A 57,671-nucleotide genomic window follows, 5' to 3' on the forward strand; every position below is an offset into this window, starting at 1 on the left:
GGAAGTCGACGAGCTCGCCCACGCGCTGCAGTCGGCGAGCCACGCGATCGCGGACGGTGCCGACGACGAACTGGTCCTGGCGAGCGCGCTGCACGATCTCGCCCGCAGCCCGCTGGTCGAAGGGGCCGACGGTGAGCCGCACGACGTCGTCGCGCGGGAGTGGCTCACTCCGCGTTTCGGGCAGCGGGTCGGTTGGCTGGCCGGCGCGCACGTCGCGGCCAAGCGCTTTCTCGTGGCCACCGATGCGGCGTACGCCGAGGGGCTTTCGACGGAATCGGTTGCGACACTGCGACACCAGGGAGGAGCCGGGGTCGACGCGGCCTACGTCTCTCACCCGTGGTGGCCGGACGCCGTCCGGCTGCGACGTTACGACGACCGCGCCAAGGTGCCCGGTGCGCCGACCGTGTCCGTCGACGAGGTCCTCGAGGTGGCGCGGCGCGTGGGAGCCGCGCGATGACCGCCGAGAGCCTGCCCAAGCACTACCTCGTGCGGGCCCACGTCGAGGACCTGCTCGCGGACCTGTCCGAGGGGGATCCGGTGCCCGCCGAGCGGGAGCTCGCGGCGCGCTGCGGCGTCTCCCGGGAGACGGTGCGACAGGCGCTGCACGAGCTGCTGGTGGCGGGGCGGGTGGAGCGCCGCGGACGGGGCACCGTGGTCGCCCGCCCGAAGATGGTGCAACCCCTCTCTCTCGGCTCCTACACCGAGGGGGCGCTCAGCCAGGGGCGGGAACCGGGGCGAATCCTGGTGCGGTGGGAAGAGATCGACGCGCACTCCAAACTCGCGGAGATTCTGCAGATCGGCGTCGGCGACCCGGTGATCCACCTCGAACGCGTGCTGCTGGCGGACGGGGAGCGGATCGGCCTCGAGAGCACCTATCTGCCGCTGTATCGGTTTCCCGATCTGTCCGACACGTTCGATCCCGAGACGTCGCTGTACGCGGCGATCCGGGCACGGGGAATCGAGTTCACCACCGCCACCGAGCGGATCGAGACAGCGCTGCCGACTCCGCGGGAGGCCGGCCTCGTCGAGTCGAGCACCGCGATGCCGATGTTGAAACTGCACCGGGTGTCGCGCGACGCGGACGGAGTACCGATCGAGCGCGTGCGGTCGTTGTACCGCGGCGACCGGATGGCGTTCGTGACGGAATTGCGCTGATCACGAGGGAGATTCGACCACAGCGGCGGCCCATGCGGCCGCGACGTGATCGACGGGGGGAGTGCTCTGTTCGGCGAAGTGCCGGCGGGCCGCCTTCTCGACGAGAAGTGGGATGAATTCGCGAACCCTGCTGTCGACGAAGCGGGCGTGGATGCTGCGGACTACGCGCTCGACCTCGGCAGGAGTGACCGCGGGAGTTCCGACCGCCAGGCGGTCGATGACCCGGTCGATCTGAGCCGCTTCGCCTTCCGCCTCCATTCGACAATCGTCTGTTCAGGGTCGGGCGCGGTCAATCTCGAAACGGCGCCGAATCCGAACCGGTTCGTACCGTCCGGTCCGAGGAGCGCCGATACCGACCGGCACGCGGCGGTCCGCCCGCGGATCTGTCCGAATCCCAGATCCCGCAGCGCATCCGGGACGATAATTCAGGCATGGCCTGGACGGAACTGCTGTGGCGCCTGCCCGGACCGGCGACGGCCCGGGGATACCGCCGCGAGTGGCTGCGCACCGACATCGTGGCCGGATTCGTCCTCACCGCGCTCCTCATCCCCGCGGGTATGGGCTACGCGGAAGCGGCGGGTCTGCCGGCGTACGCGGGCCTGTATGCGACCATCGTGCCGCTCCTCACCTACGCGGTCCTGGGGCCGTCGAAGATTCTCGTCCTCGGTCCGGATTCGTCGCTCGCGCCGCTGATTGCCGCGGCGGTGTTGCCGTTGGCCGCCGTCGGCGACCCGGAGAGCGCACTCGCTCTCGCCGGGGTGCTCGCGGTTCTCGTCGGCGCGATCCTCATCGTCGGGGGCTTCCTCAACCTCGGGTTCGTCACCGAACTGCTGTCGAAGCCGATCCGCGTCGGGTATCTCAATGCGATCGCGCTCATCGTCGTGGTCGGTCAGCTTCCGAAGCTGCTCGGCTTTCCCGTCGACGCGTCCGGACTCATCGACGAGATCGCCCAGATCGGGAAGTCGTTGGCTGCCGGTGACGTCGATGCCGTCGCCGCGGCGGTCGGCGTCGGGTCGCTCGCCGTGATCGTCGCGTTCCGGCTGTGGTGGTCGCGGATCCCCGGTGTCCTCGTCGCGGTCGTGGGCTCGATCGTGCTCTGCGCCGCGATCGGGCTCGACGACCGGATCGGGATGGTGGGCGCGTTGCCGAAGGGGCTGCCGTTGCCGTCGTTCGGCGGCGTCGACTGGGGTGACGTGCTGCAGTTGATCGGCCCGGCCGCCGGCATCGCCCTGATCGCCTTCGCGGACACGGGCGTGCTGTCGCGGACGTTCGCCGCGCGCCGCGGTGAGGATGTGAACGGCAGTACCGAGATGAAGGCGATCGGTGCGGCGAACGTCGCGAGTGGGCTGTTCGGCGGGTTCCCGATCTCCGCCAGCGGATCACGGACACCGGTGGCCGAACAGAGCGGGGCGCACACCCAGCTGGCGGGGGTGGTCGGCGCGCTGGCGGTGCTGGCGTTCGTCCTGGTCGCGCCCGGGGTCACTGCTTACCTGCCCGACGCCACGCTGGCCGCGGTGGTGATCGTCGCCGCGACGGCGCTGATCGATGTGAAGGGCATGGCGCGGCTGTGGCAGATGAGCCGGGTGGAGGCCGGTCTCGCCGGCGCCGCCTTCCTCGGGGTCGCGCTCGTCGGCGTCCTGCAGGGCATCCTGGTGGCAATCGGACTGTCGTTCGTCGCGGTCGTCGTCCGCGCCTGGCAGCCGTACCGGACCGAACTGGTGGAGTTGCCGTCGGAGACGGGCTACCACGACATCGCGCGGCACCCCGACGGGCACCGCATCCCCGGACTGGTCTTGATTCGGTTCGACGCACCGCTGTTCTTCGCCAACGGCGGAATCTTCGACGACTACGTGCGTTCCGTCGTTGCGAAGGAACAGGATCCGGTCGAGTGGGTGGTGATCGCCGCCGAACCCATCACCGGCCTCGACACCACTGCCGTCGACGAACTCGTCGACCTCGACCGCTACCTCGAGGGCAAGGACATCCGGCTGGCGTTCGCCGAGATGAAGGGGCCGATCAAGGACCGCCTCGTCCGGTTCGGTCTCGGGGAACGATTCGATCGCACCCACTTCTATCCGACCATCGACGCCGCGGTGGACGCCTTCCTCCGTCGCGCGGAAACCGGTTAGGAGAACGTCGTGGCGGATGCAACTCACGAGCGCTGGTGGGCACGCGCGGCTTTCGTGGCAGGGATCGGTGCCGGGGGTGTTCCGATCGTGTTCGCCGGGCTGCTGAGCACGCTCGCGGTCCTGCTCGTCGCGGTGGGCGGCGTCGTGGTGACGGTGGCCGCGGCGTACTGGTTTCTCAGCAGTCGCGGTGCCTTACGTGCATTCTCGGCCGGGCTGGCGGTGGTGGCACCGATCGTCGTGCTGGTGCTCTTCGTCCGCGCGGGCCTGTTGTGGGTGGTGCTCCTCACCGCCGCGCTGGTGGCCGCCGCGGTCTTCTGCGCCCACAGGGCGCTCGCCGACAAGGGTGCGACCGGGTCGGGGCCCGAGACCCCCGCGCCGACACCACTGCGTCCCTTCATCGTGATGAACCCCCACTCGGGTGGCGGCAAGGTCGAGAAGTTCGACCTGCGTCGCAAGGCCGAGGCGCTCGGTGCCGAGGTGTACCTGCTCGAGGGCCCGGAACCGGTCGACGTCACCGCGCTGGCTCGTCGGGCGGTGACGCGCGGAGCGGACCTCCTCGGTGTCGCGGGCGGCGACGGCACGCAGGCACTGGTTGCAGCGGTGGCAGCGGAACACGGTGTGCCCTTCTTCGTGATCAGTGCGGGAACGCGCAACCACTTCGCACTCGATCTCGGTTTGGACCGCGACGACCCCGCCGCCTGTCTGGATGCACTGACCGACGGCGTCGAGCTTCGGGTGGACCTCGGGATGATGAACGGTCATCCGTTCGTCAACAACGCCTCGTTCGGTGTGTACGCCGAAGTGGTTCGCAGCCCGGCCTACCGCGACGACAAGACGGGCACCGTTCTGCAGATGCTTCCCGACCTGCTCGGCGCTCACCGGGATTCGGGTCTGACGGCCACGATCGACGGCGTCGCAGTGGAGGGACCGCAGGCGGTGCTGGTGAGCAACGGCCCGTACCGGACGACGGACCTCGCGGGCCTGGGCCGCCGCGAGTGCCTGGACGCCGGTGTCCTCGGCGTGGTGACGGTGTGCGTCAACAGCGCCCGGCAGGCCGTCGGTCTGCTGCAGGGCGGACACGCGCGGGGGCTGACGGTCACCCACGCGACCGAGGTCGTCGTCCACTCCGACCAGGACGAGATCCCCGTCGGGGTCGACGGTGAATCTCTCACGTTCCGCACCCCGGTCCGGTGCACCATCGCGCCTCGGGCGTTGCGGGTGCAGGTGCCGAGGGTGCGGCCGGGCATGCGGCCGGTGAGGCCGACGATCGACCTGAGTCGGCTGTATCGGCTGACCGGGATGCCCGTGCCACTCACCCTGGCGTAGCGGCGACTATCTCCCCACCATCTCGATCGCGAGCCGAATGTAGAGGTTGACTTCCTCGACGAGGTACACCACCGACAGCTCCGCGGTCTCGCGGTGGTCGCTGCGCGTCGTCAATGTGATGCGGGGCGGCTCGGCTGCCGCGTGCAGCGTCAACTCGGCGTTCCTGGCGCCGCTCATGCGGGCGAAGGTGCGCGCCCACTCGGGATGGATGTCACCGTCGAGTTCGACCTCGAGGTGGACGAAGCCGTCCGAGACGGTCGACACGACGTTGCTGACCTTGACCGGAGCCCACCGATGTTCGGCAGCCTGCGACTGCTGGCCCATTTTCACCCTCACTTCTGATCAGGTTGACCGCTCACCATACCGACTTTCCGGATAAGTGCATCCGGACTGGTCGCAGGCTGTTTCGAGACGGGGCACGGCGTCGCTGCGGGGCGGGAGGGAGGCGAACACCGGGACGCGGTTTACGCTGGACCCATGTCTGTTCGCACTGCGCTCGTTCCCGGAACCGTCTCGCCCGTCCTCGATGTCCCCAAGAACATCGAGCGGCCCGAGTACGTGTGGAAGGCGACGGCCCGCGAGGGCAAGGAGCCGTGGGTGCAGACACCCGAGACCATCGAGAAGATGCGGGTGGCGAGCAAGATCGCTGCTCAGGCGCTCCAGGAGGCCGGTAAAGCCGTGGCGCCGGGCGTCACCACCGACGAACTGGACCGCATCGCGCACGAGTACATGTGCGACCACGGCGCCTACCCGTCCACGCTGGGCTACCGGGGCTTTCCGAAGTCGTGCTGCACGTCGCTCAACGAGGTGATCTGCCACGGCATCCCCGACTCGACGGTCATCCAGGACGGCGACATCGTCAACATCGACGTCACCGCCTACATCGACGGCGTGCACGGCGACACCAACGCGACGTTCCTCGCCGGCGACGTCTCGGAGGAGAACCGCCTGCTGGTCGAGCGCACCCATGAGGCGACGATGCGCGCCATCAAGGCCGTCAAGCCGGGCCGCGAACTCAACGTGATCGGCCGCGTCATCGAGTCGTACGCCAACCGCTTCGGGTACGGCGTGGTCCGCGACTTCACCGGCCACGGCATCGGCGAGACCTTCCACAACGGCCTGGTGATCCTGCATTACGACCAGCCGAACGTCGACACGATCATCGAGCCCGGCATGGTGTTCACGATCGAGCCGATGATCAACCTGGGCACCGTCGACTACGACATCTGGGAGGACGGCTGGACCGTCGTCACCAAGGACCGCAAGTGGACCGCCCAGTTCGAGCACACCATCGTCGTCACCGACGAGGGCAACGAGATCCTCACCCTGCCGTGACTACGGCGCTCAGTGGCGCACTCCTGGTTGCCGGCACGACGTCCGACGCCGGCAAGAGCGTCCTCGTCGCCGGGCTCTGCCGGATGCTGGCGCGACGCGGGGTGCGGGTGGCGCCGTTCAAGGCGCAGAACATGTCGAACAACTCCGTCGTCACGCTCGACGGTGGGGAGATCGGCCGCGCGCAGGCGCTGCAGGCGCGAGCCTGCGGCCTCGAACCCAGCGTGCGGTTCAACCCGGTGCTGCTCAAGCCGGGCGGTGACCGGACGTCGCAGCTGGTGGTCCGCGGCAAGGCGGTCACCACCGTCGGTGCGCGCGACTACATCGAGCACCGGGAGTGGCTGCGCGACATCGTCGCCGACGAGCTCGCGTCGCTGCGCGACGAGTTCGACGTCGTGATCTGCGAGGGCGCCGGTTCGCCCGCCGAGATCAACCTGCGGGCCACGGACCTGGCGAACATGGGGCTGGCGCAGGCCGCGCAGCTGCCGGTGATCGTGGTCGGCGACATCGACCGCGGGGGAGTGCTGGCGCACCTGTTCGGCACCGTCGCGGTGCTCTCACCCGAGGACCAGGCGCTGATCGCCGGATTCGTGATCAACAAGTTCCGCGGCGACGTGAGCCTGCTCGCGCCCGGCCTCGAGCAGCTGCGCGCGCTCACCGGGCGGCCCACGCTCGGCGTGATCCCGTTCGCCGAGGAGCTCTGGCTCGACGCCGAGGACTCGCTCGGCGTGGTCGGCGACGCCCCCGTCGGACGGCCCGCGCCGCCGATCGGCGGCGAGTGGCTCCGTGTCGCGGCGATCCGGCTGCCCCGCATCTCGAACTCCACCGACGTCGAGGCACTCGCCTGCGAGCCGGGCGTCTCGGTGCACTGGGTGAGCGAGCCGTCGCGGCTGGCCGACGCCGACCTCGTCGTTGTGCCGGGCAGCAAGTCCACCGTCACCGATCTGGAGTGGTTGCGGCGCAGCGGAATCGGTGACGCGCTGATCCGTCGCGCACAGGCAGGTGGCGCGATTCTCGGCATCTGCGGTGGCTACCAGATGCTGGGCACGGTGATCGACGACGACGTCGAATCCGGCGCCGGTTCGGTGGACGGGCTCGGGCTGCTGGACCTCGAGATTGCGTTCGCGCCCGACAAGGTGCTCGCGCAGGTTCAGGGCGATGCGGACGGAATCCCCCTGCGCGGCTACGAGATCCATCACGGCCGGGTGCGCCGCAACGGCGACGCCCCGTTGCTGAGCTACGCGGACGGCGGCAAGGAGGGCAGTGTGCGCGGCAGTGTGCGCGGCACCCACTGGCACGGGATCCTCGAGAACGACGAGTACCGGCGACGGCTGCTCACCGAGGTGGCGGAAACGGCCGGACGGGCGGGTTTCGCCGTGGCACCGGACACCGACGTCACGCAGGTCCGGGAGGCGCAGCTGGATCTGCTTGCGGACCTCGTCGAACAGCATCTCGATGTCGACGCCGTCCTCGCGACGGTCGACGGCGGGGCCGCGATGCGGTTGCCGACGATCGTCTCGCGCGTCACCTGACCGGAACACCCCGCACCGAGCGCCCGCCCCGCCTAGGCTTCGTAGCCGACGACTGCCGCCCACCGGAGGAGACGACGTGCGTACTGCTTTGGGGAGATCTACGACGATCCGATTGATCGGCGGAGCAGCGGTGGCTGCGCTGGTGCTCTCCGGGTGCTCGTCGAACGAGTCGGACAGCGACACCGGGTCGTCGAGCGTCGCGGCGTCGACCACCACGACCAGTGCTGCCTCGTCGACGGTGGCGCTGCAGAAGATCGACCTCGCGACGCTCGACGGCATCGTCAAGGGTGTCGCGGAGAACCTGCAGATCCCGGGCGCCGTAGCGATCCTCAAGACCCCCGACGGCGACCTGACGGTCAAGTACGGGACGGGCACTCGGGACCGCAGCGACGCCGTCGATCCGGCCGAGCACGTCCGAATCGGTTCCAACACCAAGACCATGACCGGCACCGTGATCCTGCAGTTGGTGCAGGAGGGCAAGATCAAGCTCGACGATCCGGTGTCGAAGTTCCGCCCGGACGTTCCCAACGGCGACAACATCACCATCGAGCAGCTTCTCGACATGCGCAGCGGCCTGTTCAACTACACCGAGACCGCCGAACTGAACGAGACGCTCGACAACGATCCGCAGAAGCAGTGGAAGCCCGAGGACCTGCTGGCGCTCGGCTTCGCGAATCCCCCGTACTTCCCGCCGGGGCAGGGCTATCACTACTCGAACACCAACATCGTGTTGCTGGGACTCATCGCGGAGAGCCTCGACGGGAAGCCGTTGCCGCAGATCTTCCAGTCGCGGCTCTTCGGTCCGCTCGGGCTGACGGGGACGTCGTTCCCGGACACCGCCGACAACACGATTCCGGCGCCCTACTCGCACGGCTACGTCTTCGGGACCAACATGGACACGCTGACCGATCCGGCGCTGCCCGAACAGATGCAGACCGCCGCCGAGGACGGCACACTGCAGCCCAACGACGTCACCAACGTGAACCCCTCGTGGGCGTGGGCGGCCGGCGCGGGCATCTCCACCGCGAACGATCTCGTCACCTGGGTGCAGGCGCTGGTCGGCGGCAAGTTGCTCGGCGCCGACCTGCAGGCTCAGCGCCTCGCAAGCGTGCAGCCGACGAGTCCGGACAGTGGTTCGGCCGAATACGGTTGGGGCATAGCGAAGATGGGGCCGATGTTCGGTCACACCGGGGAGCTGCCGGGATTCAACTCGTTCATGGGGCACGATCCCGTCAACAAGGTGACACTGGTGGTGTGGGCCAACCTCGCGCCGGCCGCGAACGGACAGGACCCGGCGACCACCATGGCCAAGGAGATCATCGGCAAGGTCTATCCCGCCTAGGTGTCCGATTCCGTGACGTGGATCGCGTACCGTTTTCGTTCATGGAGTCGACGAACGTTGCCGTGGGAAGTGGGACCGTGACGGTCCGAATCGGGGGACCGGAAAGCCGGCATACGGTGCTTCTACTGCCCGACGCGGGTGCCCCTGCCGATGTCTTCGACGCCGTCTGCGCTCGCCTGCACGATTCGGACCTGCGGACCGTGGTGCCCGAGACCGTCGACGGGCTCGACGAGCCGTCGGTGATCGCGATGCTCGACGAACTCAAGCTGCCGTGGGTGAACCTCGTGGGCGCCGGCGCGGGGGCGGAAATCGCCTGGCAGCTCGCCGCCAAGACGTTCGGCCGGTTCGCGAGTCTCATCGTCGCCGACCGCGGGCACCCGGCCGTGCCCGGCGTGGACGGGGCCGTGCTCGACGCCGCATGCCCCGCCGTCGAGTTGCCCACCACCGTCGTCGTCGGCACCTCCCTCGGACGTCCGAGCGCCGACGCCAGCGGACGGTACGCGTACTCGGAGTTCCGGATCGTCCAACTCGACGGCGTCGACGACATTCCCACGAAGGCTCCCGCCGAACTGGCGACGGAGATCGTGCTGCGCACCGGCTCCTGGTAGCGGTGATTACGGCCCCGGTGCGGGCGGTCCCTAGACTCTCCCGGTGCACGACACCATCTCCACTCCGGCCGACGCGACATCCGTCCGGGCCGCGCTGCGTTCCCCTCGACGACTGACCACGGAGACGCTCGCCGGCCTCGTGACCGCGCTCGCGCTCATTCCCGAGGTGATCTCGTTCGCCGTCATCGCGGGTGTCGACCCCAGAGTGGCGCTGTACACCTCGTGCATCATGGCGATGACGATCGCGTTCGTCGGCGGGCGGCCGGCGATGGTGTCGGCCGCGGCCGGGGCGACCGCGCTGGTGGTGGCGCCGTTGGTCGCGTCGCACGGTATCGACTACCTGATCGCCGCGGTGTGGCTGGCCGGTGTGCTGCAGATCCTGTTCGCGGTTGCGGGTCTGGCGCGTCTGGTGCGTTTCATTCCGCGCTCGGTGATGATCGGGTTCGTCAACGCCCTCGCGATCCTCATCTTCAGTGCCCAGCTGCGGCACCTGTTCGACGTCCCGTGGCTGGTGTATCCGCTCGTGGCGGCCGGACTCGCGATGATCGTGCTGCTGCCTCGGCTGACGAAAGCTGTTCCGGCGCCGCTGATCGCGATCGTGGTCCTGACCGGTGCGGTCGCGTTGTTCCGGCTCGACGTGCCCGACGTCGCCGACCAGGGCGAGCTACCGTCCGGCCTGCCCACGTGGATGATCCCGGACGTTCCGCTCACGTGGGACACGCTGACGATCATCGCGCCGTTCGCTCTGGGCCTGGCACTGGTCGGTCTACTCGAATCGCTGCTCACCGCCAAACTGGTCGACGACATCACCGACACCCCGTCCGACAAGACTCGCGAGGCATGGGGCCAGGGTGTCGCCAATACCGCAGGCGCGCTGTTCGGCGGTATGGGTGGCTGCGCCATGATCGGTCAGACCATGATCAACGTGAAGGAAGGCCGGGCCCGCACCCGGATCTCCACCTTCCTCGCCGGCGCCTTCCTGCTCGTGCTGTGCGTGACTGCCGGCGGCGTCGTCGGGGCGATCCCGATGGCGGCACTGGTCGCGGTGATGCTGGTGATCGCGGTGACGACGTTCGACTGGCGCAGCGTCGCGCCGCGGACCCTGCGCCTGATGCCGCGCAGCGAGACCCTGGTCATGCTCGTCACCGTCGTCGGCACGCTGGCGACCCACAACCTCGCCGTCGGCGTCGTCCTCGGCGTGCTGACCGCGATGGTCGCGTTCGCGCGCCGTGTCGCCCATCTGACGCGGGTCGATGTCTCCGACCGGGCGGGGGAGCGCACCTACCGCGTCACCGGCGAGCTGTTCTGGGCGTCGAGCAACGATCTGGTGCACCGATTCGACTACGCGGGAGACCCGGACTCGGTGGTGATCGATCTGGCGGGCGCCGACGTGTGGGACGCCTCCACCGTCGCGACCCTCGACACGGTGCAGGCCAAGTACACGGCCCGGGGCAAGAGTGTGCGCATCGTCGGCCTCGACGGGGCGAGCCTGCGCCGTCTCGAGCAGCTTTCCGGCCGCCTCGGCTGAGGGACGGAACGACCGCTCGTCTCACGGATGTCGCCGTTCGTCGTCGTGCGTATACGTTCGATTTGAAGTCCGCCCGTGGGTGGGGCTAGCCTCAAGCACCGGCATGTCGGCTTCGACGTGCCGACCACGATCTCGTCCGGGAAGGACTCCGATGCGCGGCCCTGCAGCAACTGTCGCCTCCACGCGAATGCGTGGCGGGTGTTGTTGCATGCGTCAGCGCTGAGACGAGACAACTTGCGCGACGGCACATTTCGTACCGTCCCGCCTTCCCGCGCACTGTCCTCCCACCGGGCACCCACTCGTCGCAGCGCCACCTTCGAATCAGGTGCCCGTGGGGAAAGGACCAGTTCCATGCCCGCACAGTCGCTCCCGATCATCGATCTGGAGAACCTCGACATCGACGCCCTGCGCAAGGTCACACACGAGATCGGCTTTTTCTATCTGACCGGACACGGCATCGATCAGCAGCTCACCGACGACCTGATCGCCGCGGCCCGCGAGTTCTTCGCCCTGCCCGAGGCCGACAAACTCGAGATCGAGAACAGCAAATCGCCGCACTTTCGCGGCTACACCCGAGTCGGCGGAGAGCGCACCCAGGGCTACGTCGACTGGCGCGAGCAGCTCGACATCGGACCCGAACGCGACGCCGTCGACCCGATCGACCCGACCCGCCCGTGGGAGGTGCTGCACGGCCCCAACCTGTGGCCCACCGCCGTCCCGCGCCTGCGTGAGCTCGCGCTCGCGTGGTCGAGCCAGGCGCAGGACGCCGGCCTGCGTCTGATCCGCGGCTGGGCGCAGTCGCTCGGCGCTCCGGCCGACTTCTTCGACATCGCCTTCGCCGATGCGGATCCGCTCCTGAAGATCGCGCGTTACCCGGGACACGACGGGTCGGTCACCGGCCAGGGGGTGGGGAGCCACAAGGACGTCGGCGCGCTGACCCTGCTGTACCCGGAGCCCGACAGCACCGGTTTTCAGGTGGAAACAGAGAGTGGGTGGTTGGACGTCGAGCCGATCCCCGGGCATCTGCTCGTCAACATCGGAGAGCTGCTCGAAGTCGCCACCGGCGGCTACCTCAAGGCCACCGTGCACCGGGTGCTGCCCCCGCCGGCCGGTAGGGACCGGGTGTCGCTGCCCTTCTTCCTCAACCCGGGCTACGACCATGCGCTGCCCACCGTCGCGCTCGCCCCCGAGCTCGCGGCCGAGGCGTCGGGCGTCGGCCCGGACCAGCACGGCGGCACCCTGCACGCCCGTTACGGCCTCAACGCCCTCAAGTCGCGTCTGCGCGCGCACCCCAACGTCACCGAGCGGTACCACCGCGACCTACTCGACCTGCCGGCCCTGCACGGCTGACCGTCTCCTCGATCTCGAAAGGTAGTTCTCAATGTTCTTGCGCCGTACCGCTGTCCTCTCCGCAGCCGCCCTCCTCACGGCGGGCCTGGCGGCCTGCTCGTCGGGCGGTGACAGCGAGACGCTGGTGATCTCCGCCTCCAGCACTCCGCACGTGGAGATCCTCGAGCACATCGCCGACTCCGGAGTTCTCGGTGACGTCAAACTCGACATCAAGCCGGTCACCGGCGAGATCGACCCCAACGAGCTGCTCGTCGCCGGCGACGTGCAGGCCAACTACTTCCAGCACGCCCCCTACCTGGCCGACTGGCAGAAGCAGAAGGGTGTGACCGACCTCGTCTCCGTCGCCGACGTGCACCTCGAGCCGATGGGCCTGTACTCGGAGAAGATCACCGCCGTCGACCAGCTCGCCGACGGCTCCACCATCGCGCTGCCGAAGGACACCACCAACTTCGCGCGCGGCCTCTACCTGCTCGAGTCGGCCGGCCTCATCCAGATGGACAAGCCGTTCGCCGAGGCCGACCTGTCCGTCGTCACGCAGGCGAACATCAAGGGCAACCCGAAGAACCTGAAGTTCGTCGAGATCGAGCGCTCGCAGCTCGCCCGCAACCTCGGCGACCCGCAGATCACCGCCGCCGTCATCAACTCCAACTACGCGATCGAGGCCGGCCTGACCCCGGCGGACGACGCGCTGTTGTCGGAGAAGGTCGAGAACAACCCGTTCGCGAACCTGCTCGTCGTCCGTGCCGCCGACCAGGACGACGCCGGTGTGAAGGCGCTCGCCGAGGCCCTCGAGTCGCCCGAGACCGCAACCTGGATCCGAGAGAACTACTCCGGTTCCGTCGTTCCCGTCCACGCGGCGAGCTGATGATCACGGTCGAGAACCTGGTCAAGACCTTCCCCGCCGCCGGTGGCGCGGGGGAGGTCACCGCCCTGCGCGGTGTCGATCTCGAGATCGCCGAGGGCGAGATCTTCGGCATCGTCGGGCCGTCCGGCGCGGGCAAGTCCACGCTGCTGCGGTGCCTGAACCTTCTGGAGCAGCCCACCAGCGGACGGATCGTGCTCCGCGGTGACGACCTGTCGCAGCTCTCCGGCGGCGGTCTGCGTCAGGCACGCCGCCGTATCGGCACCGTGTTCCAGCAGTTCAACCTGCTGCACTCGCGGACCGTGCGGGCCAACGTCGAGTTCCCGCTCGAGCTGTCGGGGATGGACCGCAAGACGCGTCGTGCGCGCGCCGACGAGCTGATCGAACTCGTCGGGCTCGGCGGCAAGGAGAAGGCCTACCCGTCGCAGCTGTCCGGCGGGCAGCAGCAGCGCGTCGGCATCGCCCGTGCGCTGGCGTCGAACCCGGACGTCCTGCTGTGCGACGAGGCGACCAGCGCTCTCGACCCCGACACCACCGACCAGGTTCTCGACCTGCTGGTCGAACTCAACCGCTCGATCGGTGTCACCGTCGTGCTCATCACCCACGAACTCGGTGTGCTGCGCCGCATCTGCACGTCCGCGGCCCGGCTGGATGACGGCCGGATCGCCGAGACCGGACGGATCCTCGACCTCGTCGGCACCCCCGGTTCGGCCCTGGGTGCGGCGATCGTCCCGGTCGGTGACGACCCGTCCGCGGGAGACGACGCGGACAGCGCGCTCGTCACCACGATCGGTGACGAGGCGCACGGGCCGTGGCTCGCCCAACTGGTCCGCAAGCTCGACGTCGACATCTCGGTCGTCGGCGGCCGGGTGGAGCAGGTCGCGGGTGTCACCGTCGGACGTCTGCGCCTGAAGTTCGGATCAGACGCGCCGCGTGGGGACATCGAGGCCTTCGTCGAGGCGCAGCCCGGCACCACGCTCTCCTGGGGTCCCGAGTCCCGCATCGAAGGACGAATCGCATGAACAAGTTGTCCTGGTACGACTCGCTGCCCGAGGTATGGGAGGCCACGCAGGAGACCCTGTACATGGTGGGTATCTCGTTCGTGCTCACCCTGATCGGTGGCGTCCTGCTCGGCGTCGTGCTGCACGTGACGTCCCCGAGCGGGCTGTGGCCGCAGCGGGCTGTGAACGCAATGCTCGGCGGGATCGTCAATGTCTTCCGGTCGTTGCCGTTCCTGATCCTGATGATCGCGCTGATCGGGGTGACCCGGCTGATCGTCGGCACCGCGATCGGCCCGACCGCGGCCATCGTGCCGCTGACGATCGGCGCGATCCCGTTCTACGCCCGCGTCGTCGAGTCCGCACTGCGTGAAGTCCCCGTCGGCCGGGTCGAGGCCGCGCAGGCGATGGGCGCGAGCAACGGGCAGATCGTGCGGAAAGTGCTCCTGCCGGAGTCGGTTTCGGCCCTGATCGCGGGCGCGACGCTCACGGTCGTGCTGCTGGTCGGCTATTCCGCGATGGCCGGCGTCATCGGCGGCGGCGGACTGGGCGACTTCGCGATCGTGTACGGATACCAACGATTCAACACGCCGGTCCTGCTGGTCGCCGTCGTCGTACTCATCGTGCTGGTGCAGGTCATGCAGTCCATCGGCGACGGAATCGTCCGGGCGCTGCGGCACCGCAAGTAGCCGCTCGATCCTTCAGCATCGGCTGTTCGGTGTGTCGGGATCGGTCGGTGGCGGCACCCTCGTAGCGTCGACGCCGTCGACGCCGTCGATAGGGGAGTGGGCATGCTGAATGCGGTTCGGGCGGGGTGGTTTCTGCTCGCGTGGGTCTGCGCCGGGCTGGCGGTCCAGGCCGCGACCGATCCGATGATGGCGATCACCGCTTGCGAGCTGGGTTATCCGGATGACGGGATCATGCCGGGCGCCGAATGCGAGCGGTCGATCGCCGGCACGTACGGGCCGTCGATCGTTGTGGCGCTCGGAGTCCCGGCGCTGTTGTGTCTGCTCCCCGCGGCGGTCTTTCGCCGCTGGGTCGGGGTGCTGGTCGCCGCGGTTCTGGTCGTCGGTTCGTTCGGTGCGTACTTCCAGTCGGCGCCGACCTTCGCATTCCTCTACTTCGTTCCGGCCGCCGTGCTCGCGCTGCTCCTCGCGGGGTGGCACGCCTGGCTGCCCGATCGGCGGACCCGGGTCGGCTCAGATGTCCAGCCCGAGTAGCGCGTTCTCGACCACCTCGGGCAGCGCCGGGTGGATCCAGTACTGGCCGGTGGCCATGTCCTGCGCCGACAGCCCGAAGCTCAGCGCCTGGATCAGTGGCTGGATCACCGTGGGTGCCTGAGCGCCGATGACGTGTGCGCCGAGGAGGCGTCCGGTGCCCCGCTCGGCGATCACCTTGCAGAAGCCCTCGTCGTCCTCCATCGCCCAGCCGTATGCGACGTCGCAGTAGTTCTGCAGCTTGACGGTGATGTCGAGACCGGCCTCCCGGGCCTGTTCCTCGGTCATCCCGACGTCCGCGATCTGCGGGTCGGTGAACACCGCGGCGGGCACGAACCGGTGATCGGTGCGGCGCAGGTGTGCTGTGGAAGCCCAGGCGTCGTGCAGGAGGTTGTGCTGGACGACCCGCATCTCGTGGTTCGCGACGTGCTTGAGCTGGTACGGCGACGACACGTCACCGAGCGCGAACACCCCTTCCGCCGTGGTGCGCTGGTACTCGTCGACGATCACCCGTCCCGCCTCGTCGACGGCGACGCCACCGAGCGCCGCGTCGAGTCGGTCCCCGTTGGGGATGCGGCCCACGGCGACGAGCAGCTCGTCACCGGAGACGACGGTGCCGTCGGCCAGTTCGAGCTCGATACCGTTGCCCGCCGGGCGCGCGGCCACCATCGGATTTCCCAGGTGCACGTCCCACTTGCGTTGCGCGAGTTCGGTGAACCACGTGGAGACGTCCTTGTCGAGGTGGCGCAGCAGCCGGTCGCTGCGGCCGACGATCGACACCTGCACGCCCAGCGCCGAGAAGACGTGCGCGAATTCCGCTGCGATGAAACCGGATCCGAGGATCACCAGGCGCTCGGGCAATTCCGGCAGGCGCATGATGTCGTCGTTGGTGTGATAGCGGACGCCGCCCTCGAGGACCTCGTTCGGGATGGAGGGACGCGAGCCGGCGGCGATCACGACCTGGTCCGCGGTGATGACCTCACCGGTCCCGGTGTCGATGCTGCGCGGTCCGACGAAGCGTGCGTGCCCGCGGAACACCGTGACGTTGTCGCAGTCCTCGGTGCGATAGCGCTCGCCGCCGGCCGAGATCGGATCGATCCGGCCGAACACCCGCTTGACGATGTCGGACCAGCGGACGTCGTCGAGCGTGGCGTCGATACCGAGCTTGGAGGACGCGGTGATCGTGCGCGCCACTTCCGCGGCGTAGACGAACATCTTGGTCGGGATGCACCCCACATTGAGGCACGTACCGCCGAAGGTGCTCTCTTCGAGGATCGCGACCTTCTTGCCGTCGTAGCGTTCGTCGAGGATCGAGTTGCCGGACCCGGTGCCGATGATCGCGAGGTCGAAGTGGTTCACGCAGAAGCTCCCGTTTCTCGGTCGGCAGTGAGATGGTGTGCGTCGAGCCAGGCCAGCCACAGGTCGACCTCGTGGAACGCGTCGGCGAGGGGCTTCTCGGTGGACAGGAAGACGTCGTGGCGGGCACCGTCGATCGGCACGATCGTGGTGCGATCGCCGAGGCAGCCCGCCCACTTGGCGATCTGTTCGACGTCGAGCACCGCGTCGGCGGCATCGACGGTGGGGTTGTAGCGCGAGGCGAAGACGGTCCGTTTCGACCGCAGGATCAGCGACGGCACGCCGATGTCGAGCCCGTGGTGCAGTTGAGCGTGGCCGCGTCGGATCGCGCGGAGCCACCCGAACCGCACCGGGAACCCGGTGAGCGGCTTCCAGTCGAGGTTGTACTCCCATGCCCCGTTGGAGCCGACGTGCAGGCTCGCTCCGTAGGTGTCGAGCTTCTGGCCGGGGAGGGGAGTCTTGCTCGACACCCGGCCGAGCGCGTCGATCGCCGCCGACGTGCCGGCCGTGCGCAGCAGCGCCGGTCCCTGCAGGTCGAACCACGGGCTGTTGAGGATGAGTCCCGCCACACCCGCGCCCGCCGATCCGCCGGGCCGGCGCTCGAGCCGGTCGAGCCACAGCGGCAGGATCAGACCGCCCGTCGAGTGCGCGACGAGGAGTACCTGTCCGCCGCCGATCTGTTCCCGGACCAGGCGCAGTGCCTCGTCGAGTTCCGCGTCGTAGAACTTCAGGTCCGTCACGAAGTGCGGGGTCTGACCCGGACGCCGGGAGCGGCCGCATTTGCGCAGGTCGAGGGCGAAGAAGGAGTAGCCCTGCTCGGCGAAATGCTCGGCGACGTGCTGCTGGAAGAAGTAGTCGGTGAACCCGTGGACGTACAGCACCGCGCGGTTCCCCGTCAGGTCCCCGGGCTGGTAGCGGACCAGCGTGGCCTCGACGTCGCCCTCCCCGTCCGGATCGGGACCCAGAGGGATCGTCAGCTGCTGGTAGCCGTCGCCGAGGACGTCGGGAGCCCAAGTAGTCACGATCACACTCTATTGGGCGAACGAAGTCGTTTGCGAGGGGCACAATTGGGGAAGGTGACGCACAGGTAACCTAAGCGCCACAGGCGCGCGAAAAGCGGTCTGTCCACGCGATGTCTCCGAGCGGGCGATGCGTGCGAACCAGGTCGCGTGTGAACAGACAAGGAAGTCGATTCTCCAGTGTCAGAGCAGAACGTAGTGGCGAAGACCGATGTAGTGCTCGTGGGTGCGGGCATCATGAGCGCAACGCTCGGCGCGATCCTGCGTCAGCTGCAGCCTGACTGGTCGATCACCACCTTCGAGCGACTCGACGCCGCCGCGGCCGAGAGCAGCGACCCGTGGAACAACGCGGGCACCGGCCACTCGGCTCTCTGCGAGCTCAACTACACCCCGGCCAAGGGCGACGGCGTCGACATCAGCAAGGCCGTCAACGTCAACGAGCAGTTCCAGGTCTCCCGGCAGTTCTGGGCGTACGCGGTCGACAACGGGATCCTCACCGATCCCAAGGAGTTCATCAACCCGATCCCGCACGTGAGCTTCGTGCACGGCGCGGACAACGTGAAGTACCTGCGTGCGCGCTACGACGCGCTCGCCGGCCACCCGCTGTTCGCCGGCATGGAGTACTCGGAGTCGGAGGAGTTCTTCGCCGAGCGTCTGCCGCTGATGGCCAAGGGGCGTGACTACTCCGACCCGGTGGCTCTGAACTGGACCGAGTCCGGCACGGACGTCGACTTCGGTGCGCTCACCCGGCAGCTCCTGGGTTACGTCGGCGCGTCCGGCGGCCAGGTGTTCTTCGGGCACGAGGTCCGCAACCTCACCAAGCAGTCCGACGGCAGCTGGCTCGTCAAGGTCGAGAACCTGCGCACCGGTGCCAAGAAGACCGTCAACGCCAAGTTCGTGTTCGTCGGCGCCGGCGGCGGCGCGCTGCACCTGCTGCAGAAGTCGGGGATCCAGGAAGCCAAGGGCTTCGGCGGCTTCCCCGTGAGCGGCCAGTTCCTGCGCTGCACCAACCCCGAGCTCATCGCCCAGCACCGCGCCAAGGTGTACGGCAAGGCAGCCGTCGGTGCGCCCCCGATGTCGGTGCCGCACCTCGACACCCGCGTCATCAACGGGCGGCAGGGCCTGCTGTTCGGCCCCTACGCCGGTTGGTCGCCCAAGTTCCTGAAGAACGGCAAGGTCACCGACCTGCCCGGTTCGGTCAAGCCGAACAACCTGACGTCGATGCTCGGCGTCGGTCTGACGGAGCTGGGTCTGACCAAGTACCTCATCGGTGAGCTCATGCAGTCGCCCGCCGACCGCATCAACACGCTGCGCGAGTTCGTGCCGCGCGCGACCGGCGGCGACTGGGAGCTCATCACGGCCGGCCAGCGCGTACAGGTGATCCGCAAGAAGGGCAAGGGCGGTGTGCTCGAGTTCGGCACCGCCGTCGTCAACGCCGAGGACGGCACGATCGCCGGCCTGCTCGGCGCGTCCCCGGGCGCGTCCACCGCGGTGCCCGCGATGCTCGACGTCCTGCAGCGCTGCTTCCCGCGAGAGTTCCAGGCGTGGACGCCGAAGCTGCAGCAGATGGTCCCGTCGCTGGGCCTCAAGCTCTCGGACAACCCGGACCTGTTCCAGCAGGTGTGGGACTGGAGCACCCGCTCGCTCGAACTCGGCGACGTCCCCGCATCGGCGCCCGCGCACGCCGCTCCGGTGGTCGAATCCGCCACCGTCTGACACCTCTCACCCGCCGCGGCCCGGAGTTCCGACTCCGGGCCGCGGCGGTGTGCTGTCGGGCTGCAGTCCTCGGCACGGTAGGGTGCAGCAGCAGAGAAACGTCTGCGGGGAAGTCCTGTGAGAATCAGGCGCGGTCCCGCCACTGTGAGGGCGCACGAGGTGCACCCGAAGCCAGAATGCCGCAACGTTTCGCAAGGCCAAGCTCTCGGCGAGGAAACCGGGAAGTGAAGGGATTCGATCGTTGCGTCACAGTCACCAACCTGCCGGGTTTCCGTTCAGCGCCATCGTCGGGCAGGACCGGCTGCGGCTGGCGTTGATCCTGTGCGCCGTCCACCCGGGCATCGGCGGCGTGCTGGTGCGGGGCGAGAAGGGCACCGCCAAATCCACCGTCGTACGTGCACTGACCGCGTTGCTGCCCGAGGTGGGCGAGGGGCGCCGGGCCCGGCTCGTGGAACTGCCGGTCGGCGCGACCGAGGACCGTGTCGTCGGCTCGATCGACCTCGAGAAGGTACTCCGGGACGGCGAACGTGCGTTCCAGCCCGGGCTGCTCGCCGACGCCAATCAGGGCGTGCTCTACGTCGACGAGGTCAACCTTCTCCACGATCACCTGGTGGACGTGCTGCTCGACGCCGCGGCCATGGGGCGTGTCCACGTCGAACGCGACGGCGTCTCGCACTCCCACCCGGCCGAGTTCGTCCTGGTCGGGACCATGAATCCCGAGGAGGGTGAGCTGCGCCCGCAGCTGCTGGACCGGTTCGGTCTCGCCGTCGACGTCGCCGCCTCACGGGACGTGGAGGTGCGCATGCAGGTGGTCCGCCGCCGTCTCGACTACGAGCGCGACCCCGACGGCTTCGCCGCCCGGTATGCCGAGCAGGACGCCGACCTGGCCCGGCGGATCGCCGACGCCCGTGCCGTGGTCGACGCTGTCGAACTGTCCGACGCCGAACTGCGTCGCATCGCGTCGGTGTGTGCGTCGTTCGACGTCGAGGGCATGCGCGCCGACCTGGTGCTCGCGCGCACCGCAACCGCGCACGCCGCGTGGCGCGGCGCCGACGCCGTCACCGAGGAGGACGTGCGGATCGCCGCCGAACTGACTCTGCCGCACCGCCGTCGGCGCGACCCGTTCGACGAGCCGGGTCTGGACCCGCAGCAGCTCGACGACGCGATGGAGCAGGCCGACGCCGACGCGCGTGCGCAGGAAGAGCCCGAACCCGATCCCGACGGGCCCGGTGGCGGCGCATCGCCGTCGGAGCCGGAAGCGTCCACGCATGACTCGAAATCTCGAGCAGGCGAACAGGGATCGCCGGAATCCGGAAGCGGCGCAGGGTCGGAACGCAAGGCCGGCGCGCCCGGCCCGCAGTTCCGGGCGCGACTGCTCGAGATTCCGGGGGTGGGCGACGGGGCTCCGGGCCGGCGGTCCCGCTCGCGTTCGACCCGTGGCCGCGCCGTGCGGACGACCACCGAACCGGGAACGGGCGTGCACCTCGTGGGCACCCTGTTCGCCGCGGCCGAACACCAGACCGTGCGAGGGCGCACCGCTGGCGCGATGCGGCTGGCCCCCAGCGATATTCGCGGCGCCGTCCGGGAAGGCCGCGAGGGCAACCTGGTGCTGTTCGTGGTCGACGCGTCCGGTTCCATGGCGGCCCGGGATCGGCTGTCCGCCGTCACCGGTGCCGTCGTGTCGCTGCTGCGCGACGCCTATCAGCGTCGGGACAAGGTCGCGGTGATCACCGTCCGCGGCACGGATGCCGAGCTGGTGCTGCCGCCGACGTCGTCGGTGGACGTCGCCGTCCGACGCCTGCGCGCGATGAGAACCGGCGGTCGCACGCCGCTCGCGGCGGGTTTCCTGAAAGCGCGTCAGGTCGTCCTGCGCGAGCAGGTCCGCGATCCGCGTCGCCGCGCTCTGGTCGTCGCCCTCACGGACGGACGCGCGACCGGGGCGAAGGACGCCGTCGCGCGGGCCCGGCGGGCCGCCGGAATGCTGGCCGACACCAACGTCGCATCGATCGTCGTCGACTGTGAGACCGGCATGGTCCGCCTCGGCTTGGCGGCCGACCTCGCGCGCGATCTGCGGGGCGGTTACGTCCGCCTCGCGGAACTGTCCGCGCAGCAAGTCGCGGGCGTCGTCCGCGCTGCCGCCTGATCTTCGTCGACCGAACAGGCAAGCCCGAGAAAGGGATTCGAGAATGCCTCAGGGAGTACCCGAAAACGTGCCCGCGGACGGACTCACCACGCGCCAGCGCCGCAACCAGCCGGTGCTGGCCGTCCACACCGGGCCCGGCAAGGGGAAGTCGACGGCCGCGTTCGGGATGGCGCTGCGTGCCTGGAACCAGGGCTTCGACGTCGGCGTCTTCCAGTTCGTCAAGAGCGCGAAATGGAAGGTGGGCGAGGAAGCCGCGTTCCGCGCGCTCGGCGAGCTGCACACCACCAGCGGCGCGGGCGGGGCCGTGGAGTGGCACAAGATGGGTGAGGGCTGGTCGTGGACACGCAAGCACGGCACCGAGGAGGACCACGCCGCCGCCGCGCTCGAGGGCTGGCGTGAGATCGCTCGCCGCCTCGAGGCGCAGACGCATCGCTTCTACGTGCTCGACGAGTTCACCTACCCGCTCAAATGGGGCTGGGTGGATACCGAGGAAGTCGTCGACGCACTGCGGAACCGCCCCGGCAACCAGCATGTGGTCGTCACCGGCCGGGACGCGCCGCAGGCGCTGATGGACGCGGCCGATCTCGTGACCGAGATGACGAAGATCAAGCACCCGATGGACGCGGGCCGCAAGGGCCAGCGCGGCATCGAATGGTGAACGCCCCCAGCACCCCGGCCGTCGTGATCGCGGCGCCGGCGTCGGGCAGCGGTAAGACGACCGTCGCGACCGGCATGGTCGGCGCGTTGCGCGCCGCCGGCGATCGGGTTGCGCCGTTCAAGGTCGGGCCGGACTACATCGATCCCGGCTACCACGCATTGGCAGCCGGTCTGCCCGGCCGCAATCTCGACAGCGTGCTGGTGGGCGCCGACCGGATCGGCCCGCTGTTCCGGCACGGCAGCGACGACTGCGATATCGCGGTCGTCGAGGGCGTCATGGGGTTGTTCGACGGCAAGATCGACCCGAGTTCGTCGGCGCCGTCCGCTGAGGGGTCGACCGCGCAGGTCGCCGCCGCCCTCGCTGCGCCCGTCGTCCTGGTGATCGACGCCCGCGGTCACAGCCAGAGCCTCGCCGCTGTCCTGCACGGCTTCTCGACCTACGATTCCGCCGTGCGGATCGGCGGCGTGATCCTCAACCGGGTCGGCAGCGCCCGGCACGAGCAGGTGCTGCGGCAGGCCTGCGAGCGGGTGGGCCTGCCGGTTCTGGGGGCGGTGCCGCGCCTGGCCGAACTCGAGGTCCCGTCCCGACACCTGGGACTGGTGCCGGCCGTCGAACACGGCCGGGCCGCGCTCGACGCCGTCGCCGCCATGACCGAACTCGCCGCCGCGCACCTGGACCTGGATGCGATCCGGGGGCTCGCGCATTCGTCCGTCGGCGACGTCGCGTGGGATCCGGCAGCCGAAATCGGACCGGTCCCGAGCGGTCCGCGTCCGGTGATCGCGCTCGCCGGCGGTGTCGCGTTCACGTTCGGGTACGCCGAGCACCGCGAACTGCTCGACGCCGCGGGCGCCGACGTCGTGGTGTTCGACCCGCTGCACGACGAACTGCCCACCGGCACTGCGGGACTGGTGCTCCCCGGCGGCTTCCCCGAGGAGCACGCGGTGGGGCTGTCGGCGAACAGGGTTCTGCTGCAGCAGGTTCGGCAACTCGCCGCCGACGGAGCTCCCATCCACGCCGAATGCGCGGGCCTGCTGTACCTGACCCGGAGCCTCGACGGGCACGCTATGGTCGGTGTGATCGACGTCGACGCCCGCTTCGGAAAGCGCCTGACCCTCGGCTACCGGGAGGCTGTGGCCGTGACGGATTCCGTGCTCTTCGGCGCCGGAACCCGCGTCACCGGACACGAGTTCCATCGCACCGCACTCGACGCCGGTGTCGCTGACGGCTTCGGCCCGGCCTGGGGGTGGCGGGCCTGGGACGCCAGGGCCACCCGGGAGGGCTTCACGGCCGGGTCGGTGCACGCGTCGTATCTGCACACGCATCCCGCCGGGAACCCGGACGCGATCCGCCGCTTCGTCGAGGCCGCCCGTGGGTGACCTGTGTGTGGGCGTCGGCGCCGGCAGCCGCGTGGGCGCCGCGGACATCGTGGCCGCCGTCGTCGAGGTCTGTGGCGACGAGTCGGTGCGTGTACTCGCCACTCTGGACCGCAAGACGGAACTTCCGCCGTTCCGCGATGCCGCCGAGGTACTCGGAACCGCACTGGTCGGCTTCCCGGCCGAAGAACTCGCGGCAGTGGCCGTGCCGAACCCCGCGGTGACTGTCGACGACGCGGTGGGGACGCCGAGCGTCGCCGAAGCCGCCGCGCTCCTCGCGTCGGACGGCGGCCTGCTGATTGTGACGAAGCACGTGACGAATGGCGTGACCCTCGCGGTCGCCCGTAGTGTTTCGTGATCTGTCGAGATGACAACCGAACGATTTCTGGAGAACGGGGAGACGAGTGTCTGCTTCCGCCGGTGACGAGACCAGCTACCTGGTCGGACTCAACCTGACGGACCGTCGTGTCGTGGTGGTCGGTGGCGGCACCGTCGCCCAGCGCCGCCTCGGGTTGCTGGTGGCGTCCGGCGCCGACGTCCACGTCGTCAGCCGCGAGGTCACCCCGGCCGTCGAGGGCATGGCGACATCCGGGCAGATCACGCTCGAGCTGCGCGACTACCGCGACGGCGACCTCGACGGGGCCTGGTATGCGATCGCGTCCACCGACGAGCCGGACACCAACGCGGCCATCGTGGCCGAGGCCGAGCGGGGTCGCATCTTCTGCGTCCGTGCCGACAGCGCCCGCGACGGCACCGCCGTCACCCCGGCCACCGGAAGCTTCGACGGACTGTCCCTCGGCGTGCTCGCGGGCGGCGCGCACCGGCGTTCGGCCGCGGTCCGCACCGCGCTGATCGAGGCACTCCAGTCCGGTGCCGTCACCGACACCGACGAGGCACCCGCGCCCGGCGTCGCCCTCGTCGGCGGCGGCCCCGGCGATCCGGACCTCATCACCGTCCGCGGCCGCCGGCTGCTGGCTCGCGCCGACGTCGTCGTGGCCGACCGCCTCGCGCCCCCGGAACTGCTCGCCGAACTCGGCCCGCACGTCGAGGTGGTCGACGCCGCCAAGATCCCCTACGGCCGCGCGATGGCGCAGGAGGCGATCAACGCCGCGCTCGTCGACAATGCGAAGGCCGGCAAGTTCGTGGTCCGGCTCAAGGGCGGCGATCCGTACGTGTTCGGCCGCGGCTTCGAGGAACTCGAGGCGTGCGCGGCCGCCGGTGTCCCGGTCACCGTCGTCCCCGGCATCACGAGCGCGATCTCCGTGCCGTCCGCAGCGGGCATCCCCGTCACGCACCGCGGCGTCACCCACGAGTTCGTGGTCGTGAGCGGTCACGTCGCGCCCGACCACCCGGACTCGCTGGTCGACTGGGCGGCGCTGGCGAAGTTGCGCGGCACTATCGTGCTGCTCATGGCGGTGGAACGGATCGAGCAGTTCGCGGCCGTTCTCGTCGCCGGCGGCCGCCCCGCCGAGACGCCGGTCACCGTGATCCAGGAGGGCACCCTGCGCACCCAGCGGGTCCTGCGGGCCGACCTGGCAACCGTCGCGGCCCGGGTTCGGGAGGAGAACATCCGCCCGCCGGCGATCGTGGTCATCGGCACGGTGGCCGGGTTCTCCGCAGACTCTCGGTAACGTGAACTCCCGTGTCTGACTCCACCGCCGTGAAGTACCCCGTGACCACGCGGGCGTTCGGCCTCGCGATCGTCGTCCTCAGCGGCATGCAGCTGATGATGGTGCTCGACGGCACCGTCGCCTCGCTCGCGCTCGCCAAGATCCAGGAAGACCTGGGGCTCAGCGATTCCGGGCGCAACTGGGTGATCACGTCGTACGCGCTCACGTTCGGTGGCTTGATGCTGCTGGGCGGTCGGCTCGGCGATGCGTTCGGCCGAAAACGGGTGTTCATCGGCGGCGTGGCCCTGTTCACGGTCACGTCGCTGCTGTGTGGGCTCGCGACCAACGAGGCCACCCTCGTCGCTGCTCGCGCCCTGCAGGGTGTCGGCGCGGCGATCGCGTCTCCGACCGCACTGGCACTCGTGGCGACGACGTTCGCGCCCGGACCGGTGCGCAATCAGGCCATCGCGATCTTCGCGGCGATGACCGGTGTCGGCTCGGTGCTGGGGCTGATCGTCGGCGGCGCGCTCACCGAGGTGTCGTGGCGGTGGATCTTCCTCATCAACGTCCCGATCGGCCTGGTCATCCTGCTGCTCGCCTTCCGGGCGCTGGAGGAGACTGGTGCCGAGCGCCTCAAGCTCGACGTCCCGGGCGCGATCCTCGCGACCCTCGGCTGCACCGGCGTCGTGTACGGGTTCACCGAGGGGCCCGAGATGGGTTGGGGCAGCCCGCTCGTACTGATCGGGCTGGTCGGCGGATTCGTCCTGCTGGGCGCGTTCCTCGCGGTGGAGCGTCGTGCCGAGAACCCGCTGCTGCCGTTCACGCTGTTCCGCAACCGTAGCCGCGTCGCGACGTTCATCTCTCTCGCTCTCGTCGGCATGGTGATGTTCTCGCTCGCCCCGTTCGTCGCGCTGTTCGTGCAGGACGTCCTCGCCTACACCCCGCTTCGCGCCGGTCTGGCATTCGTTCCGTTCGCGTTCGGACTCGGCGCGGCCGCGTTCGTGGCCTCCAAGATCGCGGTGAAGGTGCAGCCGCGCTGGCTGGTCGTCGCGGGAACCCTGATCACGTTCGTCGGGCTGATGTACGGCTCGACGCTCGACGCGTCCGCGACGTATGTCGGAAACCTGTTCGTGCTCGTGGTCGGGGTGGGCTTCGGCGTCGGCCTCGCGGTGGTGCCGCTGCCGCTGTGTGCCATCGCCGGTGTCGGTCCGAGCGAGATCGGCCCGCTCGCCGCGATCGCTCAGGTGGCGCAGACACTGTTCGGCCCGGTCGGTCTCGCGATCGTCGGTGCGATGGCCACGTCGAGGACCCTGTCGGAGGGCGGCGTGTCCGGCATTCCGGCCGCGGACATGACGCCCGCCCAACTCGACGCCCTCTCCAGTGGCTACACGTTCGCGCTGCTGGGTTGCGCGATCCTCGCCGCGCTCGCCGCCCTCGCCGCGCTGTTCATCCGGTTCACGCCCGAGCAGGTGGCGCAGGCCCAGGCCGCCGAGAAGGCGGCGCAGCAGGCGTAACCGCCCGTGCGCCTTTTTGGTAGCCGGCACTACCGAAAAGGCGCACAGGTGCGGAGCGCCTTAGGATTCCCCGAGTGGCCCAGACCCTGCTGTCCGTCCTGCTCGCGCTGGCCTCCGCGTTGTGCATCGCGATCGGGAACGTCATGCGCCAACGGGCGGCCACGACGACGTCGTTGTCGGCCTCACTGCGCGACGGCACGTGGTGGGCCGGGGCCCTCGCCGGCGCGGGCGGCTACGTCCTGCAGGCGGCGGCCCTCGGTGTCGGGTCGCTGCTGCTTGTGCAGCCGCTGTTGGTGCTCTCGCTGATGTTCGCGCTGCCGCTGAGCGCGCGGCTGTCGGGCCGGGCTGTGCGGCCGTCGGACTGGGCGTGGGCGGCGACGCTGACGGTGGCCGTCGCGCTGTTGGTGGTGGTCGGTGATCCCAAACCGGGTGCCGAACGCGCGGAGACGTGGCACTGGGTGGTCGTCGCGGCGATCGGGGTGCCCGCGCTCGTGCTGTGTCTGCTCGGTGCTCGGCGCGGGTCCGCCGCCCGGCGCGCCTTGCTGTTCGGTCTCGCGGGTGGCGCGCTGTTCGGTGTGGGAGCGGTGCTCACCAAGTCCGTTGTTCACCTGCTCGCACGGGGGCCGATCTCGCTGCTGACGTCGCTCGAGGTGTACGTGCTGATCGCGGTGTTCGCGGCCGCCGTCGGGATCCAGCAACTCGCGTTCCGAACCGGGGAACTGCAGGCGTCGCTGCCCGCGACGACGGTCTCGGAGCCGGCCGTCGCGGCGCTGCTCGGGTTCGTGGTGCTCGGGGAATACCTCGACGTGGGGCGCGGCGTGGGCCTGCTGCTGATCGGTGCGCTCGTCGCGACGGCGGTCTCGGTCGTCGCGCTCGCCCGGGGCGCCGCCGCACACGAGAGCGGCGCCGCGGTCCGTGCGGTACCGAGCGGTGTCAGGTGAGGATGATCAGTTCCGAGTCCGACGCGATCTCCACCCGCAGTCCCGACTTCGCCGCGACCCGGGCCACACCTTTGATGTCGGACGGCTCCGCGCGGGTCACCGTCAGTGCCCGGGCCAGCAGCCCCTTGTGGTGCTTGTTGAAGTGACTGACCACCTTGCGTGACCCGTCCGGTTGTTCGGTGAGGACCGTCGCGATCACCGCGTCGGGCACCGGGCCCAACTGCTGGTAGGTGCCCGAGCGCAGGTCCACCACCAGACCGCCGTCGGCCTCCGAGAGCAGCGCGTCCGTCAACTCCGGCTTCCACAGCGACTGCAGTGTGCCGAAGCCCGGCAGCTTGGAGCCGCCCGACAGCCGGTACGCCGGGATGGGATCGCCCGCGCGGACGGCGCCGAACAGCGCCGAGCCCATCGCGAGCCGACGGAACGCCTTCTCCCGCTGCACCTTCGTGAACGACTTGGCGTCGAGGGCATCGAACAGCACACCGGTGTAGCGCTCGAGCGCTGGACGGGTGGGGGAGACCCACACCTTGGCGTTTCGTTCGATCTCGTCGGCCTGCTTGGGGCCGAGCCCGAGCGCCAGGTTCGACGCCTCCGTGTCGGCCGCGAGGTCGACGAGCGCCGACACGAGCATCTCGCGGGTCTCGGTCAGCTGCGGCATCGACAGTTCGCCGAGGTCGAGCGGCGCGCCCTTGCCGCCGTCTGACTTGGTTTCGGAAGGGGGAAGCAACACCAGCACAGTAGGTAACCGTACCGGTGTTGCCGACGGGAAACAGGCCTGGCCTCCGCCCCCGAAGGGCGAAGGCCAGGCCGGGGGAGCTGTGTCGGATCAGACGCGACGACGCAGTGCCGTCACCGCCAGACCGGCGGCGATGGCGCCACCGATGGCGAGCGGAGCGATCGGCAGGCCGCTGTCGGAGGACGAGTGGACGCTGGCGGCGTTCTCGATCTCCGGAGCATCGACGACCGCGTTCGCGGGTGGCAGCGGGGCGAAGGTGATCGGCGTCCGGGTGTCCTGGGTCCGGTCCGTGGAGCCGTGGGCCATCACGGTGCGGATCGAGCACGCGTTCACGTAGCAGTTGGAATTGCCCTTCAGCGCGGTCGCGGAGATGCTGCCGGTCCAGGAGCCGTCCACGATCTGCGCCGGGGTGACGAATGCCGTGGTGATCCATGCGGCGGAGTTCGTGGTCGAGAACTGGTCGTCCTGGACGATGCCGTAGTAGATGCCGGTGCCGGCGGCGGCACCCTGGAACCCGGTGCCCGAGACGGTGATGGTGTCACCGGCGACCAGATTCGTGGTCTTGTTCGCGGTGACCGTAGGTGTCGGCACGACGACCGGCGGAGCGAACGTGACCGGTGTCTGCGTGTCCTGGCTGCGGTCGGTGAGCGTGTTGTGGTCGGCGAGCGTGAAGATCGCGCAGGCGTTCTCGTAGCAGTTCGCGTCACCCTTGATCGCGGTGGCCTTCAGGGTGGTGGTGAACCCGCCGTCGACGATCTGGGCGGGCTTGATCCACTTGGTGGAGTGGAAGACGGCACTGTCGGTGTTGGAGTACCTGTCGACCTGTGCGAGAGCGACGTAGATGCCCTGGCCGCCGCGGCCGAAGCCGGTGCCGGTGACCGTGAGCTCTTCGTCGTTCGTCAGGCCGGTGGACTTCGAGACCGTCACCGCCGGACCGGCCGGAACGATCGGCTGCGCGAACGTGATCGGGGTCCGGGTGTCCTGGCTGCGGTCGCTGGAACCGTGCGCGGCGATCGTGTAGATCGAGCAGGCGTTCACCAGGCAGTCGGAGCCGGCTTTGACGGCTTCGACGTCGATCGCGGCGCTCCAGGAACCGCCGACGATGTCGGTCGACCTGAGCCACTTGGTGGTCATCCACGCGGCCGCGTCGGTGACCGAGAACTTGTCGTCCTGCACCAGGCCCACGTAGATGCCGTCGCCGGCGCCGGAGAACCCACTGCCGGTGACCGTGATCGTTTCACCGGCCGCGGAAATGTCGGCGGACTTCGAGACCGTCACCTGGGGCGCCGGGGTCTCGGGGCCCGGATCGCTGGAACCGAGGCTGCCCAGCGAACCGAACGGGCTGGTCTGCGCTGCCGCGACGCCCATCGGCAGCGTGCAGGCGACCGTGGCGGCAACCGCCAGGACCGCGGACTTTGTTAGCGCGCGCATCTTCCTACTTTCTGGTGTGGTTCGCCGAGAGGTAGGCGAAACTTAGGTAAAGCTAGCCTTTGCTCGGGGCGGAGTAAAGAGGTTGCTCTGTTCGCTTTCGCGCGAAATGGATTGTGTTCCAGCAGTTTCGGGCACGCCTCGGGTGGGGCATCCGTTCACGGATGCCCCACCCGAGGCGGCGATGCTACGCCCGGCGGCGCAGCGCGACAGTGGTCGCGACCGCGAATCCGGCTCCGATGACGGCGCCGACGAGCAGCGGGATGATCCAGGCGGTGCCGTCGGAGATCGCGTCCGCCAGATTGCGGATCGCGGAGTCCGACGTGTTCGACTCGTTCGCCGCGGCGGAGGTGCCGCCGTCGGTGGGTCCGCCGTCCGCGGTCAGGGCCGCGGCTGCGGCCTTGTCTGCGTTGGGGGCGTCGGGGTCGTCGCCGAAGCTGACCGGCGTCTGGGTGTCCTGGCTGCGGTCGCTCGAGCCGTGCGCGGCGATCGTGTAGATCGAGCAGGCGTTCTTCGTGCAGTCCGAGTCGCCCTTGACGGCCTGGACCTTCATGCTGGTCGACCACGCGCCGTCCTTGATCCGGCTGGGCGTGATGAAGGCGGTCGTCATCCAGGCGCCCGCGTCGGTCGTCGAGAACTTGCTCTCCTGAATCAGGCCGACGTAGATCCCGGGCTGTTGACCCGAGAACCCGGTGCCCGAGATGGTGATCTCGTCGCCCTCGACCTTCAGGCCCTTGGCCTTCGACAGTGTCACGGCCGCGGTCTTCGCGGCGCCCGGAGCGCCTGCGGCATTCAGCGCCGGAGGCGCGGTCACGGTGCCCGGGGCGACGCCGCCGACGAAGCTCACCGGCGTCTTGGTGTCCTGGCTCCGGTCGGAGGAGCCGTGCGCCATCACGGTGTAGATCGAGCACGCATTCTTGATGCAGTCGAACGCGCCCCGCGTCGCCACCATGTCCACCGACAGCGACCAGTTGCCACCCGAGATCTGCTCGGGTTTGACGAAAGCCGAGGTCATCCACACCGACGCGTCGGCCGCCGAGAAGACGTTGTCCTGGACGAGGCCGACGTAGAGGCCGGGGGCCGCGCCGGAGAAGCCGGACCCGGACACCGTGACCGTCTCGCCGGCCGGGTTGATGTCGCTCGACTTGGAGAGCGACACCGACAGGCCACTGTTCGCCGTGAACGTGGTGCCGGGGGCTGCGCCCGCCGCGCCGGGGCCGGTTGCGGTCCCGCCGCCACCGCCGCCACCGCCGCCACCGCCGGTGACCGGCGGTGCGGTTCCGACGAAGGTGATCTTGGTCTTGGTGTCCTGGCTGCGGTCCGACGAGCCGTGCGCGGCGAGCGTGTAGAGGGCGCACTCGTTGTTGATGCAGTCGCCGTTCGGGAAGGCGCCGATGACGTCGATCGTGGTGGAGAAGGAGCCGCCCGGCATGTCGGTCGGCTTGATGTACTTGGTGCCGTAGAACATGTCGGCGTTGGTCGACGAGTACTTGTTCGTCTGCGCGATGCCGACGTAGATGCCCATGCCTGTGGTGGAGAATCCACTGCCCCGGACGCTGATCTTGTCTCCTGCGGCGTTGAGTCCGCTGGTCTTGCCGACGCTGACGCGCGGTCCGCTGCCGGTCACCGGGGGCGTGGCGGTGGTCGGCGGCGGCGTGGTCGTCGGAACGGTCGTCGTCGGTTTCGGCGCCGTGGTGGTCGGCTTCGGTGTCGTGGTGCTCGGAGGCGTCGTCGACGGAGGGGGTGTCGACGGCGGGGGTGTCGAGGTGGTGGGTGCCGGTGTGGTCGTCGGGGTCACGGCCGCGAACGACACCGGGACCTTGGTGTCCTGCGAGCGATCGCTCGAACCGTGGGCCGCGACGGTGTAGATCGAGCAGGCGTTCTCGATGCAGTCGAAGGCGCCCTTGGTGGCGGCGACGGTGACGCGGGTGCTCCACGCGCCGCTGGCGATGTCGGCGGCTTTGATGAATTCCATCGTCATCCACGCGCCGGCGTTGGTCGACGAGAACGCGTCGTCCTGGACGAGCCCGACGTAGATCCCGGCGCCGGCGCCGGAGAATCCGGCGCCCGAGACGGAAATCGTGTCGCCGTCCTTCAGGCCGGTCTTCGGGGAGACGGTTGTGACCGGAGTGCTCGGAGCGGCTTGGGCAACCGGTCCGCCGCCGGTGGAGGGGGCGGATACGGCAATGCCGACCGGCAACGCCAGCGACATCGCGACTGCCATGGTCGCGAGGGCAGCCCTGCGTAACGCGTGCATCTTTCTTCTTCCTGGTCACAGCCGCGGCTGCGTGCAGAAGCCACGGAGAGAGGTAAGCCTGTGATTACAAAGGCGAGGCTAAGCTACCTCGAGTTTGGTGGATTTGGGTGTGTTACGCGGTTTACGCGTATTACCGACCCGCGAGTGGTGTCCGAACCATCGCCGGGACCCGTGCCCTCGATCGGTCTCCGCAGTTCAACCGACTAGGCTGGTGCCCCGTGATCACTCGCATGTCGCACCTGTTCCTCCGCACCCTCCGCGACGACCCGGCCGACGCCGAGGTCGCCAGCCACAAGCTCCTGGTTCGCGCCGGCTACGTGCGGCGCATCGCGCCCGGCGTCTACTCGTGGCTGCCACTGGGCCTGCGGGTGCTGCGCGAGGTCGAGCGCGTGGTGCGCGAGGAGATGAACGCGATGGGCGCGCAGGAGATCCTGCTGCCCGCGCTGCTGCCGCGCGACCCGTACGAGACGTCGAACCGCTGGACCGAGTACGGGGCCGGCCTGTTCCGTCTCAAGGATCGCAAGGGCAACGACATGATGCTCGGCCCCACGCACGAGGAGCTTTTCGCGCTCACCGTGAAGGGGGAGTACAACTCGTACAAGGACTTCCCGGTCACCCTGTACCAGGTGCAGACCAAGTACCGCGACGAGGAGCGGCCCCGTGCCGGCATCCTTCGCGGCCGCGAGTTCGTCATGAAGGACTCGTACTCCTTCGACCTCACCGACGAGGGCCTGACGGCGTCTTACCAGGCGCACCGCGACACTTACGAACGGATCCTCGCCCGTCTCGGCGTGAAGTACGTCATCGTCTCCGCCACCTCGGGGGCGATGGGCGGCAGCGCGTCGGAGGAGTTCCTGGCCGAGAGCGAGATCGGTGAGGACACCTACGTCCGCTGCCTCGAATCCGGCTACGCCGCCAACGTCGAGGCCGTCAAGACGCTCGCGCCGGCGCCCGTCCCGTTCGACGGACTGCCCCCCGCCGAGGTGCGTGACACCCCGGACACCGAGACCATCGACACCCTCGTCGAGTGGGCCAACGGGGCCGACCTCGGCAGGACCGTCACGGCCGCGGACACGCTGAAGAACATCATGGTGAAGACCCGTGTGCCCGGCGGGGAGTGGGAGCTGCTCGCGATCGGTATCCCCGGTGACCGCGAAGTGGACGAGAAGCGCCTCGAAGCGTCGCTGGAACCGGCCGAGTATATGCTCCTCACCGAGACGGACTTCAGGAACAACCCCTTCCTGGTGAAGGGTTACATCGGCCCGAAGGCGTTGCAGGAGAACGGCGTCCGCTACCTCGTCGACCCGCGCGTCGTGGACGGCACCAGCTGGATCACGGGCGCCGACGAGGAGGGCAAGCACTACGTGGGCCTCGTCGCCGGACGGGACTTCACCCCCGACGGCACCATCGAGGCCGCCGAGGTGCGCGACGGCGATCCCTCGCCCGACGGTGCCGGCGCACTGGTCGCCGCCCGCGGGATCGAGGTCGGGCACGTGTTCCAGCTCGGTCGCAAGTACACCGACGTCTTCGGCGTCGACGTGCTGGGCGAGAACGGCAAGCCCGTCCGTCCCACCATGGGCTCGTACGGCATCGGCGTCTCCCGACTGGTCGCGGTGATCGCCGAGCAGCATCACGACGACAAGGGGCTGCGCTGGCCGTCCGAGGTCAGCCCGTTCGACGTGCACCTCGTGATCGCCAACAAGGACGATGCCGCCCGAGAGGGCGCCGAGGCCCTGGCTGCCGAGCTGGACAAGGCTCGCGTCGACGTCCTGTTCGACGATCGCAAGGCGTCGCCGGGTGTGAAGTTCAAGGACTCCGAGTTGATCGGTGTCCCACTGGTGGTGGTCGTGGGCCGCGGCTTCGCGGAGGGCAACGTGGAACTGCGCGACCGCTTCACCGGGGAATCCCGTGAGGTGCCCGTCGACGCCGCGCTCGACGAGATCCTCACCGCGGTCCGCAGCTGATCCGATCCCCGGGTCGGTCGCCGCGCCACGGCGACCGAACTCCGGGAGTCAGTCGATCGGCTCGGACGGGTATGCGTCCCGGGCGATCCGGGCGTCGTAGTCGGCCCGGCCGGAGCCGATGTCGAGGAATACCGTGTCGAGCCCGAGCGTCCGGCGCAGTGTCGTCGCGACGGGTCGCGGGAACAGCTGCCACAACGCACTTCCCGTCGACAGGCGGCGTGGTACGACGGCCTGGCGTCTGCCTCGGCGGACCACGGTGACCACGGCCCGCGCCACCTCCTCCGGGGGTATGGGCCGGGTCATCCGGCCGGGCGCCGTGCCCGACACGAGCGCGGTGTTCGTGAACGACGGCAGGACCGTCGACACTCGCACACCTCGGTGGCGCAGTTCGGCGTCGAGTGCCTCGCCGAACCCGACGACCGCGAACTTGGTGCCGTTGTAGACGGCCATACCGGGCGCGGGGATGCGTCCGGCGATCGAGGCGACGTTCACGATCCGCCCCTCGCCGCGCCGTGTCATGCGCCGAGCGGCGGCGCGGGAGCCGTTCATCACTCCCAGCACGTTCACGTCGACGGCCCGTCGGATCACTGCATCCGGCTGTTCGAGGACGGGACCGATCGGCATGATGCCGGCGTTGTTTATCCAGATCGCGACGGGGCCGAGTCGCGATTCGACGTCGTCGAGGAAGGTCTCGACCGACGACGTGTCGGTGACGTCGAGGAATGCGCCGTGAAGGCCGAGTTCCTCGGCGGCGAGGGCGGTCCGAGCCGGGTCGAGGTCGCCGATCGCGACGTGCGCCCCGGCGTTCCGCAGGGCCGCGGCCGTGGCCCAGCCGATGCCCCGAGCGCCGCCGGTGACCACCGCGACGCGGCCCATCGGGTCGATACCGCTCATGTGTGTTTCTCCTTCAGGTCATCGAGCGTGCCGCGCTGGACCTTCCCTGACGATCCCCGGGGGAGGATGTCGACGAAGACGACGTCGCGGGGCATCCGGGACCGCGGCAGCCGGTCGGCCACGTGGGCGCGAATCGCCGCCTCGTCGACGGCTTCGTCTCCGACCGCGACGACGTATGCGCGCAGGCGCTGTCCGAACTCGTCGTCGTCGACCGGGGTGACGGCCGCGTCCGCGATCGCCGGATGGTCGAGAAGTACGAGCTCGACCTCCTCGGGGAAGACGTTCTCGCCGCCGGAGACGATCATCGAATCGGACCGGCCGCAGACGTGCAGCCGGCCCAGTTCGTCGAGATGCCCACGGTCGCCGGTGTCGAGGAAGCCGTCGTCGCCGGAGCGTCGGGTGCCGTCGGTGTAGGCGTCGATCTGGGCGGGCGTGCGCACCAGGATCCGGCCCTCCACGCCGACGGGCAGGGCACCTCCCGTGTCGTCGACGATCCGGAGCACGGTGCCGAGCGTGGGGCGCCCGGCGCAGTTCGGGGCTTCCACGAGATCGGACGGCGTCGCGATACTGACGTACGCGGCCTCGGTCGAGCCGTACAGGTTGTGCAGTGCCGGGCCGAAGGAATCCGAGACCGCCCGCACGAGCGCGGGTTCCAGCCGAGCGCCGCCGCTGGCGACGATGCGTAGTGCAGCGAGATCCGCGCTCCGGACCCGGTCGCCGAGGTCGACGATCCGGCGGAGCATCGTGGGCACCGCAACGAAGGCGCCGCAGCGGAAGCGTTCGAGGTCGGCCAGGGCGGTCGCCGCTTCGAACCGCGGGCGCAACACCAGTGTCCCGCCCAGCATCAGGGTGAGTACCGCCACCAGCAGCCCCCAGCCGTGGAAGACGGGCGCCGACAACAGCACCCGCATTCCGCCTCGGAGCGGGATGCGTTCGAGCAGGCCCGCGGTCAGCAGCAAGGTCCGGGGCTCGGCGCGCGGAGCTCCCTTCGGGACGCCGCTGGTGCCGCTCGTGAGGATGACCAGCGACGCGTGATGCGCCGGACGGGGCGGGAGGGAGCCGTCGCCGCGGTCGACGAGACGGTCGAGCGCGTCGGCGGGCGCTTCGCTACCGTATCGAGCGCACCAGCGTCGGCCGCCGAATGCCGTTACGGCGGAACGGAACTCCTCGTCGTGGACGAGCGCATCGAGGCGTTCGCGTTCGGCCACGACCGCCACCTGCCGTGGGCCGAAATCGGCGCCGAGCAGCACCACCCGGGCGCCCACGGCGGCCGCCGCGCACAGCGTGACCAGCGCATCGGCGTGATTGCGACACATGATCCCGATGCTCGGTTGCCGGCGGCGACCTGGGAACTCGGAGCGCAGGGCGTCGGCCAGGCGGTGGGTGCGGTCGGCGAACTCGGCGAAGGTGAGGCTGCCACGGTCGTCGATCACCGCGGTGGTGTCGCCGTGCACGGCAGCGCAGTACGCCGGCAGCCCACCGAACGGGCCCAGCCGGACGACGGCCCGGACTCCCGCGATGGCGGCGCGGGCGTCGCGCGGGACCATCCCGGCGGACCACAGGATGCGGGCCGCCGCGGCCTCGTCTCGGAGCCGGACGGCCGGAACCGGAAGCTTCATGGTGCTCCTCGTCAGCGGTGTGGGAAGAAGAGTTTCGCTCGATTGGCGAGGTTGAGGGCGCGTAGCAGCGTGGCCCGGCATCGGTCCGGATAAGCGGTCGGGATGCGCTGGGACGTGATGGTCTGCGGCTCGGTGTACCGCACGATGCCCTCGCGCCCGTGTCGGCGACCGATTCCGCTCGCGCGCATGCCGCCCATCGGTGCGCCGAGCGCCGCGATGGCGGACAGGTAGCCGTCGTTGACGTTCACGCCGCCGGCGACGATTCGCTGCGCGATCTTCCTGCCCCGCTTCGGATCCCGGGACCACACGCTTGCGCTCAGCCCGTACTCGCCGGCGTTGGCGGCCCGCACGGCGGCGTCGTCGTCGGTCACCCGGTACACCGACACGACGGGTCCGAAGGTCTCCTCCGCGAACGCGAGCATGTCGTCGGTGACGTCGGCGAGGACGGTCGGGTCGTGGAAGAGCGGACCCAGATCCGGGCGCGGACGGCCCCCGGTGAGCACCGTCGCGCCCTTCGTGACTGCATCCTCGACGTGCCGGACGGTGGTCTCGAGCTGCCGTTCCGAGGTGAGCGAACCCATGTCGACGTCGTAGGTGTACCCAGGCCCCACTCGGAGCCGGCGGGTCCGTTCGACGAGTGCCTCGACGAACCGGTGGTACACGTCCTGGTGCACGTAGATCCGTTCGATGCCGATGCACATCTGTCCGGCGTTCGAGAAGCATGCCTGCACGGCTCCGGTCGCCGCGGCCTCGACGTCGGCGTCGAAGCACACGATCATCGGGTTCTTGCCGCCGAGTTCGAGGGACGCGCCGATGAGACGGTCGGCGCACCGGCGTCCGATCTCCCGTCCTGTGGCAGTGGACCCGGTGAACGACACGTAGTCCACGGCGTCGATCAGCGCCGGCCCGATCCGGCTGCCGGGACCGGTCACCACCTGCCACAGGTCCGGGTGCAGTCCGGCGTCGACGGCGAGTTTCCGGGCCAGCAGGAGAGTCAGCGGGGTCTGCGAATCCGCCTTGCTGACCACCGCATTGCCGGCGACGAGGGCAGGGATCACGTCCCCGACCGCGAGGAACAGGGGGTAGTTCCACGGCGCGATCACTCCGACCAGACCCTTGGGCCGGTACCTCACCCGCGCCGCGACGACACCCGGGACCGCGGACGCGGCACGGCGCGGCGCCAGGTGCGCAGCGCCGGTCCGGCCGTAGTAGGTGGCCACCTGGACCACACCCTGCACCTCGATCGCGGCATGTACCCGCGCCTTGCCGGTCTCCCACTGCATGAGGTTGCACAGTTGCCGCTCGTGCGTGATCAGGGCGCGAGCGAAACGCCGCATGATCGTCGCGCGATCACCGACGGGCGTCTCGGCCCAGCGTGCCTGTGCCAGACGGGCGGCGACGGCCGCTGCGGCCACCGAGTCCGGATCGGACTGCGGCACAGCGGGGAGCGGGGTGCCGTCGAACGGGGCGCGGGCGCGGTGCAGCCGCGCGGAACTGGGAAGCTGCCGGAGCAGGTCGTCCAGCAGACCGGCGCCGATTCCCGGCGGCGGCGCGGACAGCTCGGCGCCGGTGGTCGCGAGTGAGGTCACCGGTGCCTCCCCGACAGGGTGCGCTCGAGGCCGAGCGCACCGCTCACCAGACCAGGCGTACCAGGTAGCGCTCGGCGTAGCGGCGCACGGCGGCCTGATCCGAAAGATCCAGCTGACCGCGAGGATCGAGCATCAACGACACCGCGATGCGGACGAGGATCTCGGAGACCGCGCGCAGGTCGTCGTCGGACATCGTGACGCCGCTGCGCCGCAACGCCCCGGTGACCTGCGCCGCGGCCTGCGCGATCGGCGCGCCGTCGGTGCGGCTGCTGAGCCCGAGGATCATCTCCGGTTCGCTCTCGAGGATCCGGGCGATGAGCGGAATCTCCTGTGCCATGCGGACCCCGCGGGTGAAGCACTCGATCACCGCGCCGTGCGGATCCCGGTTCTCGGCGACCCGGTCCAGTGCCCCGAAGAAGAGCGCGGTCTCGCGCATCAGCAGGGTCTCGACGAGGGCATCCTTGTTCGGGAAGCGCCGATAGAGGGTACTGCGGGAGATGCCCGCCCGGCGCGCGATGTCGTCCATGTTGGTGCGCCGGATCCCGTAGCGCTCGAACTCGTCCCGCGCGGCATCGAGCATCACCTGCTCGGGTGACGCGGACGTCGTGGAGGGTTCGGCTGGCGTGGGCATCAGGGGGAGCATATCGGCTGCCGGAGATCGTCATCGCGATCCCCGCAGCGGTCGCATCCGGACGGGCAGATGATCCTTGGGGATCGGCAACGTCGAGTTGTCGAGCTTCCACACGTAGTCGTCGGGCACCGACCACTCGTACCGCAGCAGCAGGTTGTGCATGATCGTCTTGATCTCCATCTGCCCGAAGTAGAGGCCGATGCACTTGTGGACGCCGCCACCGAACGGCATCCAGGCGAAGCGGTGCACTCGATCCTCGGCACGCTCGGGTGAGAACCGGTCGGGGTCGAACCGCTCGGGGTCGGTCCACAGGGCCGGGTCGTGATGGCTGACCATGCCGATGGCGCTGACATAAGTGCCCTTCGGGATGAAGTGGCCGCAGATCTCGGTGTCCTGGACGGCCCGGCGGGGTAGTCCGGGGACGGGAGCGTTCAGCCGCAGGGACTCCTTCATGATCGCGTCGAGCACGGTGAACCGGTCGAGCGTGTCGTACGAGATCTCGGGTGGGAGTTCGCGGGACTGCTCGCGGGCCGCGGCCTGCCACTCGGGGTGCTTGGCCATGTAGTACGCCATCGTGGTGAGCGTGATGGTCGAGGTGTCGTGCGCCGCCATCAGGACGAAGATCATGTGGTTGACCACGTCCTCGTCGCTGAAGGTGTGGCCGTCCTCCGACTGTGCGTGGCACAGCACCGAGAACAGGTCGGGGGTCGCGGTAGCGCGCTTCGCCGGCAGGTGCCGGTAGAAGAACTCCTCGAGTATCCGGCGCCCGGCCAGCCCGCGCGACCACTTGGTGCCCGGAACGTTCTTGCGGACGATCGACAAGCCCGCCGCGACGCAGTCCACGAAGGCCTTGTTGATCCGGTCCGCCTCGTCGCGAGGCAGGTCGAGCCCCAGAAAGATTTCGAGCGCCAGATCCAGCGTCAACTGTTTGAACTCGTCGAGCAGCCGGATGCGGTCCCCGAGCGGGAAGTGCGCCACGCGATCAGCGAGCATCGGCTGCATGTCCTGCAGGTAGCCCTTGAGGTGCGTGTTCGTGAACGCCTGCTGCATGATTCGCCGATGGTGGCGGTGCTCCTCGAAGTCCATCAGCATGATCCCGCGGCGGAAGAACGGCCCGATCAGGAAACCCCAGGCGGGTTCGTTCGCGAACGCCTTCTGCCGATTCATCGCGACCGCCTCGGCGCCGTCGGCGGTGAGAGGGATGACGAACTTCAGTCCGAATGCGTTGAGGTATGTGATGTCGCCGAACAACTCTCGGCGACGGGCCACCATCGCGATCGGATCACGGACGAAGCGCAATACCTCGATCACGCCCGGATCGCCTGTGCCGCGAATGGGTTTCAGATCGCTGCCCGCGGGAACCGGGGCCAACTGCTTGTTACGCATGAGCACTCCTGGGCGTTCGCTGTGGGATCAGGCCGGTCGGTTGTGCAGAGGACGGGGATCGACGCCGACTCGCCGCCACGCGTCGCGAGCCCAGGGGAGGTAGAGCGCGCCGAGCGGGAGCCGGTTGAACACCGGATTCAAGGCGCGCATCGTCGCCGCGAACCGGCGGAAGCGCCTCTCCTTCTTCGCGTTCCACTCCAGCCCGCAGACCTCGCGCATCTGGTCCGGAAGGGTCCCGACGACGATGTTGCGGGTGAACGCATCGATCGGCGCGGACAGGACGGCCCACACCGGTGCCGGGATGCGCCGCGGCCGCGGGACGCCCTTGCGGATGTAGCCCGTCGCGTACACGATCGTCTTCGTCGCGACGAACCGGTCGAGCATCGCGTTCCAGTAGTCGACGAACTCCTCGTACGTCTGCGGCTCGTTGCGGGCACTCACGCCGTACAGCGCATACCAGCGCTTGCTCTCCTCGAAGATCCGGACCTTCTCGTCGTACGAGAGGCGCCGGATGAACGTGTCGGTGACGTACAGGACCTGATCGACGAATGTCGCGTGCGCCCAATAGAAGAGCTCGGGGTTGAGCGCGTGGTAGCGGGACCCGTCGGAGATCGTGCCCTTGATGGAGCGGTGGAAGTCGCGGACGGTGCGGCCCCAGTGATGGGGATCCTCGCTGTAGACGGTCTTCATGATCGGCGGCCCGCTGCGCCGTGCCCGCCCGAGGGTGTCCGAGAAGATCACCGAGTGGTCCTCGACGGCTTTGCCGAGCTGTTCGATGCAGTTCTCGGTGCCGGCCAGTCTCTGGAAGCCGAGGAGTCCGCGGACGTCGCCGTAGAACTTCCAGACCAGTGAATCGGGCCCGAGTGGAAGGGAGTGCTCGGTGGTGTGGTCGTCGACGAGCACGGGTTCGGCTTCGCGGATGAGGGCGTCGAATGCCGAGTCGGAACGAGGTGACGTCATGAGTGCCTTCTGCCGAGGGTGGGACAGTGGAACAAACATGTATCTCTGTGTCAGAACGTAGCAGTGAGTGATCGGCGGGACAAGATTTCCGGAGGATTTCCCGCAACGGCGCGCGGTCTGGCGCACAGTGGACGTGGAGGACCCGATCCGGGTGCCACATCCACACTGCGGAGGGCGAGGACATTGGGTGAACTGCTGCTGAACCCGCGCGACTACGACCCCGTGGACCTCGATCCGAACACGCGCCGCCTGCTGCGTGCGACGATCGCCTGGTTCGAGTCCCGGGGTAAGCGGCGGCTGCTCCAGGACGACCTCCACGCGGTTTGGACGGGGGACTTCCTCGACTTCGTGGGGCACGAGAAGCTGTTCGCGACCTTCCTCACGCCCGCAGCCGACTCGCACGGCGACCCCAACAAGCGCTGGGACGCCGCCCGGAACGCGGCGCTGAGCGAGATTCTCGGTTTCTACGGACTCGCGTACTGGTACCTGTGGCAGGTGACGGTGCTCGGCCTCGGACCGATCTGGATGAGCGCCAACGCCGCGGCCCGGGAGCGTGCTGCCGAGCAACTCGACGCCGGCGGCGTCATGGCGTTCGGGCTGTCCGAACGCGAGCACGGCGCCGACGTCTACTCCACCGACATGCTGCTCACCCCGCAGGACTCGGCCGGCAGCGGGGACGCGGTGTTCCGTGCGAACGGCACCAAGTACTACATCGGCAACGGCAACGTGGCCGGCATGGTGTCCGTCTTCGGCCGTCGCACCGACGTGGAGGGCGCGGAAGGGTACGTGTTCTTCGTCGTCGACAGTCGACACCTGCACTACCGGCTGATCGACAACGTCGTGCACGGGCAGATGTACGTCAGCACCTTCGCGCTCCGCGACTACCCGGTTCGTGAGCAGGACATCCTGCACACCGGGCCGGATGCGTTCTCCGCGGCTCTCAACACCGTCAACGTCGGCAAGTTCAACCTGTGCACCGCGTCGATCGGCATGTGCGAGCACGCCTTCTACGAGGCGATCACGCACGCGCACAACCGGATTCTGTACGGCAAGCGCGTCACCGATTTTCCGCACGTGCGGGCCAACTTCGTCGACGCCTACGCCCGGCTGATCGCGATGAAGCTGTTCAGTGCTCGCGCCGTCGACTACTTCCGCAGTGCAGGTCCCGAGGACCGCCGGTACCTGCTGTTCAACCCGATGACGAAAGCGAAGGTGACGTCGGAAGGCGAGACGGTGATGGCGTTGCTGCACGACGTGATCGCCGCCAAGGGCTACGAGAAGGACACGTACTTCCGGGAGGCTGCCGAACTGATCGGCACGCTGCCGAAACTCGAGGGCACTGTGCACGTCAACGTCGCACTCATCCTCAAGTTCATGCCCAACTACCTGTTCGCGCCCGCCGAGTATCCGGAGGTCGGCACCCGCACCGACGCCACCGACGACGACTTCTTCTGGCGGCAGGGCCCGGCCCGGGGTTCGGGAAAGGTGCAGTTCCACGACTGGACCCGCGCATACGTCGAACACGGCGACATTCCCGACGTCGCGCGGTTCCACGAACAGGCGCTCGCTTTCCGTGAACTGCTCGCGACCGCCGGCCCCGACGAGGCCCAACTCGCCGACCTCGACTTCCTGCTCACGCTCGGCCACCTCTTCGAGTTGGTGGTCTACGGACAGCTGATCCTCGAGCAGGCCGACATCGTCGGGCTCGACCGGGATCTCCTCGAGCAGATCTTCGACGTTCTCATCCGCGACTTCTCCGGCCACGCGGTGGCGTTGCACGGCAAACCGTCGTCGACGCAGGCACAACAGGAGTGGGCGCTCGGCGTGATCCGCAAGCCCGTGGTGGACGCCGCCCGATTCGAACGGGTGTGGGAGAAGGTGGCCGCGTACGACGGCGCCTACGAGATGCGTGGCTAGATCGGCCGTGGTCAGCGGTCGGTGTCGGCCGAACGGATGACGGGTGCCCGTTTCGCCCGTAGGGTGTGACCCGCGCAATCGATACCGACCGCCGAATCCGGGGAGACACAGGCGAATGCAGAAGCTGAGAACAATCGTGGTCGCGGCTGCCGTGGCCGCACTACCGGTGGTGGCCGCGGTGCCGGCGAACGCCGCATCACTGAACATTCCGGGGCTCATCAGTCAGGGCATCGACACCCTGGAATACACGGCGGCGTCCGGGATCTCCGACACGGTGTCCTCGCTGGCTCAGTACACCGCCGCGCACACCTATCTCACCACCGGCGATCCGGCCTCCCGGTACATCGTGGTGCTGGGTGCCCGCCTGAACGCCGACGGGTTGCTGCCCGCCGTCCTCAACTCGCGACTGAACACGGCCGCCGCGATCGCCCGTCTGCACCCGGCGAACAAGGTGATCGTTTCCGGCGGCCCGACACAGCCGCTGCCGTACACCGAAGCGCAGGCGATGCTGGCCGGACTCGTGCTCCGGGGCGTCAATCCCGCGAACATCGTCCTCGACAACGATTCGTTCTCCACCGTCGACAATGCGCGCAACACCACCCAGATCCTGTCCGCCGCAGGGGCGGACGGTGCCGTGCTGGTGACCTCGGCGTCGCACATCGACCGTGCGCTCGCCACCTTCCAGTCGGCGTCCGGCCAGTTCCGGTACGTGCCTGTCGCAGCCCCCGGGTTCTGATTCGGGACAGGAACTTCAGTTGACCTGCAGCGGAACGGGGTTCGTCCAGTACGGCGGAATCTCCCGGGCGAGACCGTCGGCGAGCTTCGTTCCGTTGCTCGACTGATTGCACGGTCCGGACCAGCGGACCTGCACCGGCGGGCCCGACGCGTAGCGGAAGGTGGTCCACACGATCGTCGTGGCGTCCGAGGCCGCCGGGCCCCCGCAGCGCCGGGGATCGGTCGGTCCTGCCGCGTTGAGGGCATCGACCAGGGCGTCGAGTTCGGTGCCCTCGACACGCCCGGCGGAGGCCGGCCGCGGGGAGCTCGGGGCCGCTTCGCCACCGGCCTTCTCGTAGCGGCACACCTCGGCGAACAGTGGGGTGTCGGGGACCATGGACTCGGCGACGCCGGGCCGGGCGGAGACGAACTCGACAGTGCCCGTGGGACACGCCACGGGCGCCGCACCCGCCGCGGGACGCCCGGAGTCCGCGCATCCGGTGGCTCCCAGGATCACTCCCGCGCACAGCGCTGCCGTGCCCGCCCTCGCCGTGACGCGTGTGGACACCGTCGTTTCCCCCATGCTCGGGAGACTAGCGGCAACCCGGGTCCCGGAACGCCCGAACCTGAGTCGGTTCCCGGTGTGGCCGGGGGAGCGGCCGTAGCATCTGGATCGTGGCCAATCCGACCGTGCGCTCCGAAGACTCCGTGACGCTGCGCGTGCTCGTCTACAGCAGCGACGCCTCGACGCGGGAGCGGGTGATCTCTGCGCTGGGCACACGCCCGCACCCGGATCTGCCGGAATTCGCGTACCTCGAGGTCGCAACCGCCCCGGTGGTCGTCCGCGAACTGGACGCAGGCGGCATCGACCTGGCCGTGCTCGACGGCGAAGCGCAGCCGGCCGGCGGGATGGGCATCGCCAAGCAACTGCGCGACGAACTCGACGCGTGCCCGCCGATCGTGGTTCTCACCGGCCGCGCCGACGACCGATGGCTGGCCGACTGGTCGCGGGCGGACGGGGTCGTCGGACACCCCATCGATCCGTTCGCGCTGGCCGAGACCGTGGTGGGGCTGCTGCGTCCGGCGTGACGTGGGCGCGTCCCTCCCGTGTCGGTCCCGTTGCCGGAAGACTCGCGGGTAAAACCGAAGCCAAGCCGGGGGGCAATCTGGGTAGGCTGAGGCGTAGATCACATTCGGCGGGTGGGTTTTCCTGATTGCGTGATTGTGCGTCGTCCCTGGCTACCCGCCGTCCGTGCTCGCGACCGGAGGAGCTGAGGCAGGGTGAACGCCTACGTGCCGATTCTCGTGTTGGGCGCCATCGCGGTGGCGTTCGCGGTCTTCTCCGTGTTCGTCGCCTCGGCGGTGGGACCCGCGCGGCGCAATCGCGCGAAGCTCGAGGCGTACGAGTGCGGCATCGAACCGATGCAGCAGCCCGGCGGGCGGGCCGGTGGACAGCGGATCCCCGTGAAGTACTACCTGACGGCGATGTTGTTCATCATCTTCGACATCGAGATCGTCTTCCTGTACCCGTGGGCCGTCCACTTCGACGCCCTCGGTGTGTTCGGTCTGGCCGCGATGGCGGTGTTCGTCTTCAACGTGTCCGTCGCCTACGTCTACGAGTGGCGTCGTGGGGGTTTGAGCTGGGACTAGCGGATCTCGAGGTGATCGCGGAGCGGAGGTGATCGAAGGATGGGGCTCGAAGAGAAGGTGCCGGGCGGTTTCCTGCTGAGCACGGTCGAGACCGTGGCCGGCTACGCCCGCAAGGGTTCGCTGTGGCCCGCGACGTTCGGCCTCGCGTGCTGCGCGATCGAAATGATGGCGACCACGTCCGGGCGCTACGACCTCGCCCGCTTCGGGATGGAGGCCTTCCGTGCCTCGCCCCGACAGGCCGATCTGATGATCGTGGCCGGGCGGGTGAGCCAGAAGATGGCCCCGGTACTGCGCCAGGTCTACGACCAGATGGTCGAGCCCAAGTGGGTCCTCGCCATGGGCGTGTGCGCGTCCTCGGGTGGCATGTTCAACAACTACGCGATCGTGCAGGGAGTCGACCATGTCGTCCCGGTCGACATCTATCTGCCGGGCTGCCCGCCGCGACCCGAAATGCTGCTCGACGCGATTCTCGCGTTGCACGCGAAGATCCAGGACACACCGCTCGGCGTCAACCGCGAGGAGGCGGTGCGGGCGGCGGAGACGGCGGCACTGGCGGCGCGGCCGGTGGTCGATCTCGGCCTGCCGGGGCATACGGCGGAGGCGGTGCGGTGATGGCGATCGACCACGACGGTGCACTGGGCGGGCCCGATCCGGAGGCGACGGCGGGTCCCGAGGGGACCGTGCCGCCCGAACGCGTCGCCGGCGGCGAGATGATCGGGCTGCGGCAGGGCATGTTCGGCGTCGGCGGCACCGGCGACACCTCCGGGTACGGACGCCTCGTCCGGCCCGTCACGCTGCCCGGTAGCACGCCGCGCCCGTACGGAGGGTGGTTCGACGAGTTCGTCGACGCTCTGGCCGACGCGCTCGACACCGTCGGCGTGCACTTCGACGACGCGATCGAGAAGGTGGTCGTGTTCCGTGGTGAACTGACGCTGCACGTGCGACGCGAGTACCTGCCCACCGCCGCGCGACGCCTGCGCGACGATCCGGCGCTGCGCTTCGAGTTGTGTCTCGGAGTGAGCGGAGTGCACTACCCGCAGGATCCGGGTCGCGAACTGCACGGGGTGTATCCGCTCATGTCCGTCACCCACGGGCGCCGGGTCCGCCTGGAAGTGGCTGTGCCCGATGCCGACCCGCACATCCCGTCGTTGTACGGGGTGTACCCGACCACCGACTGGCACGAGCGCGAGACCTACGACTTCTTCGGGATCGTCTTCGACGGTCACCCTGCGCTCACCCGAATCGAGATGCCCGACGACTGGACGGGGCACCCGCAGCGCAAGGACTACCCCCTCGGCGGCGTTCCCGTCGAGTACAAGGGGGCGAAGATCCCGCCGCCGGACGAGAGGAGGGCCTACCAGTGAGCCGTCCGAGTGGGCAGTCCGACCGGACCGACAACGGCGATGCAGTGTTCACCGTCGGCGGTCAGGACTGGGACGAATTGGTGGACGCCGCGTCCGAGGCCCACCAGGCCGGTGCCGAGCGCATCGTCGTCAACATGGGTCCGCAGCACCCGTCGACGCACGGCGTCCTGCGGCTGATCCTCGAGATCGAGGGCGAGACCGTCACCGAGGCGCGCTGCGGAATCGGCTATCTGCACACCGGAATCGAGAAGAATCTCGAGTATCGCAACTGGACGCAGGGCGTCACGTTCGTCACGCGGATGGACTACCTGTCGCCGTTCTTCAACGAGGTCGCGTACTGCCTGGGCGTCGAGAAGTTGCTCGACATCACCGATCGGATCCCCGAACGGGCGACGGTCGTGCGAGTGTTGTTGATGGAGCTGAATCGGATCTCCTCGCATCTGGTCGCCCTCGCGACGGGCGGCATGGAACTCGGGGCGATCACCCCGATGCTGTTCGGCTTCCGGGAACGCGAACTGGTCCTCGACATCTTCGAGATGATCACGGGGCTGCGGATGAACCACGCGTACATCCGCCCGGGTGGGCTGGCGCAGGACCTGCCCGACGGTGCCGTCGCCAAGGTGCGTGAGCTGCTCGACCTGATGCCCCGGCGGTTGCGCGATCTCGAGGACCTGCTGAACGAGAACCCGATCTGGAAGGCGCGTACCAGGGGGATCGGGTACCTGGACCTGACCGGTTGCATGGCACTCGGGGTCACCGGGCCGGTGCTGCGCGCAACCGGACTTCCCCTGGACGTGCGGCGCTCGGATCCGTACTGCGGTTACGAGACGTACGAGTTCGACGTCGTCACCGACACCGGCAGTGACTGCTACGGCCGCTACCTCGTGCGGGTGCAGGAGATGGCCGAGTCGCTGAAGATCGTCGAACAGTGCCTCGATCGACTTCGGCCGGGTCCGGTCATGGTGGCGGACAAGAAGATCGCGTGGCCTGCGGATCTCGCCGTCGGCGCCGACGGGCTCGGGAACTCGCTCGAACACATCCGGCGGATCATGGGTACCTCGATGGAGGAGCTGATCCACCACTTCAAGCTCGTCACCGAAGGATTCCGGGTCCCGCCCGGGCAGGTGTACGTGCCGGTGGAGTCGCCGCGTGGCGAACTGGGCGTGCACATGGTCAGCGACGGCGGTACCCGCCCCTTCCGGGTGCACTACCGCGACCCGTCGTTCACGAATCTGCAGGCGGTCGCGGCGATGTGCGAGGGCGGGATGGTCGCCGACGTCATCGCGTCGGTCGCCAGCATCGACCCAGTCATGGGGGGAGTGGACCGATGACCGAATCGCGTGCCACGGAACCGGTGTTCCTCGAATTGGGGCCGCGTCCGCACGAGCGGGCCGCGTACCCGCCCGACGTCGTGGCCCGGCTCGCCGCCGACGCGGACGAGATCATCGCCCGCTACCGGGCACCGGACGACGTGCCGCCGGGGACCGCGCGCTCCGCACTGCTGCCGCTGCTGCACCTCGTCCAGGCCGAGGACGGTCACGTCTCCCAGGCCGGAATCGAGTTCTGCGCAGCACAACTCGGACTCACCGCCGCCGAGGTGACGGCGGTCGCGACCTTCTACACGATGTACCGGCGCGAACCGACCGGCACCTATCACGTCGGAGTGTGCACCAACAGCCTGTGCGCGGTGATGGGTGGGGACGCGATCCACGCGGCGCTGCGCGAGCACCTCGGTATCGGAGACGGTGAGACCACGCCGGACGGCGCGATCACCCTCGAGCACATCGAGTGCAACGCGGCCTGCGATTTCGCGCCCGTCATGATGGTGAACTGGGAGTTCTTCGACAACCGGACGCCCGAATCGGCGACCGCGGTGGTCGACGCCCTGCGGGCAGGTGAACGAGTCACGCCCACCCGCGGCGCGCCCCTGTCCTCGTTCCGCGACACCGCGCGCATCCTCGCCGGGTTCCCCGACCGTCGGCAGGGCGCGCTGGAATCGGGCGGGGGAGCCGGGCCGGCCACACTCGCGGGGTTGCACTCCGCGCGTTCGGAAGCCGCGACGCCGCTCACCCCGGTGCTGAGCAGTCACTGGGACGAGGACCGGTCGTGGACTCTCGACGCGTACCACGGTCACGACGGGTACACCGCGCTCCGCAAGGCCCTTCGGATGAACCCGGACGAGGTGATCCAGACCGTCAAGGACGCCGGATTGCGTGGCCGCGGCGGCGCCGGATTCCCCACCGGCATGAAGTGGTCGTTCATCCCGCAGGATCCGGCGACCGACGGAACCGCGAAGCCCCACTACCTGGTCGTCAATGCCGACGAGTCGGAACCGGGTACGTGCAAGGACATTCCGCTGATGTTCGCGACCCCGCACACGCTGATCGAGGGAGTCGTCATCGCGGCGTACGCGATCCGGGCCGCGCAGGCGTTCGTCTACGTGCGCGGCGAGGTGGTGCCGGTTCTGCGGAGGCTGCAGGCAGCGGTGGCCGAGGCCTACGACGCGGGGTATCTCGGTCGCGACATCCTCGGTTCGGGCTACGACCTGGACATCGTCGTCCACGCCGGGGCCGGGGCATACATCTGCGGCGAGGAAACGGCGCTGCTCGACTCGCTCGAGGGGCGGCGGGGGCAACCCCGGCTGCGACCGCCGTTCCCCGCCGTCGCCGGTCTCTACGCCAGCCCGACCGTCGTCAACAACGTGGAGTCGATCGCGAGTGTCCCGCCGATCATCCTCCGCGGACCGGAATGGTTCCGGGGCATGGGCAGCGAGGCGTCGCCCGGGTTCACGCTGTATTCGCTCTCGGGTCACGTCACCCGGCCCGGACAGTACGAGGCCCCGCTCGGGATCACGTTGCGGCAGTTGCTCGACGTCGCGGGGGGCGTGCGCGCGGGGCACCGGCTCAAGTTCTGGACCCCGGGCGGCTCGTCGACGCCGCTCCTCACCGACGAACACCTCGACGTACCGCTCGACTACGAGGGGGTGGCGGGTGCAGGATCCATGCTCGGCACCAAGGCGCTGCAGATCTTCGACGAGACGACGTGCATCGTGCGCGTGGTACTGCGCTGGACGCAGTTCTACGCGCACGAGTCCTGCGGCAAGTGCACCCCGTGCCGTGAGGGCACCTACTGGCTCGTGCAGATCCTCGAGCGCCTCGAGCGCGGCGAGGGCAGTGCGGAGGACCTCGAGAAGTTGCTCGACGTCTCGGACACGATCCTCGGCAAGTCGTTCTGTGCGCTCGGTGACGGCGCGGCCAGCCCGATCATGTCGTCGCTGAAGTACTTCCGCGACGAGTACGTCGCGCACGTCGGGGGCCGTGGGTGCCCGTTCGACCCGAACGCCTCCGCGCTCGTCGCCACGGTCCCCACCGGACCGGAAGGGAGGAGATCGTGACCGTCAACATGGGGTCCGACGCGTCGGGCCAACCGGTGCCCTCGGACCGCGTCACACTCACGATCGACGGTGCGGAGGTCACCGTACCCAAGGGGACGCTCGTGATCCGCGCCGCCGAGGGAATCGGCATCCAGATCCCGCGGTTCTGCGATCACCCGCTGCTCGATCCGGTCGGAGCGTGCCGACAGTGCCTCGTCGAGGTCGAGGGCCAACGCAAGCCGCTCGCGTCGTGTACCACGGTCGCGACCGACGGCATGGTGGTCCGTACACAGGTCACCTCCGAGGCCGCCGACCGCGCCCAGAAGGGCGTCATGGAGCTGTTGCTGATCAACCATCCTCTGGACTGCCCGGTGTGCGACAAGGGCGGCGAGTGCCCGCTGCAGAACCAGGCGATGTCCAGCGGGCGCGCGGAGTCCCGCTTCGATGGCGTCAAACGCACCTTCCCCAAACCGATTCCGCTGTCGAGTGAGGTGCTGCTGGACCGCGAGCGGTGCGTGCTGTGTGCGCGCTGCACGCGGTTCTCCCGGCAGGTCGCCGGAGATCCGATGATCGAGCTGCTCGAGCGCGGCGCCCTGCAGCAGGTGGGCATCGCCGACGAGGAGCCGTTCGATTCCTACTTCTCCGGGAACACCGTCCAGATCTGCCCGGTGGGCGCCCTCACCGGAGCCGCCTACCGATTCCGGGCCCGGCCGTTCGACCTGGTGTCGACGCCGAGTGTCTGCGAGCACTGCGCGAGCGGGTGCGCGCAACGCACCGACCACCGTCGTGGCACGGTGCTGCGCCGACTCGCCGGGGACGATCCCCAGGTCAACGAGGAGTGGAACTGCGACAAGGGCCGGTGGGCATTCACCTACGCCCGCGAACCGGACCGGTTGGAGACCCCACTCGTGCGCGATCCCGGCGGCGGGCTACGGCCGGCGTCCTGGCCGGAAGCGATCACGGTCGCAGCGCGCGGGCTCGTCGCCGCGACCGGCCGGGCCGGGGTGCTCGTCGGTGGACGCGCCACGTACGAGGACGCCTACGCCTACGCGAAGTTCGCACGCGTCGTGCTCGGCACCGGCGACGTCGACTTCCGCGCGCGGCCGCATTCCGCCGAGGAATCCGCCTTCCTCGCCTCCCATGTCGCGGGCCGCGGTCTCGGCCCGGAGGTCGTCACGTACGACGACCTCGAGAATGCGTCCGCCGTCGTGCTCGTCGCGTTCGAACCCGAGGAGGAGTCGCCGATCGTCTTCCTGCGGCTGCGGAAGGCGGTGCGCACCGGGCGCGCGGTGATCCTCTCGATCGCGCCCTTCGCGAGTCGTGGGCTCGACAAGATGTCCGGGCGCCTGCTGCGCGCCGTGCCGGGCGACGAGCCGGCGATCCTCGACGAACTCGCCGGGTCCGATTTCCTGCGTCGTCCCGGCGCAGTGATCGTGGTCGGGGAGCGCGCGGCCGCTGTTCCCGGCACCCTCACCGCCGTCGCGGCCCTCGCGGCCGAGACCGGGGCCCGGGTGGCCTGGATTCCGCGGCGGGCAGGGGAGCGCGGCGCCCTCGAGGCCGGGGCGCTCGCGGGCCTGCTCCCGGGTGGACGGCCGATCGCCGATCCCGAGGCCCGCCGGCAGGTCGCCGACGTATGGAACGTCCCGGACCTGCCCGTTGGTTCGGGACGCGACACCGCCGGTGTACTCACCGCCGCGGCGTCCGGCGCGATCGGCGCACTCCTCGTCGGCGGTGTCGATCCGAACGATCTTCCGGACCCACGTGCGGCTCTCGCCGGGCTGGACGCCGCGGACTTCGTCGTGAGCCTCGAACTGCGGCACAGCACCGTGACCGACCGCGCCGACGTCGTGTTCCCGGTCGCGCCGGTCGCCGAGAAGTCCGGAAGTTTCGTGGACTGGGAGGGCCGGGTGCGGCCGTTCGAGACGGCGCTGCCCCGCACCGGAGCGCTGCCCGACCTACGGGTGCTCGACGCCATCGCCGCCGAGGCGCGCCGGCCGCTGAGCCTGCCCGACGTCGCGGCGGCCCGCGCCGAACTCGACCGCCTCGGTCCGTGGCAGGGAGCGCGCGTGCCGATGTCCGGGACGGCGCCGTCGGCGACACCCGAACCCGGCCCAGGAGAGGCCGTCCTGGCGGGGTGGCGGATGCTGCTCGACGCGGGCCGGATGCAGGACGGTGAACCCTTCCTGGCAGGCACCGCGCGACCGCCGGTCGTTCGGCTGTCCGCCGACTGTGCCGCCGAACTCGGGGTGCGTGAGGGCGATCCGGTGACGGTCGCCACCGACAGAGGGTCGGTGACGTTGCCGCTCGCGATCACCGATCTGCCCTACCGGGTGGTGTGGTTGCCGATCTGCTCGCCCGGGTCCGAGGTGTATCGGCAACTCGGAGCGCAGATCGGGGACGTGGTCCGGATCGGGCCGTCGGCGGACGACGGCGTCGCCGGCTCGCTCGTGGAAGGCGAGGTCGCGCGATGAACACCCTGGCTGCCGCCGACCTGTCGATGTTCGGCCACGACCCGTGGTGGCTCGTGGTGGCGAAGGCGCTCGGCATCTTCGTCTTCCTCGTGCTGACCGTGCTGCTCGCGATCTATCTCGAACGGAAAGTGCTGGCGTGGATGCAGATGCGCGTCGGCCCCGACCGCGTCGGCCCGCACGGAATCCTGCAGTCCCTCGCCGACGGCGTCAAACTCGCGCTCAAGGAGGGCATCGTCCCCGCCGGCGTCGACAAGCCCGTCTACCTGACAGCACCGATCATCGCGGTCGTGCCCGCCTTCATGGCGTTCGCGGTGGTCCCGTTCGGGCCCGAGGTCTCGATCCTCGGACACCGGACGCCGTTGCAGCTCACCGATCTCCCGGTGGCGGTGCTCTACATTCTCGCGGTCACCTCCGTCGGCGTGTACGGCATCGTGTTGGCCGGCTGGGCGTCGGGCTCGACGTACCCGCTCCTCGGCGGGCTCCGGTCCACCGCCCAGGTCATCTCGTACGAGGTCGCGATGGGCCTGACGTTCGCAGCCGTCTTCCTCGACGCCGGGACGATGTCCACGTCGGGCATCGTGGCCGCCCAGGAGGGGCACTGGTACGTCTTCTTGTTGTTGCCGGCCTTCCTCGTGTACGTGACGTCGATGGTCGGCGAGACCAACCGGGCGCCGTTCGACCTCCCCGAGGCCGAGGGCGAACTGGTGGGCGGATTCCACACCGAGTACTCGTCGCTGCGGTTCGCGATGTTCATGCTGGCCGAGTACGTCAACATGGTCACCGTCTCCGCGCTCGCCGCCACGATGTTCCTCGGCGGCTGGCACGCGCCGTGGCCGCTGAACATGTGGGACGGCGCCAACTCCGGGTGGTGGCCGCTGCTGTGGTTCACGATCAAGGTCTGGGGTTTCCTGTTCGTGTTCATGTGGCTGCGCGCCACGCTCCCGCGCCTGCGCTACGACCAGTTCATGAACCTGGGCTGGAAGGTCCTCATCCCCGTCGCACTCGCCTGGGTGATGGTGGTCGCCACCGTCCGGGCCCTGCGCAACGAAGGTTACGAGTCCCGCTGGATCGTGCTGGTTGTCGGCGGCGCAGTGGTGGCCCTCGGGCTGCTGGCGGGGCTCTACCGCAGGCTCCGCGCCACCCGCGCCGGTGACGACGGCGCAGCGCCCCACGACACCGGCACCCCGTTCGATCCGTCGGCCGGCGGCTTCCCGGTGCCGCCGTTGCCGGGGCAGGATCCCCGCCCCGCCCATGCCCTCGTGCGGTCGGCACCTACCGGAATGGAGGATTCCGATGCCTGAGTTCCTCGACTCCGTCGCCGGATTCGGCGTGACCTTCTCGACCATGTTCAAGAAACCCGTCACGGAGTTCTACCCCGAGCAGAAGGCGCCCACCGCGGAGCGCTATCACGGTCGACACCAACTCAACCGGCATCCCGACGGGCTGGAGAAGTGCATCGGCTGCGAACTGTGCGCGTGGGCGTGCCCGGCCGACGCGATCTACGTCGAGGGCGCCGACAACACCGAAGAGGAGCGCTACTCGCCGGGTGAACGGTACGGACGCGTCTACCAGATCAACTACCTACGTTGCATCGGCTGCGGGCTGTGCGTCGAGGCCTGCCCCACGCGAGCACTGACGATGACGAACGAGTACGAGATGGCCGACGACAACCGCATCGACCTGATCTACGGCAAGGATCGCCTGCTCGCGCCGCTGCAGGCCGGGATGCAGGCGCCGCCGCACCCCATGGCTCCCGGCACCACCGACGAGGACTACTACCGCGGATCCGTGTTCGGCGGCGCGGCCGAGTCGGTGCCCGGATCCGAGGAGGTGACGTAGTGGACGCCGCGACCGCACAATCGACCGCGCTACTGGCCGCCGAGGTCTTCACCCGGACGTCCACCGGTGAGGCCGTCCAGTTCTGGATCCTCGGTACGGCAGCGGTGCTCGGAGCGCTCGGAGTGGTGTGCGCGCCCAAGGCCGTCTACTCGGCGATCTGTCTCGCGATGACCATGATCGTGCTCGCGGTGCTCTACATCGCGCAGGGTGCACTGTTCCTCGGCGTCGTCCAGGTTGTCGTCTACACCGGCGCGGTCATGATGCTCTTCCTGTTCGTGCTCATGCTGATCGGGGTCGACAGCTCGGACTCGCTCGTGGAAACCCTGCGCGGGCAACGGATCGCGGCCGTCGTGGCCGGACTCGGGTTCGGTCTGCTGCTGATCGGTGGGCTCGGCAACGCCACCGTCGGGGTCCTCCGGTCCGGCGAAGTGGGTTTCGTCGGACTGGACCAGGCCAATTCGGCGTCGGGGGGCAACGTGGAGGGCATCGCCGAACTCGTCTTCATCCGGTACGTGTGGGTGTTCGAGATGACCGGGGCACTCCTGATCACCGCCACGATCGGCGCGATGGTGCTCGCGCACCGCGAGCGTTTCGAACGGCGCCTCGGTCAGCGCGAGATGTCGAAGCAACGGTTCCGGGACTGGGGCGCCGACGAATCCGCGCGGGTCACGCCCCTGCCGAGCCCCGGCGTCTACGCCCGGCACAACGCTGTGGACCTGCCCGCGCGTCTGCCCGACGGGACGTACTCGCGCGAGTCCGTCAGCCGGATCCTCACCCCGCGCAGCCCACGAGCCGCGATCGAACGGTCCGATGGGGAGGAGTCCCGATGAACCCGGACAACTACCTCTACCTGGCCGCGCTGCTCTTCACGATCGGCGCCGCGGGAGTGCTGCTGCGGCGCAACGCGATCGTCGTGTTCATGTGCATCGAATTGATGCTCAACGCCGCGAACCTCGCGTTCGTCACGTTCGCGCGGATGCACGGCAATCTCGACGGCCAGGTGTTCGCGTTCTTCACGATGGTGGTCGCCGCCGCCGAGGTCGTCATCGGACTCGCGATCATCATGACCATCTTCCGGACCCGCCGATCGGCCTCGGTCGACGACGCCGACCTGCTGAAGTACTGACATGAACGGGGGGACGGGAATTCACGCACTCATCTGGCTCCTGCCGGCTCTGCCGCTGACCGGCGCCGTCGTCCTGCTGCTCGCGGGCCGCCGCAGCGACCGCTGGGGGCACCTGCTCGGGTGCGCCGCCACCCTCGCGTCGTTCGTGGTCGCCGTGATGCTGTTCGTCGACATGGTGGGCCGCGCGGACTCGGACCGGGTCGCCCGGCAGCACCTCTTCTCGTGGCTGCCCGTAGCCGGACTCCAGGTCGACTTCGGGCTGCGCCTCGACCAACTGTCGATGTGCTTCGTGCTGCTCGTCACCGGCGTCGGATCGCTCATCCACATCTACTCCGTCGGCTACATGAAGACGGACCCCGGACGACGACGGTTCCTCGCGTACCTCAATCTCTTCCTCGCCGCGATGCTGCTGCTCGTGCTCGCCGACAACTACCTGGGTCTGTACGTCGGCTGGGAGGGGGTCGGTCTCGCGTCGTACCTGCTGATCGGCTTCTGGCAGTACAAGCCGAGCGCGGCAACGGCCGCGAAGAAGGCGTTCGTGGTCAACCGCGTCGGCGACATGGGCCTGATGGTCGGGCTCATGATCATGTTCGCGACGTTCGGATCGGTGTCGTTCGCCGACGTCCTCGGTGGTGTCGGAAGCGGCGACACGTCCGGCGCGAGCGGGGGAGTGACCACCGCGCTCGGACTGCTCCTGCTGCTCGCCGCGTGCGGCAAGTCGGCACAGGTACCGCTGCAATCCTGGCTCGGCGACGCGATGGAGGGTCCCACCCCGGTGTCGGCGCTCATCCACGCAGCCACCATGGTCACGGCCGGCGTCTACCTGATCGTGCGGTCCGGGCCGATCTACGAGGCGGCGCCGGGAGCTCAGGTGGCGGTGGTCCTGGTCGGCGCCGTGACCCTGCTGTTCGGCGCGATCATCGGGTGCGCGAAGGACGACATCAAGAAGGCGCTCGCGGCCTCGACGATGAGTCAGATCGGCTACATGGTCATGGCAGCCGGACTCGGCCCCGCCGGCTACGCGTTCGCGATCATGCTGCTGCTCGCGCACGGGTTCTTCAAGGCGGGGCTGTTCCTCGGCGCCGGATCCGTCATGCACGGCATGGACGACGAGACCGATATGCGGCGTTACGGCGGTCTGCGCACACTCATGCCGATCACGTTCGCCACCTTCGGACTCGGCTATCTCGCGATCATCGGGATTCCACCGTTCTCGGGGTTCTTCTCCAAGGACAAGATCATCGAGGCGGCCTTCGGCTCCGGCGGGATCGGGGGGACGGCTCTCGGCACGGTCGCGCTGATCGGCGCGGGGCTCACTGCGTTCTACATGACGCGCGTGATGCTGATGACGTTCTTCGGGGAGAGGCGGTGGAATCCGGGGGCACACCCGCACGAGTCGCCCGGTGTGATGACCGTGCCGATGATCGTGCTGGCCGTCGGATCCGTTGCCGCCGGCGGACTGCTCGCGGTCGGCGGCACGCTCGAGCACTGGCTCGAACCGGTCTGGACGGAGTTCGGCGGCGCGGCCGAGCACGGTGAACTCGCGGTCCCGGTGTGGGTGGTCACCGCCGTCACACTCGCTGTCGTGCTCATCGGCGCCGGAATTGCGTACCGGCAGTACGGAACTCGGCCGGTGCCGGTGGTGGCTCCTGCCCAGGTGTCGGCGGTGACGGTCGCAGCGCGGCGTGACCTCTACGGCGACGACGTCGACGAGGCCGTCTTCATGCGTCCCGGTCAGCGCCTGGTGCGGGGACTGACGGTGGTCGAGGACAAGGGGATCGACGGCGCCACCGGCGGTGTCGGTGCCGTGCTCGGGCTGTTGTCGGTGGCGCTTCGCCGGCTGCAGACCGGGTTCGTGCGCTCCTACGCCCTGTACATGTTCGTCGGCGCGGCGTTCGTGGTCGCGGCGGCACTGGTGGGGAGGGTGTCATGAACGGCTTTCCCTGGCTGACCGCCCTGTGGCTCCTGCCGCTCGCGGGAGCGGTGACGGCCGCAGCATTGCCGGCTCGTCGGAAGACGGCGGCCCGGTGGCTCGCACTCGTGG

52 protein-coding genes and 1 riboswitch (2 of these 53 only partly in view) are annotated in these 57,671 nt (G+C 69.2%); of the genes, 38 read left to right on the plus strand and 14 right to left on the minus strand.

Annotated elements, in window-relative coordinates; genetic code table 11:
* Positions 1-457 carry the 3' portion of an HD family phosphohydrolase gene (locus C7H75_RS10260; RefSeq protein ID WP_081121992.1) on the plus strand. It extends 74 nt beyond the left edge of the window, so the window shows 457 of its 531 coding nt (coding positions 75-531); its start codon lies beyond the left edge, outside the window; it ends in the stop codon at positions 455-457.
* On the plus strand, positions 454-1,155 hold the full coding sequence (locus C7H75_RS10265; RefSeq protein ID WP_005513868.1) for a GntR family transcriptional regulator: 702 nt from the start codon (positions 454-456) through the stop codon (positions 1,153-1,155). The genes C7H75_RS10260 and C7H75_RS10265 overlap by 4 nt, the downstream gene beginning before the upstream one ends.
* Here C7H75_RS10265 and C7H75_RS10270 read toward each other — a convergent pair whose 3' ends face one another.
* The gene (locus C7H75_RS10270) at positions 1,156-1,413 is read right to left on the minus strand and encodes a three-helix bundle dimerization domain-containing protein (RefSeq protein WP_064076754.1); all 258 of its coding nucleotides are present in this window, start codon (positions 1,411-1,413) and stop codon (positions 1,156-1,158) included. It lies immediately after the preceding gene.
* Between the two features lie 173 nt (positions 1,414-1,586).
* Here C7H75_RS10270 and C7H75_RS10275 point away from each other — a divergent pair, with 173 nt between their 5' ends.
* The gene (locus C7H75_RS10275; RefSeq protein ID WP_064076755.1) at positions 1,587-3,284 is read left to right on the plus strand and encodes a SulP family inorganic anion transporter; all 1,698 of its coding nucleotides are present in this window, start codon (positions 1,587-1,589) and stop codon (positions 3,282-3,284) included.
* A gap of 9 nt (positions 3,285-3,293) precedes the next feature.
* Positions 3,294-4,610 (plus strand): diacylglycerol/lipid kinase family protein, encoded by a 1,317-nt coding sequence (locus C7H75_RS10280; RefSeq protein WP_106851318.1) that lies wholly within the window; start codon positions 3,294-3,296, stop codon positions 4,608-4,610.
* A gap of 6 nt (positions 4,611-4,616) precedes the next feature.
* On the opposite strand, the gene C7H75_RS10285 is transcribed toward C7H75_RS10280, so the two are convergent.
* Positions 4,617-4,946: a hypothetical protein gene (locus tag C7H75_RS10285; protein WP_231814016.1), complete on the minus strand. Its 330-nt coding sequence runs from the start codon at positions 4,944-4,946 to the stop codon at positions 4,617-4,619.
* Between the two features lie 141 nt (positions 4,947-5,087).
* On the opposite strand from C7H75_RS10285, the gene map reads away from it, so the two are divergent.
* From map to C7H75_RS10335, 10 genes are all read left to right on the plus strand, one after another.
* Entirely contained in the window at positions 5,088-5,945 is an 858-nt protein-coding gene (map, locus tag C7H75_RS10290) for a type I methionyl aminopeptidase (protein ID WP_013415706.1), read from the plus strand.
* The gene (locus C7H75_RS10295) at positions 5,942-7,474 is read left to right on the plus strand and encodes a cobyric acid synthase (RefSeq protein ID WP_081187823.1); all 1,533 of its coding nucleotides are present in this window, start codon (positions 5,942-5,944) and stop codon (positions 7,472-7,474) included. The genes map and C7H75_RS10295 overlap by 4 nt, the downstream gene beginning before the upstream one ends.
* Positions 7,475-7,550: 76 nt before the next feature.
* Positions 7,551-8,816 carry a serine hydrolase domain-containing protein gene (locus C7H75_RS10300; RefSeq protein ID WP_080559254.1) on the plus strand — a complete coding sequence of 422 codons (1,266 nt, stop codon included), beginning with the start codon at positions 7,551-7,553 and terminating at the stop codon, positions 8,814-8,816.
* A gap of 41 nt (positions 8,817-8,857) precedes the next feature.
* A complete protein-coding gene (locus C7H75_RS10305) occupies positions 8,858-9,424 on the plus strand; it encodes an alpha/beta fold hydrolase (RefSeq protein ID WP_013415709.1) in 567 nt (188 codons plus the stop codon).
* A 43-nt stretch (positions 9,425-9,467) separates the two neighbouring features.
* On the plus strand, positions 9,468-10,952 hold the full coding sequence (locus tag C7H75_RS10310; RefSeq protein ID WP_081121996.1) for a SulP family inorganic anion transporter: 1,485 nt from the start codon (positions 9,468-9,470) through the stop codon (positions 10,950-10,952).
* Between the two features lie 351 nt (positions 10,953-11,303).
* Positions 11,304-12,302, plus strand: a complete 999-nt coding sequence (locus C7H75_RS10315) for an isopenicillin N synthase family dioxygenase (RefSeq protein ID WP_081121997.1) — start codon at positions 11,304-11,306, stop codon at positions 12,300-12,302.
* Positions 12,303-12,333: 31 nt separating this feature from the next.
* Positions 12,334-13,167 (plus strand): MetQ/NlpA family ABC transporter substrate-binding protein, encoded by an 834-nt coding sequence (locus tag C7H75_RS10320; RefSeq protein ID WP_084848550.1) that lies wholly within the window; start codon positions 12,334-12,336, stop codon positions 13,165-13,167.
* Entirely contained in the window at positions 13,167-14,186 is a 1,020-nt protein-coding gene (locus tag C7H75_RS10325) for a methionine ABC transporter ATP-binding protein (RefSeq protein WP_084848549.1), read from the plus strand. Before C7H75_RS10320 ends, C7H75_RS10325 begins: the two co-directional genes overlap by 1 nt.
* Positions 14,183-14,851 carry a methionine ABC transporter permease gene (locus tag C7H75_RS10330; RefSeq protein ID WP_081185280.1) on the plus strand — a complete coding sequence of 223 codons (669 nt, stop codon included), beginning with the start codon at positions 14,183-14,185 and terminating at the stop codon, positions 14,849-14,851. Before C7H75_RS10325 ends, C7H75_RS10330 begins: the two co-directional genes overlap by 4 nt.
* Positions 14,852-14,953: 102 nt before the next feature.
* A complete protein-coding gene (locus tag C7H75_RS10335) occupies positions 14,954-15,382 on the plus strand; it encodes a hypothetical protein (RefSeq protein WP_081121998.1) in 429 nt (142 codons plus the stop codon).
* Here C7H75_RS10335 and mtr read toward each other — a convergent pair.
* Both mtr and C7H75_RS10345 read right to left on the minus strand, forming a co-directional pair.
* Positions 15,362-16,738, minus strand: coding sequence for a mycothione reductase (gene mtr, locus C7H75_RS10340; RefSeq protein ID WP_022595333.1), 1,377 nt, complete (start codon positions 16,736-16,738; stop codon positions 15,362-15,364). The genes C7H75_RS10335 and mtr overlap by 21 nt on opposite strands.
* Positions 16,735-17,757, minus strand: coding sequence for an alpha/beta hydrolase (locus C7H75_RS10345; RefSeq protein WP_064076785.1), 1,023 nt, complete (start codon positions 17,755-17,757; stop codon positions 16,735-16,737). Before C7H75_RS10345 ends, mtr begins: the two co-directional genes overlap by 4 nt.
* A 177-nt stretch (positions 17,758-17,934) precedes the next feature.
* On the opposite strand from C7H75_RS10345, the gene mqo reads away from it, so the two are divergent.
* From mqo to C7H75_RS10385, 8 genes are all read left to right on the plus strand, one after another.
* Positions 17,935-19,470 (plus strand): malate dehydrogenase (quinone), encoded by a 1,536-nt coding sequence (mqo, locus tag C7H75_RS10350; protein WP_175271421.1) that lies wholly within the window; start codon positions 17,935-17,937, stop codon positions 19,468-19,470.
* A gap of 96 nt (positions 19,471-19,566) precedes the next feature.
* Positions 19,567-19,660, plus strand: a riboswitch (adenosylcobalamin-variant (AdoCbl-variant) riboswitch).
* Positions 19,661-19,711: 51 nt separating this feature from the next.
* Positions 19,712-21,613 (plus strand): magnesium chelatase subunit D family protein, encoded by a 1,902-nt coding sequence (locus tag C7H75_RS10355; protein ID WP_106851319.1) that lies wholly within the window; start codon positions 19,712-19,714, stop codon positions 21,611-21,613.
* Positions 21,614-21,656: 43 nt separating this feature from the next.
* Positions 21,657-22,271: a cob(I)yrinic acid a,c-diamide adenosyltransferase gene (gene cobO, locus C7H75_RS10360; RefSeq protein ID WP_005513845.1), complete on the plus strand. Its 615-nt coding sequence runs from the start codon at positions 21,657-21,659 to the stop codon at positions 22,269-22,271.
* A complete protein-coding gene (locus C7H75_RS10365) occupies positions 22,265-23,647 on the plus strand; it encodes a cobyrinic acid a,c-diamide synthase CobB (RefSeq protein ID WP_106851320.1) in 1,383 nt (460 codons plus the stop codon). Before cobO ends, C7H75_RS10365 begins: the two co-directional genes overlap by 7 nt.
* A complete protein-coding gene (locus tag C7H75_RS10370) occupies positions 23,640-24,002 on the plus strand; it encodes a cobalamin biosynthesis protein (protein ID WP_084848546.1) in 363 nt (120 codons plus the stop codon). The genes C7H75_RS10365 and C7H75_RS10370 overlap by 8 nt, the downstream gene beginning before the upstream one ends.
* 46 nt (positions 24,003-24,048) lie before the next feature.
* Positions 24,049-25,275 (plus strand): uroporphyrinogen-III C-methyltransferase, encoded by a 1,227-nt coding sequence (gene cobA, locus C7H75_RS10375; protein WP_013415720.1) that lies wholly within the window; start codon positions 24,049-24,051, stop codon positions 25,273-25,275.
* A gap of 86 nt (positions 25,276-25,361) precedes the next feature.
* Positions 25,362-26,768, plus strand: coding sequence for an MFS transporter (locus C7H75_RS10380; RefSeq protein ID WP_226347480.1), 1,407 nt, complete (start codon positions 25,362-25,364; stop codon positions 26,766-26,768).
* A gap of 74 nt (positions 26,769-26,842) precedes the next feature.
* The gene (locus C7H75_RS10385; RefSeq protein WP_084848545.1) at positions 26,843-27,709 is read left to right on the plus strand and encodes a DMT family transporter; all 867 of its coding nucleotides are present in this window, start codon (positions 26,843-26,845) and stop codon (positions 27,707-27,709) included.
* Here the strand turns inward: C7H75_RS10385 and yaaA are convergent.
* The 3 genes from yaaA to C7H75_RS10400 form a co-directional block, all read right to left on the minus strand.
* Complete coding sequence (gene yaaA, locus C7H75_RS10390) at positions 27,702-28,445, minus strand: peroxide stress protein YaaA (protein WP_022595345.1); 744 nt, start codon at positions 28,443-28,445, stop codon at positions 27,702-27,704. The two genes, C7H75_RS10385 and yaaA, sit on opposite strands and share 8 nt — an antisense overlap.
* 90 nt (positions 28,446-28,535) lie before the next feature.
* Entirely contained in the window at positions 28,536-29,876 is a 1,341-nt protein-coding gene (locus tag C7H75_RS10395; RefSeq protein WP_084848544.1) for a hypothetical protein, read from the minus strand.
* A gap of 184 nt (positions 29,877-30,060) precedes the next feature.
* Positions 30,061-32,097 (minus strand): neocarzinostatin apoprotein domain-containing protein, encoded by a 2,037-nt coding sequence (locus tag C7H75_RS10400; RefSeq protein WP_233281897.1) that lies wholly within the window; start codon positions 32,095-32,097, stop codon positions 30,061-30,063.
* 251 nt (positions 32,098-32,348) lie between these two features.
* On the opposite strand from C7H75_RS10400, the gene C7H75_RS10405 reads away from it, so the two are divergent.
* The gene (locus C7H75_RS10405; RefSeq protein WP_084984746.1) at positions 32,349-34,094 is read left to right on the plus strand and encodes a proline--tRNA ligase; all 1,746 of its coding nucleotides are present in this window, start codon (positions 32,349-32,351) and stop codon (positions 34,092-34,094) included.
* 48 nt (positions 34,095-34,142) lie between these two features.
* Here C7H75_RS10405 and C7H75_RS10410 read toward each other — a convergent pair whose 3' ends face one another.
* The 6 genes from C7H75_RS10410 to C7H75_RS10435 are packed head-to-tail and all read right to left on the minus strand — an operon-like array spanning position 34,143 to position 41,173.
* Positions 34,143-34,988, minus strand: coding sequence for an SDR family NAD(P)-dependent oxidoreductase (locus tag C7H75_RS10410; RefSeq protein WP_005513829.1), 846 nt, complete (start codon positions 34,986-34,988; stop codon positions 34,143-34,145).
* On the minus strand, positions 34,985-36,607 hold the full coding sequence (locus tag C7H75_RS10415) for an AMP-binding protein (RefSeq protein ID WP_106851321.1): 1,623 nt from the start codon (positions 36,605-36,607) through the stop codon (positions 34,985-34,987). Before C7H75_RS10415 ends, C7H75_RS10410 begins: the two co-directional genes overlap by 4 nt.
* A gap of 11 nt (positions 36,608-36,618) precedes the next feature.
* Entirely contained in the window at positions 36,619-38,196 is a 1,578-nt protein-coding gene (locus C7H75_RS10420; RefSeq protein ID WP_005513827.1) for a succinic semialdehyde dehydrogenase, read from the minus strand.
* Positions 38,197-38,239: 43 nt separating this feature from the next.
* On the minus strand, positions 38,240-38,839 hold the full coding sequence (locus tag C7H75_RS10425; RefSeq protein WP_005513826.1) for a TetR/AcrR family transcriptional regulator: 600 nt from the start codon (positions 38,837-38,839) through the stop codon (positions 38,240-38,242).
* Positions 38,840-38,857: 18 nt separating this feature from the next.
* The gene (locus C7H75_RS10430) at positions 38,858-40,213 is read right to left on the minus strand and encodes a cytochrome P450 (protein ID WP_081122066.1); all 1,356 of its coding nucleotides are present in this window, start codon (positions 40,211-40,213) and stop codon (positions 38,858-38,860) included.
* A 27-nt stretch (positions 40,214-40,240) separates the two neighbouring features.
* Positions 40,241-41,173 carry an oxygenase MpaB family protein gene (locus C7H75_RS10435; RefSeq protein WP_022595358.1) on the minus strand — a complete coding sequence of 311 codons (933 nt, stop codon included), beginning with the start codon at positions 41,171-41,173 and terminating at the stop codon, positions 40,241-40,243.
* Positions 41,174-41,356: 183 nt separating this feature from the next.
* Between C7H75_RS10435 and C7H75_RS10440 the strand changes: the two genes are divergently transcribed.
* Positions 41,357-43,090: an acyl-CoA dehydrogenase family protein gene (locus C7H75_RS10440; protein ID WP_022595360.1), complete on the plus strand. Its 1,734-nt coding sequence runs from the start codon at positions 41,357-41,359 to the stop codon at positions 43,088-43,090.
* Positions 43,091-43,205: 115 nt separating this feature from the next.
* Positions 43,206-43,826: a YdcF family protein gene (locus C7H75_RS10445; RefSeq protein WP_013415732.1), complete on the plus strand. Its 621-nt coding sequence runs from the start codon at positions 43,206-43,208 to the stop codon at positions 43,824-43,826.
* Positions 43,827-43,841: 15 nt separating this feature from the next.
* Here the strand turns inward: C7H75_RS10445 and C7H75_RS10450 are convergent, their stop codons facing one another.
* Positions 43,842-44,387 carry a hypothetical protein gene (locus C7H75_RS10450; protein ID WP_106851322.1) on the minus strand — a complete coding sequence of 182 codons (546 nt, stop codon included), beginning with the start codon at positions 44,385-44,387 and terminating at the stop codon, positions 43,842-43,844.
* 92 nt (positions 44,388-44,479) lie between these two features.
* On the opposite strand from C7H75_RS10450, the gene C7H75_RS10455 reads away from it, so the two are divergent.
* From C7H75_RS10455 to C7H75_RS10515, 13 genes are all read left to right on the plus strand, one after another.
* The gene (locus C7H75_RS10455; protein ID WP_022595363.1) at positions 44,480-44,893 is read left to right on the plus strand and encodes an Rv3143 family two-component system response regulator; all 414 of its coding nucleotides are present in this window, start codon (positions 44,480-44,482) and stop codon (positions 44,891-44,893) included.
* 192 nt (positions 44,894-45,085) lie between these two features.
* The gene (locus tag C7H75_RS10460; protein ID WP_005513819.1) at positions 45,086-45,454 is read left to right on the plus strand and encodes an NADH-quinone oxidoreductase subunit A; all 369 of its coding nucleotides are present in this window, start codon (positions 45,086-45,088) and stop codon (positions 45,452-45,454) included.
* Positions 45,455-45,493: 39 nt separating this feature from the next.
* Positions 45,494-46,066 (plus strand): NuoB/complex I 20 kDa subunit family protein, encoded by a 573-nt coding sequence (locus tag C7H75_RS10465; RefSeq protein ID WP_005513818.1) that lies wholly within the window; start codon positions 45,494-45,496, stop codon positions 46,064-46,066.
* A 23-nt stretch (positions 46,067-46,089) separates the two neighbouring features.
* Entirely contained in the window at positions 46,090-46,818 is a 729-nt protein-coding gene (locus C7H75_RS10470) for an NADH-quinone oxidoreductase subunit C (protein WP_390893137.1), read from the plus strand.
* Positions 46,815-48,149 (plus strand): NADH dehydrogenase (quinone) subunit D, encoded by a 1,335-nt coding sequence (gene nuoD, locus C7H75_RS10475; RefSeq protein ID WP_013415736.1) that lies wholly within the window; start codon positions 46,815-46,817, stop codon positions 48,147-48,149. The genes C7H75_RS10470 and nuoD overlap by 4 nt, the downstream gene beginning before the upstream one ends.
* Positions 48,146-50,212 (plus strand): NADH-quinone oxidoreductase subunit NuoF, encoded by a 2,067-nt coding sequence (nuoF, locus tag C7H75_RS10480; protein WP_022595368.1) that lies wholly within the window; start codon positions 48,146-48,148, stop codon positions 50,210-50,212. Before nuoD ends, nuoF begins: the two co-directional genes overlap by 4 nt.
* A gap of 8 nt (positions 50,213-50,220) precedes the next feature.
* Complete coding sequence (locus tag C7H75_RS10485) at positions 50,221-52,662, plus strand: NADH-quinone oxidoreductase subunit G (protein WP_064066924.1); 2,442 nt, start codon at positions 50,221-50,223, stop codon at positions 52,660-52,662.
* A complete protein-coding gene (nuoH, locus tag C7H75_RS10490) occupies positions 52,659-53,963 on the plus strand; it encodes an NADH-quinone oxidoreductase subunit NuoH (RefSeq protein WP_060934572.1) in 1,305 nt (434 codons plus the stop codon). Before C7H75_RS10485 ends, nuoH begins: the two co-directional genes overlap by 4 nt.
* Positions 53,956-54,501 carry an NADH-quinone oxidoreductase subunit NuoI gene (gene nuoI, locus C7H75_RS10495; RefSeq protein ID WP_044990881.1) on the plus strand — a complete coding sequence of 182 codons (546 nt, stop codon included), beginning with the start codon at positions 53,956-53,958 and terminating at the stop codon, positions 54,499-54,501. The genes nuoH and nuoI overlap by 8 nt, the downstream gene beginning before the upstream one ends.
* Entirely contained in the window at positions 54,501-55,331 is an 831-nt protein-coding gene (locus C7H75_RS10500; protein ID WP_022595382.1) for an NADH-quinone oxidoreductase subunit J, read from the plus strand. Before nuoI ends, C7H75_RS10500 begins: the two co-directional genes overlap by 1 nt.
* Entirely contained in the window at positions 55,328-55,627 is a 300-nt protein-coding gene (gene nuoK, locus C7H75_RS10505) for an NADH-quinone oxidoreductase subunit NuoK (protein WP_005513807.1), read from the plus strand. Before C7H75_RS10500 ends, nuoK begins: the two co-directional genes overlap by 4 nt.
* Before the next feature lies 1 nt (position 55,628).
* On the plus strand, positions 55,629-57,560 hold the full coding sequence (nuoL, locus tag C7H75_RS10510) for an NADH-quinone oxidoreductase subunit L (RefSeq protein ID WP_022595384.1): 1,932 nt from the start codon (positions 55,629-55,631) through the stop codon (positions 57,558-57,560).
* A protein-coding gene (locus tag C7H75_RS10515) for an NADH-quinone oxidoreductase subunit M (protein WP_022595386.1) crosses the window boundary here: on the plus strand, positions 57,557-57,671 show its 5' portion. Its footprint extends 1,466 nt past the window's final position; 115 of the gene's 1,581 nt are visible here — the first part of the coding sequence; the start codon lies at positions 57,557-57,559; its stop codon lies off the right edge, out of view. The genes nuoL and C7H75_RS10515 overlap by 4 nt, the downstream gene beginning before the upstream one ends.

The organism is Rhodococcus (subgen. Prescottella) equi (assembly GCF_003013675.1).
Classification (GTDB): domain Bacteria; phylum Actinomycetota; class Actinomycetes; order Mycobacteriales; family Mycobacteriaceae; genus Prescottella; species Prescottella equi.

Coding starts and splice junctions, on each gene's coding strand:
- C7H75_RS10450 (WP_106851322.1), bottom strand. CDS start 44,387: ATGGGGGAAACGACGGTGTCCACACGCGTCACGGCGAGGGCGGGCACG.
- C7H75_RS10445 (WP_013415732.1), top strand. CDS start 43,206: ATGCAGAAGCTGAGAACAATCGTGGTCGCGGCTGCCGTGGCCGCACTA.
- C7H75_RS10380 (WP_226347480.1), top strand. CDS start 25,362: ATGCAGCTGATGATGGTGCTCGACGGCACCGTCGCCTCGCTCGCGCTC.
- C7H75_RS10410 (WP_005513829.1), bottom strand. CDS start 34,988: ATGAGCGGTATCGACCCGATGGGCCGCGTCGCGGTGGTCACCGGCGGC.
- C7H75_RS10335 (WP_081121998.1), top strand. CDS start 14,954: ATGCTGAATGCGGTTCGGGCGGGGTGGTTTCTGCTCGCGTGGGTCTGC.
- C7H75_RS10465 (WP_005513818.1), top strand. CDS start 45,494: ATGGGGCTCGAAGAGAAGGTGCCGGGCGGTTTCCTGCTGAGCACGGTC.
- C7H75_RS10275 (WP_064076755.1), top strand. CDS start 1,587: ATGGCCTGGACGGAACTGCTGTGGCGCCTGCCCGGACCGGCGACGGCC.
- nuoH (WP_060934572.1), top strand. CDS start 52,659: ATGAACACCCTGGCTGCCGCCGACCTGTCGATGTTCGGCCACGACCCG.
- C7H75_RS10430 (WP_081122066.1), bottom strand. CDS start 40,213: ATGCGTAACAAGCAGTTGGCCCCGGTTCCCGCGGGCAGCGATCTGAAA.
- nuoK (WP_005513807.1), top strand. CDS start 55,328: ATGAACCCGGACAACTACCTCTACCTGGCCGCGCTGCTCTTCACGATC.
- nuoI (WP_044990881.1), top strand. CDS start 53,956: ATGCCTGAGTTCCTCGACTCCGTCGCCGGATTCGGCGTGACCTTCTCG.
- C7H75_RS10485 (WP_064066924.1), top strand. CDS start 50,221: ATGGGGTCCGACGCGTCGGGCCAACCGGTGCCCTCGGACCGCGTCACA.
- C7H75_RS10265 (WP_005513868.1), top strand. CDS start 454: ATGACCGCCGAGAGCCTGCCCAAGCACTACCTCGTGCGGGCCCACGTC.
- C7H75_RS10305 (WP_013415709.1), top strand. CDS start 8,858: ATGGAGTCGACGAACGTTGCCGTGGGAAGTGGGACCGTGACGGTCCGA.
- cobO (WP_005513845.1), top strand. CDS start 21,657: ATGCCTCAGGGAGTACCCGAAAACGTGCCCGCGGACGGACTCACCACG.
- C7H75_RS10325 (WP_084848549.1), top strand. CDS start 13,167: ATGATCACGGTCGAGAACCTGGTCAAGACCTTCCCCGCCGCCGGTGGC.
- C7H75_RS10435 (WP_022595358.1), bottom strand. CDS start 41,173: ATGACGTCACCTCGTTCCGACTCGGCATTCGACGCCCTCATCCGCGAA.
- C7H75_RS10315 (WP_081121997.1), top strand. CDS start 11,304: ATGCCCGCACAGTCGCTCCCGATCATCGATCTGGAGAACCTCGACATC.
- C7H75_RS10400 (WP_233281897.1), bottom strand. CDS start 32,097: ATGGCAGTCGCGATGTCGCTGGCGTTGCCGGTCGGCATTGCCGTATCC.
- nuoF (WP_022595368.1), top strand. CDS start 48,146: ATGACCGAATCGCGTGCCACGGAACCGGTGTTCCTCGAATTGGGGCCG.
- C7H75_RS10425 (WP_005513826.1), bottom strand. CDS start 38,839: ATGCTCCCCCTGATGCCCACGCCAGCCGAACCCTCCACGACGTCCGCG.
- nuoL (WP_022595384.1), top strand. CDS start 55,629: ATGAACGGGGGGACGGGAATTCACGCACTCATCTGGCTCCTGCCGGCT.
- C7H75_RS10320 (WP_084848550.1), top strand. CDS start 12,334: ATGTTCTTGCGCCGTACCGCTGTCCTCTCCGCAGCCGCCCTCCTCACG.
- C7H75_RS10365 (WP_106851320.1), top strand. CDS start 22,265: ATGGTGAACGCCCCCAGCACCCCGGCCGTCGTGATCGCGGCGCCGGCG.
- map (WP_013415706.1), top strand. CDS start 5,088: ATGTCTGTTCGCACTGCGCTCGTTCCCGGAACCGTCTCGCCCGTCCTC.
- C7H75_RS10415 (WP_106851321.1), bottom strand. CDS start 36,607: ATGAAGCTTCCGGTTCCGGCCGTCCGGCTCCGAGACGAGGCCGCGGCG.
- C7H75_RS10270 (WP_064076754.1), bottom strand. CDS start 1,413: ATGGAGGCGGAAGGCGAAGCGGCTCAGATCGACCGGGTCATCGACCGC.
- C7H75_RS10330 (WP_081185280.1), top strand. CDS start 14,183: ATGAACAAGTTGTCCTGGTACGACTCGCTGCCCGAGGTATGGGAGGCC.
- C7H75_RS10395 (WP_084848544.1), bottom strand. CDS start 29,876: ATGCGCGCGCTAACAAAGTCCGCGGTCCTGGCGGTTGCCGCCACGGTC.